The sequence below is a fragment of the Ruegeria sp. CRTD044 genome (genome assembly GCF_059613485.1).
Genome location: NZ_JBXWSP010000010.1, coordinates 1 through 56771, shown reverse-complemented (window position 1 = coordinate 56771; position 56771 = coordinate 1). Strand labels below are relative to the sequence as shown.

54 protein-coding genes, 1 tRNA gene and 1 pseudogene (1 of these 56 running past the window's edge) are annotated in these 56771 nt (G+C 59.6%); 21 read left to right on the top strand and 35 right to left on the bottom strand.

Features of this window, described 5'->3' with window-relative positions:
• From AC2FNL_RS09800 to AC2FNL_RS09770, 7 genes are all read left to right on the top strand, one after another.
• A protein-coding gene (locus AC2FNL_RS09800; RefSeq protein WP_093961695.1) for an ABC transporter substrate-binding protein crosses the window boundary here: on the top strand, positions 1-286 show its final stretch. Its footprint begins 689 nt before the window's first position; the window shows 286 of its 975 coding nt (coding positions 690-975); its start codon lies beyond the left edge, outside the window; the stop codon is at positions 284-286.
• A 67-nt stretch (positions 287-353) separates the two neighbouring features.
• On the top strand, positions 354-1889 hold the full coding sequence (locus tag AC2FNL_RS09795; protein WP_496833362.1) for a sugar ABC transporter ATP-binding protein: 1536 nt from the start codon (positions 354-356) through the stop codon (positions 1887-1889).
• Complete coding sequence (locus tag AC2FNL_RS09790) at positions 1874-2851, top strand: ABC transporter permease (protein WP_093961696.1); 978 nt, start codon at positions 1874-1876, stop codon at positions 2849-2851. The genes AC2FNL_RS09795 and AC2FNL_RS09790 overlap by 16 nt, the downstream gene beginning before the upstream one ends.
• Positions 2852-2854: 3 nt before the next feature.
• Positions 2855-3853 (top strand): ABC transporter permease, encoded by a 999-nt coding sequence (locus tag AC2FNL_RS09785; protein ID WP_496833360.1) that lies wholly within the window; start codon positions 2855-2857, stop codon positions 3851-3853.
• The gene (locus AC2FNL_RS09780) at positions 3850-4950 is read left to right on the top strand and encodes a mandelate racemase/muconate lactonizing enzyme family protein (RefSeq protein ID WP_496833359.1); all 1101 of its coding nucleotides are present in this window, start codon (positions 3850-3852) and stop codon (positions 4948-4950) included. The genes AC2FNL_RS09785 and AC2FNL_RS09780 overlap by 4 nt, the downstream gene beginning before the upstream one ends.
• Entirely contained in the window at positions 4947-5987 is a 1041-nt protein-coding gene (locus tag AC2FNL_RS09775; protein WP_496833358.1) for a zinc-dependent alcohol dehydrogenase, read from the top strand. The genes AC2FNL_RS09780 and AC2FNL_RS09775 overlap by 4 nt, the downstream gene beginning before the upstream one ends.
• Complete coding sequence (locus AC2FNL_RS09770) at positions 5984-6754, top strand: SDR family oxidoreductase (RefSeq protein ID WP_093961700.1); 771 nt, start codon at positions 5984-5986, stop codon at positions 6752-6754. The genes AC2FNL_RS09775 and AC2FNL_RS09770 overlap by 4 nt, the downstream gene beginning before the upstream one ends.
• A 30-nt stretch (positions 6755-6784) precedes the next feature.
• Here AC2FNL_RS09770 and AC2FNL_RS09765 read toward each other — a convergent pair whose 3' ends face one another.
• The 7 genes from AC2FNL_RS09765 to AC2FNL_RS09735 form a co-directional block, all read right to left on the bottom strand.
• Positions 6785-7204: a secondary thiamine-phosphate synthase enzyme YjbQ gene (locus AC2FNL_RS09765; protein ID WP_170437089.1), complete on the bottom strand. Its 420-nt coding sequence runs from the start codon at positions 7202-7204 to the stop codon at positions 6785-6787.
• Between the two features lie 111 nt (positions 7205-7315).
• Entirely contained in the window at positions 7316-8179 is an 864-nt protein-coding gene (locus AC2FNL_RS09760) for a sugar phosphate isomerase/epimerase family protein (protein WP_496833356.1), read from the bottom strand.
• Between the two features lie 11 nt (positions 8180-8190).
• Positions 8191-9081 (bottom strand): NAD(P)-dependent oxidoreductase, encoded by an 891-nt coding sequence (locus tag AC2FNL_RS09755; RefSeq protein WP_496833355.1) that lies wholly within the window; start codon positions 9079-9081, stop codon positions 8191-8193.
• Positions 9082-9305: 224 nt separating this feature from the next.
• Entirely contained in the window at positions 9306-10487 is a 1182-nt protein-coding gene (gene uxuA, locus AC2FNL_RS09750; RefSeq protein WP_496833353.1) for a mannonate dehydratase, read from the bottom strand.
• Positions 10484-11536, bottom strand: coding sequence for a Gfo/Idh/MocA family protein (locus AC2FNL_RS09745; protein ID WP_496833351.1), 1053 nt, complete (start codon positions 11534-11536; stop codon positions 10484-10486). Before AC2FNL_RS09745 ends, uxuA begins: the two co-directional genes overlap by 4 nt.
• Positions 11533-12534 carry a Gfo/Idh/MocA family protein gene (locus tag AC2FNL_RS09740; RefSeq protein ID WP_496833349.1) on the bottom strand — a complete coding sequence of 334 codons (1002 nt, stop codon included), beginning with the start codon at positions 12532-12534 and terminating at the stop codon, positions 11533-11535. The genes AC2FNL_RS09745 and AC2FNL_RS09740 overlap by 4 nt, the downstream gene beginning before the upstream one ends.
• Entirely contained in the window at positions 12531-13547 is a 1017-nt protein-coding gene (locus tag AC2FNL_RS09735; RefSeq protein WP_496833348.1) for a Gfo/Idh/MocA family protein, read from the bottom strand. Before AC2FNL_RS09735 ends, AC2FNL_RS09740 begins: the two co-directional genes overlap by 4 nt.
• Before the next feature lie 123 nt (positions 13548-13670).
• On the opposite strand from AC2FNL_RS09735, the gene uxaC reads away from it, so the two are divergent.
• The gene (gene uxaC, locus AC2FNL_RS09730; RefSeq protein WP_496833347.1) at positions 13671-15014 is read left to right on the top strand and encodes a glucuronate isomerase; all 1344 of its coding nucleotides are present in this window, start codon (positions 13671-13673) and stop codon (positions 15012-15014) included.
• Positions 15015-16211: a mannitol dehydrogenase family protein gene (locus tag AC2FNL_RS09725; protein ID WP_496833346.1), complete on the top strand. Its 1197-nt coding sequence runs from the start codon at positions 15015-15017 to the stop codon at positions 16209-16211.
• Here the strand turns inward: AC2FNL_RS09725 and AC2FNL_RS09720 are convergent.
• The 10 genes and pseudogenes from AC2FNL_RS09720 to AC2FNL_RS09675 form a co-directional block, all read right to left on the bottom strand.
• Positions 16198-17061, bottom strand: a complete 864-nt coding sequence (locus AC2FNL_RS09720; protein WP_496833345.1) for a sugar kinase — start codon at positions 17059-17061, stop codon at positions 16198-16200. The two genes, AC2FNL_RS09725 and AC2FNL_RS09720, sit on opposite strands and share 14 nt — an antisense overlap.
• On the bottom strand, positions 17058-17939 hold the full coding sequence (locus AC2FNL_RS09715) for a DMT family transporter (protein ID WP_496833343.1): 882 nt from the start codon (positions 17937-17939) through the stop codon (positions 17058-17060). Before AC2FNL_RS09715 ends, AC2FNL_RS09720 begins: the two co-directional genes overlap by 4 nt.
• A gap of 3 nt (positions 17940-17942) precedes the next feature.
• A pseudogene (locus AC2FNL_RS09710) lies at positions 17943-18851 on the bottom strand (NAD(P)-dependent oxidoreductase); the annotation flags it as partial.
• A gap of 119 nt (positions 18852-18970) precedes the next feature.
• A complete protein-coding gene (locus AC2FNL_RS09705; RefSeq protein ID WP_496833341.1) occupies positions 18971-19975 on the bottom strand; it encodes a Gfo/Idh/MocA family protein in 1005 nt (334 codons plus the stop codon).
• A complete protein-coding gene (locus AC2FNL_RS09700) occupies positions 19972-21474 on the bottom strand; it encodes a UxaA family hydrolase (RefSeq protein ID WP_496833339.1) in 1503 nt (500 codons plus the stop codon). The genes AC2FNL_RS09705 and AC2FNL_RS09700 overlap by 4 nt, the downstream gene beginning before the upstream one ends.
• Before the next feature lie 24 nt (positions 21475-21498).
• Entirely contained in the window at positions 21499-22449 is a 951-nt protein-coding gene (locus tag AC2FNL_RS09695; protein WP_496833337.1) for a phytanoyl-CoA dioxygenase family protein, read from the bottom strand.
• A gap of 10 nt (positions 22450-22459) precedes the next feature.
• Entirely contained in the window at positions 22460-24082 is a 1623-nt protein-coding gene (locus AC2FNL_RS09690) for a TRAP transporter large permease (RefSeq protein ID WP_093961715.1), read from the bottom strand.
• Entirely contained in the window at positions 24082-24924 is an 843-nt protein-coding gene (locus AC2FNL_RS09685) for a TRAP transporter small permease subunit (protein ID WP_496833336.1), read from the bottom strand. Before AC2FNL_RS09685 ends, AC2FNL_RS09690 begins: the two co-directional genes overlap by 1 nt.
• Before the next feature lie 16 nt (positions 24925-24940).
• A complete protein-coding gene (locus AC2FNL_RS09680) occupies positions 24941-26110 on the bottom strand; it encodes a mandelate racemase/muconate lactonizing enzyme family protein (protein ID WP_496833334.1) in 1170 nt (389 codons plus the stop codon).
• A 78-nt stretch (positions 26111-26188) separates the two neighbouring features.
• The gene (locus tag AC2FNL_RS09675; protein ID WP_093961716.1) at positions 26189-27202 is read right to left on the bottom strand and encodes a TRAP transporter substrate-binding protein; all 1014 of its coding nucleotides are present in this window, start codon (positions 27200-27202) and stop codon (positions 26189-26191) included.
• A gap of 198 nt (positions 27203-27400) precedes the next feature.
• On the opposite strand from AC2FNL_RS09675, the gene AC2FNL_RS09670 reads away from it, so the two are divergent.
• Positions 27401-28051 (top strand): GntR family transcriptional regulator, encoded by a 651-nt coding sequence (locus tag AC2FNL_RS09670; RefSeq protein WP_496833332.1) that lies wholly within the window; start codon positions 27401-27403, stop codon positions 28049-28051.
• On the opposite strand, the gene denD is transcribed toward AC2FNL_RS09670, so the two are convergent.
• Together denD and AC2FNL_RS09660 are read right to left on the bottom strand one after the other, a co-directional pair.
• On the bottom strand, positions 28048-29016 hold the full coding sequence (gene denD / locus AC2FNL_RS09665) for a D-erythronate dehydrogenase (protein ID WP_496833330.1): 969 nt from the start codon (positions 29014-29016) through the stop codon (positions 28048-28050). The two genes, AC2FNL_RS09670 and denD, sit on opposite strands and share 4 nt — an antisense overlap.
• Positions 29013-29897: an NAD(P)-dependent oxidoreductase gene (locus tag AC2FNL_RS09660; RefSeq protein WP_496833328.1), complete on the bottom strand. Its 885-nt coding sequence runs from the start codon at positions 29895-29897 to the stop codon at positions 29013-29015. The genes denD and AC2FNL_RS09660 overlap by 4 nt, the downstream gene beginning before the upstream one ends.
• 194 nt (positions 29898-30091) lie before the next feature.
• On the opposite strand from AC2FNL_RS09660, the gene AC2FNL_RS09655 reads away from it, so the two are divergent.
• Genes AC2FNL_RS09655 through AC2FNL_RS09640 form a run of 4 tightly spaced genes read left to right on the top strand, consistent with a single transcriptional unit; the run spans position 30092 to position 34419 of the window.
• Complete coding sequence (locus AC2FNL_RS09655) at positions 30092-30850, top strand: SDR family oxidoreductase (RefSeq protein WP_496833326.1); 759 nt, start codon at positions 30092-30094, stop codon at positions 30848-30850.
• Complete coding sequence (locus AC2FNL_RS09650) at positions 30847-32643, top strand: IlvD/Edd family dehydratase (protein WP_496833324.1); 1797 nt, start codon at positions 30847-30849, stop codon at positions 32641-32643. Before AC2FNL_RS09655 ends, AC2FNL_RS09650 begins: the two co-directional genes overlap by 4 nt.
• Before the next feature lie 11 nt (positions 32644-32654).
• Positions 32655-33503: a fumarylacetoacetate hydrolase family protein gene (locus AC2FNL_RS09645; protein WP_170339792.1), complete on the top strand. Its 849-nt coding sequence runs from the start codon at positions 32655-32657 to the stop codon at positions 33501-33503.
• Positions 33496-34419 (top strand): 2-hydroxyacid dehydrogenase, encoded by a 924-nt coding sequence (locus tag AC2FNL_RS09640; RefSeq protein ID WP_496833322.1) that lies wholly within the window; start codon positions 33496-33498, stop codon positions 34417-34419. Before AC2FNL_RS09645 ends, AC2FNL_RS09640 begins: the two co-directional genes overlap by 8 nt.
• A 17-nt stretch (positions 34420-34436) precedes the next feature.
• On the opposite strand, the gene AC2FNL_RS09635 is transcribed toward AC2FNL_RS09640, so the two are convergent.
• The 4 genes from AC2FNL_RS09635 to AC2FNL_RS09620 all read right to left on the bottom strand — a co-directional run bounded on the left by AC2FNL_RS09635 (position 34437) and on the right by AC2FNL_RS09620 (position 40198).
• Positions 34437-35438 carry a HupE/UreJ family protein gene (locus tag AC2FNL_RS09635; RefSeq protein WP_254920103.1) on the bottom strand — a complete coding sequence of 334 codons (1002 nt, stop codon included), beginning with the start codon at positions 35436-35438 and terminating at the stop codon, positions 34437-34439.
• Positions 35435-36265 (bottom strand): peptidyl-prolyl cis-trans isomerase, encoded by an 831-nt coding sequence (locus AC2FNL_RS09630; protein WP_496833320.1) that lies wholly within the window; start codon positions 36263-36265, stop codon positions 35435-35437. The genes AC2FNL_RS09635 and AC2FNL_RS09630 overlap by 4 nt, the downstream gene beginning before the upstream one ends.
• A 150-nt stretch (positions 36266-36415) precedes the next feature.
• Positions 36416-38341 carry a DUF3604 domain-containing protein gene (locus tag AC2FNL_RS09625; protein ID WP_496833318.1) on the bottom strand — a complete coding sequence of 642 codons (1926 nt, stop codon included), beginning with the start codon at positions 38339-38341 and terminating at the stop codon, positions 36416-36418.
• Between the two features lie 195 nt (positions 38342-38536).
• Positions 38537-40198, bottom strand: coding sequence for a Na/Pi cotransporter family protein (locus tag AC2FNL_RS09620; protein WP_496833316.1), 1662 nt, complete (start codon positions 40196-40198; stop codon positions 38537-38539).
• Positions 40199-40367: 169 nt separating this feature from the next.
• On the opposite strand from AC2FNL_RS09620, the gene AC2FNL_RS09615 reads away from it, so the two are divergent.
• Positions 40368-41201 (top strand): DeoR/GlpR family DNA-binding transcription regulator, encoded by an 834-nt coding sequence (locus AC2FNL_RS09615; protein ID WP_496833315.1) that lies wholly within the window; start codon positions 40368-40370, stop codon positions 41199-41201.
• A 137-nt stretch (positions 41202-41338) separates the two neighbouring features.
• On the opposite strand, the gene AC2FNL_RS09610 is transcribed toward AC2FNL_RS09615, so the two are convergent.
• The 3 genes from AC2FNL_RS09610 to AC2FNL_RS09600 all read right to left on the bottom strand — a co-directional run bounded on the left by AC2FNL_RS09610 (position 41339) and on the right by AC2FNL_RS09600 (position 44021).
• Complete coding sequence (locus AC2FNL_RS09610; protein WP_496833314.1) at positions 41339-42316, bottom strand: oxidoreductase; 978 nt, start codon at positions 42314-42316, stop codon at positions 41339-41341.
• 139 nt (positions 42317-42455) lie between these two features.
• On the bottom strand, positions 42456-43337 hold the full coding sequence (locus tag AC2FNL_RS09605) for an AraC family transcriptional regulator (protein WP_496833313.1): 882 nt from the start codon (positions 43335-43337) through the stop codon (positions 42456-42458).
• 255 nt (positions 43338-43592) lie between these two features.
• A complete protein-coding gene (locus AC2FNL_RS09600) occupies positions 43593-44021 on the bottom strand; it encodes an RrF2 family transcriptional regulator (RefSeq protein ID WP_496833311.1) in 429 nt (142 codons plus the stop codon).
• 106 nt (positions 44022-44127) lie between these two features.
• Between AC2FNL_RS09600 and AC2FNL_RS09595 the strand changes: the two genes are divergently transcribed.
• From AC2FNL_RS09595 to AC2FNL_RS09570, 6 genes are read left to right on the top strand one after another with little or no spacing between them, the layout of a single operon-like run.
• Positions 44128-44607 carry a hemerythrin domain-containing protein gene (locus tag AC2FNL_RS09595; RefSeq protein ID WP_496833309.1) on the top strand — a complete coding sequence of 160 codons (480 nt, stop codon included), beginning with the start codon at positions 44128-44130 and terminating at the stop codon, positions 44605-44607.
• 12 nt (positions 44608-44619) lie between these two features.
• Positions 44620-45153: a DUF2478 domain-containing protein gene (locus AC2FNL_RS09590; protein WP_496833307.1), complete on the top strand. Its 534-nt coding sequence runs from the start codon at positions 44620-44622 to the stop codon at positions 45151-45153.
• A 27-nt stretch (positions 45154-45180) separates the two neighbouring features.
• Complete coding sequence (gene ubiT / locus AC2FNL_RS09585; protein ID WP_496833306.1) at positions 45181-45729, top strand: ubiquinone anaerobic biosynthesis accessory factor UbiT; 549 nt, start codon at positions 45181-45183, stop codon at positions 45727-45729.
• Positions 45726-46724 carry a ubiquinone anaerobic biosynthesis protein UbiU gene (gene ubiU / locus AC2FNL_RS09580; protein WP_496833305.1) on the top strand — a complete coding sequence of 333 codons (999 nt, stop codon included), beginning with the start codon at positions 45726-45728 and terminating at the stop codon, positions 46722-46724. The genes ubiT and ubiU overlap by 4 nt, the downstream gene beginning before the upstream one ends.
• Positions 46725-46728: 4 nt before the next feature.
• Positions 46729-47640 carry a ubiquinone anaerobic biosynthesis protein UbiV gene (gene ubiV / locus AC2FNL_RS09575; RefSeq protein WP_496833304.1) on the top strand — a complete coding sequence of 304 codons (912 nt, stop codon included), beginning with the start codon at positions 46729-46731 and terminating at the stop codon, positions 47638-47640.
• A 9-nt stretch (positions 47641-47649) separates the two neighbouring features.
• Complete coding sequence (locus AC2FNL_RS09570; protein ID WP_496833303.1) at positions 47650-48810, top strand: NnrS family protein; 1161 nt, start codon at positions 47650-47652, stop codon at positions 48808-48810.
• On the opposite strand, the gene AC2FNL_RS09565 is transcribed toward AC2FNL_RS09570, so the two are convergent.
• The 9 genes from AC2FNL_RS09565 to AC2FNL_RS09525 form a co-directional block, all read right to left on the bottom strand.
• A complete protein-coding gene (locus AC2FNL_RS09565) occupies positions 48798-49895 on the bottom strand; it encodes a M56 family metallopeptidase (protein WP_496833302.1) in 1098 nt (365 codons plus the stop codon). The two genes, AC2FNL_RS09570 and AC2FNL_RS09565, sit on opposite strands and share 13 nt — an antisense overlap.
• Positions 49882-50277 carry a BlaI/MecI/CopY family transcriptional regulator gene (locus AC2FNL_RS09560; RefSeq protein ID WP_005983946.1) on the bottom strand — a complete coding sequence of 132 codons (396 nt, stop codon included), beginning with the start codon at positions 50275-50277 and terminating at the stop codon, positions 49882-49884. The genes AC2FNL_RS09565 and AC2FNL_RS09560 overlap by 14 nt, the downstream gene beginning before the upstream one ends.
• A gap of 68 nt (positions 50278-50345) precedes the next feature.
• Complete coding sequence (locus tag AC2FNL_RS09555) at positions 50346-50615, bottom strand: DUF2160 domain-containing protein (protein ID WP_370797609.1); 270 nt, start codon at positions 50613-50615, stop codon at positions 50346-50348.
• A gap of 146 nt (positions 50616-50761) precedes the next feature.
• Positions 50762-51559, bottom strand: coding sequence for a carbohydrate ABC transporter permease (locus AC2FNL_RS09550; protein ID WP_093961735.1), 798 nt, complete (start codon positions 51557-51559; stop codon positions 50762-50764).
• A complete protein-coding gene (locus AC2FNL_RS09545; protein ID WP_005983941.1) occupies positions 51556-52419 on the bottom strand; it encodes a carbohydrate ABC transporter permease in 864 nt (287 codons plus the stop codon). The genes AC2FNL_RS09550 and AC2FNL_RS09545 overlap by 4 nt, the downstream gene beginning before the upstream one ends.
• A complete protein-coding gene (locus AC2FNL_RS09540) occupies positions 52416-53492 on the bottom strand; it encodes an ABC transporter ATP-binding protein (RefSeq protein WP_496833301.1) in 1077 nt (358 codons plus the stop codon). The genes AC2FNL_RS09545 and AC2FNL_RS09540 overlap by 4 nt, the downstream gene beginning before the upstream one ends.
• Before the next feature lies 1 nt (position 53493).
• On the bottom strand, positions 53494-54543 hold the full coding sequence (locus AC2FNL_RS09535) for an ABC transporter ATP-binding protein (RefSeq protein WP_496833300.1): 1050 nt from the start codon (positions 54541-54543) through the stop codon (positions 53494-53496).
• A gap of 93 nt (positions 54544-54636) precedes the next feature.
• Positions 54637-56376, bottom strand: a complete 1740-nt coding sequence (locus AC2FNL_RS09530) for an ABC transporter substrate-binding protein (protein WP_093961738.1) — start codon at positions 56374-56376, stop codon at positions 54637-54639.
• 318 nt (positions 56377-56694) lie between these two features.
• Positions 56695-56769 (bottom strand) — tRNA-Glu (locus tag AC2FNL_RS09525).
• Positions 56770-56771 lie beyond the last annotated feature (2 nt).

Here is a 56771-nt window from a genome sequence, read left to right as displayed (position 1 = left end):
CAATGACGAGATGGCGATTGGCGCGATCCAAGCTCTGGAACTGGCCGGCCGCAAACCCGGCGAGGACGTGACCATCGTGTCGATCGACGGGACACGCGATGCGCTTCAGGCCATCATCGACGGCAAGATGGGCGTCACGGTTGAAAGCTCGCCCTTCTTCGGCCCACTGGCCTGTGAGGTCATGAAGAAATACGCGGCTGGCGAGACGATCCCGGAATGGGTGAAAGTCGAAGATCGCATCTTTACCAAGGACAACGCGGCCGATCACATCGACGAAGCCTATTGATTCTCCCTGGTGGGTGGTGCTGGCCTGTGGTCGGCGCCGCCTGCAAGCAATCGGAGGAAGACATCTCATGAATGCGCTCGTCTCGATGTCGGGAATTGAAAAGTCCTTTGCCGGCGTACCGGCACTCAGCCAGGCCAGCCTGGAGATCGCACCGGGCGAGGTTCATGCGCTGATCGGTCAGAACGGTGCCGGCAAATCGACGATGATCAAGGTCCTGACCGGAGTTTACGACCGGGATGCCGGAGACGTCCATCTGGCGGGTGTGCCGAGCCGCATCTCCACTCCGCGCGAAGCGCAGGAATCCGGAATTGCCACGATCTATCAAGAGCTCAACCTGGTGCCGCTGCGGTCAGTGACCGAGAACATCATCATGGGGTACGAGCCCAAACGTCTTGGCTTTCTCGTCGACTGGCGCGAAGGCAACAGGCGCGCACGCGAGGTTCTTGCGCGCTTTGGCATAGATATCGACGTGACCGAGCCGCTGGGAAATTTCTCGACAGCGATCCAGCAGTTGGTTGCGATTGCGCGGGCTGTGTCATTGGACGCAAAGCTGGTCATCATGGACGAACCCACCTCGTCACTGGATGCCAGCGAGGTCGAGGTTCTGTTCGGTGTGGTGCGCGAGTTAAAGAAACAGGGTGTTTCCGTTCTTTATGTCTCGCATTTTCTCGATGAGCTGTTCCAGATCTGCGACCGGGTCACAACGATGCGAGACGGGCGTACCGTCAGCACGCGCAACGTGCAGGGCACGACCAAACTGGAAATGATCGCGGACATGCTGGGCCGCAACAAGGACGAGATCGCGGCAGACGGACTCACGGACTTTGCAGGCGCCAAGGCCAAGAAAGGCGATATCGTTTTGCGGGCCGACTCTGTTTCGACAGGCCCGCGACTGACGCATTTCGACCTCACGCTCCACCGCGGGGAGATCGTTGGGCTGGGCGGGCTTCTGGGCTCTGGCCGGACCGAGGCTGCGCGCGCATTGTTCGGAGTGGATAGTGCACGCGGCGGCGCAATCGAGCTGCACGGTGCGGTCGGGCAACCGTCCGGACCGGGTGACGCGATCGCAAACGGGGTTGGCTTTCTGACCGAAGATCGCAAGGCCGAAGGGATCATTCCTGACATGTCCGTGCGCGAGAATATGACGCTGGCCCTGCTGCCGAAACTGGCCAGCCGTGGTCAGATCGACTTTGCCCGCGAGCGCGAGATCGTTCAGGCCTTCATCGACGATCTGGGTATCAAGGCGGCGCATATGGACCAACCCATTCGCGAGTTGTCCGGCGGCAACCAGCAAAAGGTACTCCTTGCCCGTTGGCTGGCGACACAGCCAGACATCCTGATACTGGACGAACCGACCCGAGGCGTAGATGTCGGCGCCAAGCGAGAGATCCAATCGTTCATTCGGTCTTATGTCGAGAAAGGATTTGGCGTCGTCCTAATCAGTTCGGAATTCGAAGAACTGGTGGAAGGCGCCGACCGCATTGTGGTCATGCACGAGGGTCGCTCGGTCAAGGAACTGACTAACCCCGGGATTACCGAGAACATACTGGTGCGCGCGCTTGCGCATCATGAAGAAGGAACTGGTTCATGGACCGCGCAATGAAGTTGCCTCAACGGGTTGCATCGATGCCCTTCCGCTTTCATGGCGGCATCGCCGCGTTGGTCGCCCTGCTGGTGTTCAACGCGTTTTTCACCCCCAATTTCCTGCAGCTGCAGACCCTGTTCGTGAATATCAGCCAGGTTGCCACGATCGCCATCGTGGCCATGGGTATGACGCTTGTCATCGCCACGGGTGGAATTGATCTGTCGGTTGGCGCTGTCATGGCTCTGGCGGGGGCGTTGGCCCCGCTGATCTTTCTATCGGATCTGGGCGCCGCCAATCCGATGCTTGGCGTCATTTTGGCCATTGTCCTGCCACTGTTCGTCGCGGGTTTATGCGGGGTATTCAACGGCGTGATGGTTGCCGTGTTGAACGTGCAGCCCATTATTGCGACGCTCATTCTATTCATCTCGGGTCGCGGTATTGCCCAGGTTTTGACGAATGGCAACCTGCAGACATTTTCAAACCCTTCATTCAGTTATCTTGGAACCGGCAAGGTGCTTGGCTTGCCGTTCCAGGGTTGGCTGGCGCTGGCCATTGCCTGTGTGCTGTTCTGGGTGATCACCAGGACCACTTGGGGCCGCTACCTGCTGGCGATCGGCGGAAATGAACGTGCGGCCTATCTGGCGGGTGGTCCCGTCCGGCGGGTCAAGATCGGGGCCTATGTCATCTGCGCGGTGCTTGCGGGCTTGGCTGGTCTGATCGTGGTTGCGATCAACTCGGCCTCGGACGCCGCGCGCAACGGCAATCTGATGGAGCTTGACGCCATCGCGGCCGCCGTCGTTGGCGGGGCTCTTTTACAAGGCGGACGGGCGCCGATCTTTGGTGCCATACTGGGCGCCGTGATCATCCAGCTGGTCAAATATACATTGCTGGCCAACGGGGTAGAGGACGAAGTTGCACTAATCGCCAAAGCGGTCATTATTATCCTGGCCGTCTGGGTCCAGCAGTTCCGGAGGGCTTGATCGATGTTGGATGAAACGGCTTTTGACCTGCGAAAGTACCTTCGGCGCAATTCGGCTTCGGTGACGGCGTGGATCGCACTGCTGGCTTTGATCCTGTTTGGGCTGATGCGCTATGACAACTTTGGCAGCGCCTACAATTTCTCGTCTTTCCTGAACTACAACGCGATGTTCATCGCGATTGCGCTGGGTATGTGTTTTGTGATCATGACCGGCGGGATTGATCTGTCGGTTGGATCCGTTGCGGCCTTTACGTCGGTTGTTGCGGCCTATCTCAGCCCATACGGGATTCAGGTTGCGCTGCCGGGGGCCGTGCTTGCCGGGGTGGGCTTCGGAGCGATCAACGCCTTTTGCATCATCATCCTTCGGATTCCGCCCTTCATCGCCACACTGGCGACCATGCTTGCCGCAAAAGGCGGCGCATTGGTGATTTCGGGCGCCCAGACAATTTCGGTTGATTGGGGGTCGAACTTTACCAAGCTTGGCATGGGGCAGGCGTTTGGTCTGTTTCCATGGGCAATAGTCATAGTGGCCGGACTGATGCTGGTACTGTGGCTGGTGCTGGAAAGAACAACCATCGGGCGGACCGTCTTGGCGATCGGTGGCAGCGAGGATGCCTCGAACCTCATGGGTCTGAAGGTGAATCGTGCCAAGGCTTTCGTCTACCTGCTTTCGGGCGGCTGCGCAGGGCTGGCTGGCGTCTTTCTGGCCTCGGGTTTTGGAGCCGGACAACCCCTTGAGGGCATCGGATGGGAATTGTCGGCCATCGCGTCCGTTGTTGTGGGCGGCACCTTGTTGACAGGTGGGATGGGTTCGATCCCTGCGACCGTGGCCGGAGCGCTTTTGCTGGGTCTGGTGTTCAACGTTCTGAACTTTGAAAACGGTCAGGGGACCATCAGTTTCAGCGCCTATTGGCAGATGGTCATACGTGGAGGCTTTCTTTTTGCGGTCATCCTTTTACAGTCTCGGGTTATTGCCAGGCAGCAGAAGGTCTTGGGTTCGTGAATCGCATAGAAAGTGTTTCAGCGCGGCTATTCAACGTCCCGCTCGCCGAAGTCCTGGTCGATGCCAAACATGGGGATCACACGTTCTTTCAATTGATCACCGTTGCCATTCAAACGTCGGATGGGGTCGAGGGGGTTGGGTATACCTATACCGGTGGCAAGGGCGGCCACGCCATCTTGGCGATGATCCAGCATGATCTAGCGCCGTTCCTGGTTGGACAAGACGCCGAACAGATCGAAAGCCTGTACGATGCCATGCAGTGGCATGTCCACTACGTCGCACGGGGCGGGATCGCATCGTTCGCCATCTCGGCCGTGGATATTGCCCTTTGGGACATTCGTGGCAGAAGGCAGAATGCACCGCTGTGGCAAATGGCCGGCGGAGCGTCCAAACGGTGCAAGGCCTACGCCGGCGGGATCGACCTGAATTTCTCGTTGGAGAAACTGCTGCGGCAGACCGAAGGCTACCTTGCGCGTGGGTTCAACGCGGTCAAGATCAAGGTTGGGCAACCGGATCTGGCCGACGATTTTGCACGTGCCCGGGCAGTGCGCGAGATGCTGGGGCCGGACCGGTTCTTCATGGTCGACGCGAATTACTCCATGAGCGTAGAGCAGGCCATCGTGGCAGCCCGAGGGTTCGCCGACTGCGATATCCTGTGGTTCGAGGAACCGACTATTCCAGACGACTACAAAGGCTATGGCCGAATTGCCGAAGCCACGGGCGTTCCCCTTGCCATGGGTGAAAACCTGCACACGATTCACGAATTCGAGTACGCCTTCGATGATGCGAAGCTGAGTTTCATCCAGCCCGATGCCTCAAACTGTGGCGGGATTACCGGCTGGTTGCGCGTAGCCGCGCTGAGCGCCCAGCACGGCATTCCGGTTTGTAGCCATGGCATGCAGGAGCTGCACGTCAGCCTTGTTTCTGCGCAACCCAATGCGGGTTGGCTGGAAGTACACTCATTCCCGATAGACCAGTACACGACCCGTCCGCTGGTCGTGGAAGACTGCCTGGCCGTGGCCCCGGATACGCCGGGGACCGGAGTGGAATTCGACTGGGACAAACTGAATGCGGAACACAGGGAGATGCATACATGACGACCCAGACGATCTCTGCGGCGTACTACAGGGGCAACAAGAGCTTTGCCGTGGAACAGGCCCAGGCGACGGCACCGGGCCCCGGCGAGGCCGCCATTCGCGTTGCCTATTGCGGGATTTGCGGGACGGATATGCACGTCTACCACGGCAACATGGATGCCCGTGTCGGCCTGAACCGGGTAATTGGGCATGAGATGTCCGGTGTCGTAGAAGCGGTGGGCGAGGGCGTCGATACGATAAAACCCGGCCAAAAGGTCGTCGTCCGACCGCTTGATCACTGCGGCGAGTGCCCGGCCTGCAAACGGGGGCATCAGCATATCTGTCAGAACCTCAAGTTTCTCGGCCTCGATACCGATGGTGCCATGCAAGAGATCTGGACCGTTCCGGCCCATACGTTGCACGTTCTGCCGGATGACTTGCGCATGGATCACGCGGCGCTGATCGAGCCGGTCGCCGTTGCCTGCCACGATGTGCGCTTGTCTGGCCTGCAACCTGGCGAGGACGTCGTCGTCATCGGCGGCGGCCCGATCGGCATCCTGGTTGCCATGGTTGCGCGGGACGCGGGCGGAAACGTCGTGATTTCCGAAGTGAACCCAAACCGCTTGGCCATTGCCGAAAAGCTTGGTTTTGACACGATCAACCCAATCGAAACCGATCTGGTGGCCACGATCAACGGGCGCACGGGCGACAAAGGGGCGGATGTAGTTTTCGAGGTATCGGGAACGCAGCCCGGTGTTGATGCGATGACAGCCGTTGCCGCGACGCGGGCCCGGATCGTGATGGTCGCGATCCATGCTCAAAAACCCAAGATCGACCTCTTCCAATTCTTCTGGCGAGAGCTGCAACTGATCGGTGCTCGGGTCTATGAGCCGGAGGATTACGAGAAGGCGATCGCAGTTGTCGCCTCGGGCGGAGTGGACGCGGATGTCGTGATCACTGATGTCAGCCCTCTGGCAGACATTCAGGCCGCGTTCGAAGCACTGGATCGCAGCCCAACCGCAATGAAAAGCCTGATCGAAGTAGGACCGCGTTCATGAGTGTTTTGCAAAGTTTCGACCTGACGGGAAAAACGGCCCTTGTGACCGGATGCAAACGCGGCATCGGGCGCGGCATGGCCGAGGCATTGGCATCGGCTGGAGCAGACATCATCGGTGTGTCCGCCTCGCTCGAGCTGTCCGGCTCGGAGGTCGAAAAAGCCGTCACGGCGATGGGGCGCAGTTTCCGGGCTTACCAATGCGACTTCTCGGACCGCTCTGCACTGCATGGGTTTATTGATCAGTTAAGAGCCGATGGACAAACCCCTGATATCCTTGTCAATAATGCCGGTACAATCAAACGCAAACCTGCCGCCGAACACCCGGACGACTGGTGGGACGAAGTGATTGAGGTCAACCTGTCCTCTCAGTTTGTTCTGTCTCGCGAGATCGGCAAGGACATGCTGGCGCGCGGCTCGGGCAAGATCATCTTCACCGCCTCGCTGCTGACGTTTCAGGGCGGCATCACCGTGCCCGGATATGCGGCGTCGAAAGGTGGGATTGGACAGCTGACCAAGGCCTTGGCCAATGAATGGGCCGGGCAGGGTGTGAACGTGAATGCGATCGCCCCCGGCTACATCGCGACTGACAATACCCAAGCCTTGCAGGACGATCCGGTTCGATCAAAGTCGATTCTGGAACGAACACCACAAGGCCGTTGGGGTACGCCTGGTGATTTTGCCGGACCTGTAGTCTTTTTGGCTTCTGCAGCGTCGGACTACGTCAACGGTGAAATCCTTGTTGTCGACGGGGGCTGGATGGGGCGGTAACCCCGTCAACTCTCCATGTGACACAAGGCATCACGTCCCGATGTAGTGCACCTTCAATCGTCGTGTCTTGGGTGCCTCGCGATGTTCGAAGAGATACAGGCTTTGTACGCGGCCCAGCGGAAGCTGCCCCTGTTCGACCGGGATGGACACCTGCGTTTGCGTCAACAGCGCCCGCAAATGCGATGGTGCGTTGTCGTCTTCGCTCGGGCGGTGGTGATATTTGCCTGGTGATTTGGGGACCAGTTCTTCGAAGAACGTCTCGATATCCTTGACCACCTCGGGATCGGCATTGGCCTGAACCAACAGCGCGGCACCGGTGTGGACGCACCAAAGGGTCAGCAGACCCGAGACAAACTCATGTTCGGAAACCGCACGCTGAACCACCCCGCTGATGTCGGTGAGGGATTTGCCGGGCGTTTCAATGGACAGCTCAAAAAACTCTTGCTTCATCCATCAGATCCTTTCCTTGATCTTGCGCGAATGCGCCCAGCTTTCCGCACCCCATTCGGCATTCATAGTTGAGGCTTAAGTATTTGATTTGTAACACGATAGAGCTTTCATTCATGCAAACAGGTTTTTGAACCTGTCCACACACAGACGAAACCCATCTTCGAAGTTTCCGTTGCCGGGATGATAAACGCTCTCGAAGGAAATCACGCCATCATAGCCATCGGATCGGAGCGCGTCCGCGATGGGTTGGAACAGAGGCGCAAGCTGACCTTCCCCCATACGGCGCACTTCCAGCGTTGCCCGTGGCGTGTCGACCTTTACGTCCTTGATGTGAATGTGACCTAAATAGCCGCCGCGCAGTTCTTCGTAACCGTCCGGGTATGCCAGTTCATGGCACCAGCAGTTGTTTCCGGGGTCCCAAAGAACTTTCAACGCATCCTTTGTATCCAACTCGTCGATCAGTTTGCGGGCGGTATAGTTGGAATTGACCAGCGTGCCGTTTCCGGTTTCCACGACAAGCGTCACGCCCTCAGTCCTGGCCAATTCAACCGCCGGCGCGATCAGCGGCGGCATCGAGTCCCATATCCCATGCGCCACGTTCCACTTCTCGGCGCCGTTTTTTCCCCAGAGTATCTGCTCTTTTCGTTGGGTCATGATCCGAACCAGCGGAGACCCCACGACATGCGCCATGTCGATCACACGTTTCAAGGCGTCCATGTGTCGGGTGTGCAGGTCGTCACCGGGCCTGTTGGCAGCTGTCATCCCCGCGAAGATATGGCGCGACAGACAGGACACAGGCTTGCCCCGGTCGCGCAAGAGCGCGTCGATCTCGGCAATTTCCTGCGGGGAATGGTCCCCGACCTCGGTGTCGCCTACGAATTGAAGCTCTGCATAGTCGAGGCCAAATTCGTCCATAACGTCCACGGCATGCCGCAGATCGCGGGAAATGCCGTCGCAAATCACACCTAGTTTCATGTCCGGTTCCCTCAGCGATGCAATTCTGCGCCAACGATCTCTTCGATGACGCGGGTACACACCCAGTTGTCGCCGTTCGGGTATTTGGTTTTTCCGGCGTGAAAGATCTGCATTGCGGACGAGGCGGTATGCATGGGAACGCCCAACGCACCGGCTAGTGCCAGAGAGATCGTCAGGTCCTTGTGCATGGTTGCGATATGGCTGCCGGTAGCCTCAAACTTGCGATCAATGATGTTTTCAAGGGCGGTGTTCACAACACCGCACCCCGCGCTGGAGGATGAGAACACGTCAAGCAATGCCTGACCGCTGACACCGGCTTTGGCCGCCAGGGCCGCAGCCTCGAATGTGGCGGAAAAGATCGATCCGATCAGGGATTGCAGGCAGGCTTTCACGGTTTGCCCGTCACCGGCGTTTTCTCCGACCCGGTGGATGGTTGCCGACACTGCCTGCATGACTTCGGCATTTCGATCCAGCACATCCGCGGCACCGGCAGCCATCATCGTCAAAGTGCCGTTCTGCGCGCCGGGAAACCCACCCGAGACCGGAGTGTCGATCAGGTGGATGCCCGAACCCTCCATGTCTTGCCCGATGGCGCTTGCTTCGGCCGGTGTAATGGTCGCGGACAGGATCACAGTTCCGCCTTCGGCCATGTTAGCAACCAGTCCGTCTTCACTCAGAATGACATCGCGGGCCTGATCTCCGTTCATCACCATGACAAACACGCTGGCGGCGTGACGACCGACCTGACCCACGCTGTCCTTGGCCAGGCCGCCCATGTCGGAAAATGCGGTCATGCGTGTCTCGCTCAGGTCGAAACCGGATGTTTCAAAGCCATTCTTGATCAGGTTCTTGGCAAGGCCGCTGCCCATGTCGCCAAGACCGATTACACCTGCTGTTTTCATTTGGACTCCTCCCGTTCTTCCGTCTTTGCCGTCTGGCAGACGTTTCGAAAATTGATGCCTCAAGGCATCGGTTTTCGCGGGAGTTTCACGCGTCTTGAACAGACGTCGGGCGAGTCCGGAAGACACCCCGCTGCCCGTTTACGTCACGCAAGTAAACGAAGAATGCGGCACACAGGCAAGCAAAGAAGTGTTACTGGCGGAAAGAAACTGCCTGATCCGACGTGTCAGGAAAACGCCGCCATGATGCCGCGCAGTTCCGCCAACCCGCGCATGCGTCCGATCAGCGGATAGCCGGGAGTGCTGTGTCCGCCCAGATCGCTCAGCAGCTCTTGTCCGTGGTCGGGTCGCATCGGAATTTGCCAGTCACTACGCCCTTGAGATTTGCGGCGGCGTTGTTCGTTCATCAACTCGCGAATGGTTCCGACCATGTCGGTGTCGCCCTCCAGATGCGGAGCCTCATAGAAATCCGGCTTCTGGCTGTCCGACCCCGCGATGCGTCGGGTATTTCGCAAGTGAACAAAGTGAATCCGGTCGCCATGCCGGCGCACGAAGTCTGGCCCATCGAATTCGAAGGAAACACCAAGCGATCCGGTACACAAGGTTGCGCCGTTCGCGGGCATATCAACCGCATCCAGTACGGCGCCGTAGTCCTCGGTACTGGACATGACCCGCGGCAGACCGAGCAACGAGAAGGGTGGATCATCGGGATGACAGCACAAGCGCAGACCCAATTCTTGGGCGACCGGGGCGACTTCAGACAGGAAGTCGATGAGGTTCGCGCGCAGCCGGTCACGGTCTATCTCGGCATATGTCTGCAGCAAGCCGCGTACGTCCTCTACGCTCCACTGATCGTTGGCGCCGGGCAGCCCCGCGGTGACATTGTGCTGCAACTGGGCCTTGGATTCCTCCGACATGCGCGAAAAGCGATCCTTGGCCACTTGCTGGACGGTGTTGGAATAGTCTTCGGACGCGCCCGGACGTTCGAGAATATGTATGTCAAAAACTGCAAAATCGGTCAGGTCGAACAGCATGGCCGTTCCGCCATGCGGCTGTGGGGCACGAAGGGCGGTGCGCGTCCAATCCAGGATCGGCATGAAGTTGTAGCAAACAACTTTGATGCCACTGGCGGATAGAGCCCTGAGGCTGGACTTGTACGCCTGCAGATGCTCGGCCATGTCTGCCGACTGCGTCTTGATCGCCTCGGAGACTGGCAGGCTTTCGACAACGTCCCAACTGTACCCGGCCGCGGCCAGAACGGCCTGCCGGTCGGCGATGCTCGGTTCGTCCCAGGGCAGTCCAGGCGGGATGTGATGCAACGCAGTAACGATGCCCTGAACCCCGACCTGATGTAGATCGGCCAGAGCGATCGGATCATCGGGTCCGAACCAACGCCAGCATTGTTTCATGGCAGCCATCCTTCATACAGTGGGTGATCGGGCCTGATGGGAAGGGCAACGCGCTGCCCGGTGCGCGCCGCGTGATAAATCGCCGTAACAAGGCCGATGGACGCAGCGCCATCCTTCAGCGTAACGGCCGAATTTGCCTCGGACCGCAGCGCCTTGCCGACTTCGGTAAAAAACCCTTCGAACCCCGTTGGCTCGGCAGCGGCGGCTGCAAGAGCCGCGTCGATAGCGGCTTGATCCGCCGGGTCCCGCGCGACGAATGACCAGGGCGTTTGACCCGGGGCATAAGGTTCGGTGCCAGAGGTGGCGGTCAATTTTTCAAAGACGAACCGCAGGCGGGTTTCGTCCGTGGCAGCGCCCAAGGTGATATTGCTTGTGCACAAGGCTCCGGAAGCCATGCCAAAGCAGATTGCGGCACAGTCTTCGGTCTCGATCGGGTTGACCCGCGTTGTGGTCATTGCAGACACCCAGGCGATATCGCCCGCAATATGTGTCAGCAGATCATGGTTGTGGATGGCATGGCCCAGAACCGCGCCGCCGCGTTCACCGGCCCATGTTCCCCGCCACGGCACCGCGTAATAGTCCGCCCCTCGGGACCAATGGGTTTCAAGCGCGGCAGTTTGGACCGCTCCGGTCAGGCCTGCGCGTTGCAGGTGGCGCAGTTGGGCCAATGACGTGCCCCACCGGTATTGAAAAACCGGAAACACATGCTTGCCCGCGTTGCGTGCGGCTGCCGTGATCCGATCCACATCCCGCATCGAGGTCGCAAGAGGCTTTTCGCAGACAACGTGTTTTCCTGCGGCCAGTGCCGCAAGCGTGGTTGGTACATGCAGATGCGGCGGCAGGCAGATGTCGATGACATCAATCGTCGGATCATCCAGAGCGTCCTGAATGTTGGTCAGTGTTCGAAAACCCGAGTTCTGTCGTATCTGTTCGATCCGGTCCGTATTCTGGTCGACCACGGCGGCTACGCAAAAGGTGCGGTCAAGCCGTTCCAGAGCGTCCAGATGTTGCGCACCGATACCTGCGCCGAGGATCGCAACGTTGATCATCTGCGTTCCGCCATTTCCTGCGCGCGCAGTGCCAGTTCCATGACTGTAAAGCAGTGGGTCTGCGTCATTGCGGTTTCAGTCCGGTTGCGAATGTCATCGGCCAGGCGCGCAAAGTAGGGGAGGCCGGCGTCGGATGCGTCGATCTTTTGGCAGGTTTCTCCGTTGACGAGGATCAGATGATCTGTCCCCGTGGCTCCACCCACGTCGACGTATTTCCGCAACTCGACATAGCCTTCGGTGCCCAGGATCGTCAGACGACCATCCCCCCAGTTTGGCAGGGCATCTGGCGTGAACCAGTCAACCCGGATGTACCCGGTGCCATTCTCGCCGCGCAGATTGACCTCGCCGAAATCCTGCAATCCGGGATCCTTCGGGTATGCGTAGTTCGCCACGTAGGCGTTCGTGATTTCTGCGCTTTTTGAACCTGTGTAATGTAGGAATTGATCAATCTGATGTGAGGCGATGTCGGTCAGAATGCCGCCATAGCGGTCACGCCGAAAAAACCATTCAGGCCGGGTTGCCCGGTTCAATCGGTGCGGGCCAAGTCCGACCGTCTGGACCACGCGCCCGATGGCACCGGCCTCGACCAGCTCGGTGGCCCGGGTGCTGACGGGCGTTTCGAACCGTTCCGAGAAGTTCACCGACCAGATCCGACCGGTGTCCGCAACCGTTCGCTTGATCTGGTCCAGTTGCTCGAACGTCGTGCAGCCCGGCTTGTCGCTCATGACATCCATGCCGTTCTGCATCGCGCGGACCGCCAACGCGGCCCTATCTGCCGGTATCGCTGAAATCAGCGCCAGATCCGCCCCGCTGGTCAGGGCGTCTTCCAGTCGGGCCAGCCGCGGAATATCGGGAAACCTTTTGACGTAGCCCGCCAGCGTCTCCGGATCGCCCTGTGTCCAATAGCCAACGCAGTCTACGCCGATTTTGCGCATGTTTTCTGTCATGCCATAGATATGGCGGTGGTCCAGGCCAAGGGCGACGCAGGTCAGGCTCATGAGATGACTCGTGTTTTCTGGCCGGTTCGATTGGCGATCTGCATCGCGTCGATGACGGCGTGGGTCAAAAGGGCACTGCGTCCTGTGGCCATAGGTTGCGTTCCACTGGAAACGGCCTTGGCGAAGTCCTCGATGACCGCTTGGTGCCACGCATGCGTGAACGCCATGGGATCGGCCCCTCCGCCTGTGGCGGCGGTTTCGCCGACCGTGGATTCCCGGCCGTCGAAAGTGGTCACGGTCAGGACACCTGACTCCAGATGCGCTTTGGCGCGCGTGCCCTGGATCGTGATGGACTCAGCAGCCCCGGGATATTCGGCGGTAGTTGCCATCAACGTTCCCACCGCGCCGTTGTCCATTTCAAAGATTGCACCCGCCCAATCCTCGGCCTCGAGATCGTGTAGTGGAGTTTTTCTCATCACGGCCTGAATGTCCGAGATCGGCCCCAGTAGCCACATCGCGAGGTCAAGCGTGTGGATCGCCTGCGAGATCATGACGCCGCCTCCGTCACGTGCATACGTGCCGCGCCCTGGCTCGTCATAGTAGCTCTGATCGCGCCACCAGGGGACACGGATCTCCACTGTGGCGATCGTGCCCAGTTCCCCCTGTTCGATGGCCGATTTCAGCGCATGCGAGGCGGCGCGGGCGCGGTGCTGAAAAACGATGCCCAGCGGTACGCCAGAGGCCTCGCACTGCCCGACAATGGCTTTCGCGGCGTCCAGCGTTCTTTCGATGGGCTTTTCCATCAGGATAGGTTTCGAAGCGGTCGAAAGAATCTGTACCAACTCTGTGCGCTGATCGGGCGGGGTTGCGATGATCGCAAAGTCGACCTTTGGGTCGTTTGCGATTTCCTCGACCGAGACGAATGCGCGGGTCTCGTTTCGCCGCGCGAACTCAGCTGCCTTGTCAGGACTGCGCCCGAGGACTCCGGCAAGACTGAGGCCTTGATCCGATGCCCGAATGGCGGCGACATGCGTGCCAGAAACCATCCCCAAACCAATCAGCGCAATATTCATTCAGTCCCCCGGATCACCCGGTCAGTCTGCGGGTTCGAACGGGAAAGATGCAACCATTAAAAACTGTGTTAACAATTGCGGGTAGCAGTATCGGAGGCAGAATTGACTGGCAATTTGAATGGGATGGCAGAAGACCTGTACCTGGGCATCAAGGACCTGCCGATCGTGTCTCCGCATGGTCACTGCGATCCGGGGTGGTTTGCAACCGATGCGCCGTTCCCCAACCCGGCAGAGCTGTTGGTGGTCCCCGACCATTACGTGTTCCGTATGCTCTATTCGCAGGGAGTTCCCTTGTCGGAACTCGGCGTTGGGGAAGAGGGGCGAAAGAAGGATCCTCGCGCCGTTTTCCGCACCTTTGCCGAGCACTGGCATCTGTTTCTGGGAACGCCTTCCCGGATCTGGATGAACTACGTGCTGCATGAAACGCTGGGCGTGTCTGAGGAGTTGTCTTCGCGTACGGCAGATCTGATCTACGACAAGATCTCCGAAAAGCTGGCGCAACCCGATTTTCGCCCGAGGGCTTTGTTCGACAGGTTCGGGATCGAGGTTCTGGCCACTACGGATTCGGCTCTCGACACTCTCACACAGCATCAGGAGATCCGTGCAAGCGGTTGGGGCGGGCGGGTTGTTCCGACGTTCCGCCCGGACGGGGTTTTGGATGGGGCGGACCCGGAGTTCGTACAGAACCTGAACAAGTTGGCCGAGCTGACAGGCTGCGATCTGGACAGCTATGATGGCTACCTCAACGCGCTGCGGATGCGGCGGGCTTATTTCATCCAGCTTGGTTGTACCGCCACGGACCACGGTATCGAACGCGTACAGACCGAGTGGCTGGAGGACCCGGATGCGCTTTACCAACGGCTGAGACGGCGGGAAGGGACCGAACAGGACGCGCGCCGGTTCTATGGGCATATGCTGATCGAAATGGCGCAGATGTCTGTCGATGATGGACTGACCATGCAAATACATGCAGGCAGCAAGCGCAACACGAACGACTCGGTAATGCGGGACTTCGGACGGGACAAGGGGGCCGACATTCCAATCGCGATGGATTGGGTCACGGGCCTTGAGGCGCTGTTGAACCGGGTCGGAAACTCAGCGGAACTGCGCATCATTCTGTTCACACTGGACGAAGGCACCTATGCCCGTGAATTGGCCCCTATGGCGGGACATTGGCCGTGCCTTCGGATCGGACCGCCTTGGTGGTTCCATGACAGCCCGGCTGGGATTGCGCGGTATTTCGATCAGGTCGTTGAGACGGCCGGGTACTACAACCTGGCCGGATTCAATGACGACACGCGAGCCTTTCTGTCCATTCCTGCACGACATGACCTCTGGCGGCGAGGCGTGGCGATTCATTTGGCCGAGCAGGTTGCGCGCGGTTACTTCGGTCGGGACAGTGCCGAGCATCTTGCTCGGTTGCTGGCGGTCGATCTGGCGAAACAGGTTTATGGGTTGCAAAGCTAGATGGGTACACTTCTTCACTTCGGCCTCGGAAACTTTGCCCGGGCGCATTTGCTGGACTACACCGATCAAGCGGGCGGATGGGACGTTGTCGGCGTCAGCCTGCGTTCATCCTCGGTTCGGGATGGATTGGCCCGACAGGGTTTCGAGTACGATCTGTGCGTACAGGGGCAGGGTGTCCGTCGCATCAAAGTTCTGAGGGATGTTCTGGTCGCGCCCGAGGATCGTGCAGCGGTTTTCGATGTGATGGCGGATGCCGAGATCATCTCGGCGACAGTGACCGAGAAAGGTTATCATCTTGATGCCGCGGGCAAGCTGAACCTTCGGGACCCGGCGATTGTCGCCGATCTGGCGGGGCAGGGGCCCGCAACGCTGATCGGGTTTCTTGCCTTTGGTCTTGCGGAACGGCGCAAGCCAGTGACGGTGCTGAGCTGCGACAATCGTATGGAGAACGGAAAAACGCTCGAAACGGCCGTATCCGATTTTGCCAATGCAGCCGGTCTGGACGTCAATTGGGACGTCGTTCGCTTTCCCAACGCGATGGTCGACCGGATCACCCCGGCCACAACGGACGCCGTTCGCGCAATCAGCGGTGACCCTATGGCCGTTCCGACCGAGGCGTTCTCGGAGTGGGTGATCGAAGACAGTTTTGCTGGCCCACATCCGGATTGGCAGGGCGTGCAACTGGTCGATGACGTGGCCCCGCACGAGATGCGAAAGCTGCGCATGTTGAACGGGGCCCATTCCCTGTTGGCTTATGCCGGGTTGGAGAGAGGTCTGACCTATGTCCACGAAGCGGTTCGAGACCCGGTTCTGCGCCCGCTGGTTTCCGAGTTGATGAAGGATGCGGGCGCAACGCTGCCCGCAGCGCTGCAAGCGCAAGCTCCGGACTATGCCGAGGCTCTGTTGCGCCGTTTTGAAAACCCCGAGCTGGCGCACCGTCTGGACCAAATCGCGATGGATGGTAGCCAGAAGCTGCCCTATCGATTTGTTCCCACACTCCGTGAGACCGGCTCTCAGGCGGTGATTGCGGGGATGCGGGCCTGGATCTCCTATTGCATGTCCGAGACCGCCAAGGGCAGGGCGCTGAACGATCCGTGCGCGTCGGAAATCGCTTTGGCTGCCAAGCAGCCAGATCCGCTAGTGCCGCTTTTGCGTCTTGTCGGAGCCGAGGATCTCGCGCCGCTTATCCGGGAATGATCGCGCCGCGGAACTGAACAACGGTGGATGCCAGATTGTGTCCAGCCATCAAGGCCTCGGCCTGTGATTTCCCAGTCAGCAACGCCGCAAGGTACCCACCGTTGAAACTGTCGCCCGCCGCGGTCGTATCCAGCACGTTTTTGGCAGGCTCATAGGTTTGGTCAATGTTCTGACCGATGGACAGGGGGCCATTCTCTCCGCGCTTCAACGCGCCGACTCCGTGATGACCCGCAAAGCGTGCCGCCACCTGATCGGCGCTTTCCCCGAACAGTGCCATCTCGTCGTCGATGGATGGCAGGGCAAAGTCAGCACGCCGCCAAAGCCGTTGGTTGATCTGCCGGGCGTGTTCAACGCTGTCCCAAAGACGCGGACGAAAGTTGCTGTCATAGACCAACCGGACTGAAGCGCCTTCGAGCCAGTCCAGAAGCGCAAGCCTTACCGAATGCGGAAGAATGGCCACAGAAATCCCCGACAAATACAGCACGTCATAACCGTTCAACGAGCTGAAATCGTGATCGGAAAAAAGCTGACGGGCGGCCGCTTCGCTGCGCCAATAGGTAAAGCTGCGTTCACCGTCCGCAGAGGTCGTGATCGCGTACAGGCCCGGAGAGGCGTTCGGAATGATGCGGATGCCGGATGTCCCGACGCCATGACTGGCGATGAAGTCCGCGATGCGCCCCGAGAACGGGTCGTCGCCCAGACATGTCACATACTCCACCTGCAGGTCAGGCGCTGCGCGGTGCATGTAGATGGCCGTGTTCAGCGTATCGCCCGCGACACCCACCTTCGCGCCGGTTTCCAGCATGGACAATTCAATCATTGCTTCGCCGATGCAGGCAATTCGCATCATTTCTTTTCTCTTTTCCAGATGATGAGACCGGCAGCCATGATCAGCGCAGCCCCTGCCAACGTGAATGCGTCCGGTACCGTGTCAAAGAACAGATAACCCCAGATCGCAACATAGATCAGGAACGAATAGGTAAATGGCATCAGCTGGTTCGCCGTTCCGAACCGATGCGCGTTCGTCAGCAGTTGATGCCCGCACCATCCAAAGACGCCAAGACTGATCAGGACGATCATGCTCCACGTGTTTTCCGGTTGGATCCAAAACCAGATGGCGAAGGGCAGCAGGACCACTGTACCGGTAAGTCCGAGGTAGAATTGCATGGTGTCCACGGCAACAACCCCCGACAGCCTGCGCGTCATGATCGAGTACAAGGCCAAAGCGGTGGCATTGTAGACGATCAGCAGCATGGTCAGATGAAAAGCCGAACCAAACGGCCGCACGACAACCAGCACCCCCAAAAAGCCCAGGATGATAGCCGCCCAACGCCATGGTCCCACTCTCTCCTTCAACACGAAAACGGACAGGAAGCACACGATGACCGGGCTTGAGAACATGATTGCCGACACGACGGTCAGAGGCAAAAACCGCAGGGCATAGAAGTTGAAAACGGTCGCCGAGATCAGCAGTAATGCCCGGCTTATCACCTGCCAAGGGTGGTCGGTCTTGAACCGGCCAGCCTCGATCCCGCCCTTGGCGATCACGCCCACTGAGATCACGAAGTGCCCTGCATAGCGCATGAACGCCAACTGAAACGCCGGCACGCCGGCCAACGCCAACCATTTGGCCCCAAGGTCAACCAGCGAAAAGAACAGCCACGCCGTCAGCATCAGCACGATGCCAAGGCGCGGCAGGTCCGCGTTGGGGTTGGCGATGACGGCCATAGATCAGGTGTTGAAACGTTTGACGTAGTAGTCAACCATCTGGCTGACCATGTCATCCGCCTGACCGTGGTCGCGCGCGTCGTTCAGCGCCGAAAGCGCGCCCTGCGACATCACGCTGGTAACGCCGGCCTCGCGCGCCATTCGATCATAATACCCAAGGTCTTTTGCCGCGTTCTTGATGGCAAAGGCCAGCTGGTTTGGATCATTCTCGACACCGTAGGCTTTGACGAAATCCATCATGCCGGAATGCAGCGGCCCTGCGGCCATGACGTCATACAGCTGCTTGCGGTCAACGCCGGTGATGTCAGCCATTGCAAAGGCTTCAGCCATCGCGTTCGCGACCGTCATTCCGAAGAAGTTGTTGATCAGCTTGATCGTATGTCCCGATCCGACAGGGCCCAGGTAAAAGACGTTTTCACCCAGATCCTTCAGTGTCGGCTCGGACTTGTCAAAGGCAGTCTTGTCACCGGACGCCATGATGTTCAGCTTGCCTTCCAGTGCATGCGACGGCGTCCGGCCCAGTGGCGCGTCAAGATAGCTTCCGCCGGCTGCGGCAACCTCCTCGGCCAGGGCGCGTGTACTGCCCGGAAGCGAGGTGCCAAAGTCGATGACGATCGCCCCGGGCTTCAGTCCCGCGATCACTCCATCAGCACCGCGCATACGGCCCTCGACCTGTTCGGACGTTCCCATGCACAGCATCACGATGTCGCTGGCCTGAGCCAGTTCCCGGGCGTTTTGCGCCTCGCGGGCGCCCCGGTCAATCGCGGCGTCCAGATGTGTGCGGTCGCGGTTTCCCAACACCGTGACAGAGTATCCCTGGTCCAAAAGCCGGCTCACCATGGCTCCGCCCATAAGTCCCAGGCCGATAAACCCGATTGATGGTTTGCTCATTGGTTTCCCTTTCCGTGAATATGTCTGGTTTTCATTCTTGTGTCTGTCGCGAGCGGATTTGCAGTCTGATTGCTCATATTGCCCGGGGAATAGTCATTGGTCTTTTGAATGGTCCGATATTTTGCCCTGCCGCGTCTCAGTCAGGCCGGGGCCCGCGCTCGGGCCGTTCGCGCCTTCAGCTCCTGTTCGATGCGTGATGTGACTTCGAGCGTTCGGGCTGCATCCTCGACGTCGATCAAAGGTGGGGCGCCATCGATCACGTCAAGGAAGTGATCCAGTTGCGCCTCCAGCGGTGTGCGTGTTTGGTCCGGCCTTGGAAGTTGGTCTTTTTGGGCCGCAGTGCCCCAATCCTGTCCGCGCCACAGGGTCATGGATGGAAAACTGAAGGCGCCCTTGGTTCCCGTGATCCACATCATGTCCTGGCGGGTCGTGCCGATGTTCGGATTTTCGCCGGTTCCGGCTTCAAACCCCCAAGGGCTGGGCGCGGTGTCGGCAAAGCTGATGGTACCCGTCGCGCCGTTTTCGAATGCGATCGCGACAGCGCCGCTTTCGATCCGATCAGATTCGCGGATCGACGCACCGGGCAGGGCGACGACATCCGAGATTTCTCCGATCACAAAGCGCAGGACATCAATATCGTGCACGAGATTGATCATCACCGGGCTGCCATCGGAAGTCCGCCAGTTCTGTTCAAAATAGCTGTCGGGTTTACGCATGGCCCACAGCAACGAGACGTTGATGACTTGTCCGATCGTACCTTGCGCGATCACCTCCTTCAGGTGCTGCAAGGTTGTGTGGTACCGCCTATGGTGGCCGACCAGGCTGCGGACATTGGCCTCGCTAACAGCCGTCTTAAGGCGCAGGGCATCATCGACCGACGCGGCAACCGGCTTTTCGATCAGCATATTCCAACCGCGGGATGCGGCCAGAATGCCATGTTCGGCATGCAGGCGGGTCGGCGTCGCGATGATGACACCATCCACTGTGTCCTGCACCTCGTCCATACTGGCAAAACGCGGCGCGTCGATCTGGATTGAGCCATCCGGATCGGCCAACCCGACCAACGTGCAGCCGGGATGCTCAATGACGGCGCGGACGTGGCGGATACCGATCAATCCGCCGCCGGCTACGAGGATCCGTTTCACATCACCGCTCCGATCTGCCAGGGAACGAATTCGTAGTCACCCAGGCCTTGCGCCTCGGACTTGGTTCGCGCGCCCGAGGCGACTTGGAGCAGCCGTCGGTATATCTCCTGTCCTTTTTCTTCGACGCTGACGCCTTTGGTCAGAATGTCGCCCGCGTCCACGTCCATTTCTTCGGGCATGCGCGCCGCCAATTCGGAATTGGTGGCGATTTTCAGCGTCGGTGCCGGTTTGGACCCAAAGGCCGAACCGCGCCCCGTGGTGAAACACACAAGGTTGCACCCGGCCGCGATCTGGCCGGTCACCGAGGCCGGGTCGTATCCGGGGCTGTCCATGAAGGTGAAGCCTTTGGCGGTGATGGGTTCGGCGTATTTGAATACACCGGTCAAAGGGGTGGTTCCGCCCTTCGCCGCAGCCCCCAGCGATTTCTCGAGGATGGTCGTCAGACCCCCTTGCTTGTTGCCGGGGCTTGGGTTGTTGTCCATCGAACCGTGATTGCGGGCGGTGTAGTCCTGCCACCAATCGATCAGTCCGATCAGTTTTTCCCCAGTTGCGCGGTCAAGGGCACGGCGGATCAAAAGATGTTCGGCTCCGTAGATTTCGGGCGTCTCCGCGAGGACACCCGTGCCATCTTGAGCGACCAACAGGTCGCAGGCATGTCCGAGCGCCGGGTTCGCCGTCACACCGGACCAAGCGTCCGATCCACCACATTGCAGCGCAACCATCAGTTCAGACGCCGGGGCTTCTCTGCGCTTTGCCTCATTGGCAATGGGCAGCATCTGGTTGATCTTGCTGATGCCCATTTCCACGGTCCGACGCAACCCGGCAACGTTTTGGATGTTCATCGTCTGGAAGGTTGGACTCTGCTTCAACCCATATGCGTCCAGCAGCCAGTCGATCTGGTTCATTTCGCAGCCCAGACCGACCATCAGAACGGCAGCGTGGTTGGGATGTTTTGCAAACCCCCACATGACCCGTTGAAGAGCTTCGAAACCGTCGCCGGAATCTGCCATTCCGCAGCCCGTTCCGTGGACAAAGGCCACCACGCCGTCGACATTCGGATACGCGGCAAGCTTGTCCGGCGTGAAGTGGTTAGCGATCATGCGGGCCGCCGTAGCAGAACAGTTCACGGTGGTCAGAACCGCAATGTAATTGCGCGTGCCGACCCGACCGCTGTCCCGATGGTAGCCCATGAACGTATCGACCGAGGTGGCGGGTCTCATAGGCCTGTGATCCGTCGCAAACTCATAGTCCACGCTGGTGTTTCGGAACTCGACATTATGGGTGTGTACATGATCGCCGGGGTGGATCGGTTGGGTGGCGTAACCAATGATCTGGGCGTATTTTCTGACCGGATCACCGGGTGCAAGGGTCGCCGTGGCGACCTTGTGGCCCGATGGGATGCGCGCATTGGTCGTGACGCCTTCGACCACACTGCCGGCCTCCAGCAGCCGAGTTGCAACCACCACGCTATCCGTTCGATCTAAACGTACAAAAGTCATAATCAGCTTTCCTGGCGGCTGCAGCTAGGCGCAGAACGGCGAGTCCGATGTCCACCGGTGAATATCTATATGCGGCTGTCCAGACAGCTTTGCTCGCGCCGCCTCCCAATTGGATTTGCAGACACGCCAATCCCGCAGCTCGGTTTCGGGGCGCGATCTGGACCTTGCGATGAAGCTGGGGAAATGGTCTCGACCGGTGGGCTGGCCTGCCGCACTGAAGCGGATGTCGAACGACCAGCGGAACCGGTCCGTTTCGTTGACCAACGACGCATGTGGCGTCAGAGGATGAAACAGGATGACCCCGCCTGCCTTGACGGGCAAGGGCACGGCTCGCTCTTCGTCAATGAATCCGTCGGCAATGCCTGTCTGCGTCCGCGCGCAATGCGGTAGGATGGATTGGCCCTTTGCCTTAGGCAGCACTTGCAGGCAGCCGTTCTCGATCGTTGCATCGTTGACGGCAATCCAGACCGTGACCATGTCGGTCTGGTCCGCATCCTCCAACGCAACTGCCCGGTCCTGATGCCAGTCCGTTGCGGTGATATGCGCGCGCACCTCATCCTTGGACAGCTTGAGGGCAGGGGGCTTCAGCCGAACGTGCTGGATCGGATTGCTCACCAACTCTGACCCGATCAACTGCTCGACGATGTCCAGCATGGGTTGGGCCGTCAGCAGGTCGAACACGGCGGGCCCAATATGGAACGGTGTGTCAGCCATGATCCGGTCGCCGGGCAGCGAGATGTCCAGCGGCTGGAAATAGTCGCAACCGGCCTGATAGGCGGACAGAAGTTTGTCCCAGAAGGTCATTCCTGACGGCTCGTCCTTGACCAGCCCCTTTTCGTACCAACCGTCATAGAGCCGGTTCAGGACATCCGAGTATTCGGTCTGTACCCGATCCAGGACATCGCCGGGAATTACATCCTCGACCACGAGGTATCCGTCCGCCTGGAACTTGCCAATCTGATCTTGTGTCAGCATGGGTGCAACCTCACAACAGCAGCGCGATGATGCCCGGCCAGATCAGAAGAACGGAAAGCGCCAGCAGCTGGATCCCGATGAATGGCAGGAAGCCGCGGAAGATATCCGTCAGGCTGATATGCGGCGGGGCCACGGATTTCAGGTAGAACGCCGCCGGGCCGAACGGGGGCGACAGGAAGCTGACCTGCATGTTCATACAGAACACGACGCCAAACCAGATCGCGACATGGCTGGGCTGCAACTGACCGATGAGTCCGATTTCATCGATGGGAAGGCGCAGGACGATAGGCAGAAAGACCGGGATGATCAAAAGCACAATGCCGACCCAATCCATGAACGCGCCCATGAACAGCAGGATCAGCATCATCACCAGAATGACCAGCATGGTCGGCAAGTCTTGCCCGACGATCAGATCGGCCACGTATTGGGGTCCGCCAGCAATGGTGTAGGCACCCGCCAGCGCGGCGGCCCCGATCGTAACCCAGATGATGGTGCCTGTGGATTTGAGCGTCCGCATCAAGCTGTCCCAAACCAGTTCGAACGATCCTTCACCGCGTAGGATGGCGATGATCAGAACGGCGAAGGCGCCCATGCCTGCAGCCTCGGTGATGCCGGTGATCCCGCCATAGATCGAACCGAGCACGACGCCGATGACGACAAGCGGTGCAACGAGGCCTTTGCCCATTTCCCAGCCGATTTTTGCGCGCTGTCGACCAAAGACAAAGAATATCAGCAAAAGGGCGACGATGGTGATGCCAGCAAACCAGGGCAGGTAGTCAGCGGTACCCAGCCGTGCGGGCTCGCCCTGGCTGGCAGCGTTCGAGCCGGAAAGCTCGAAAAACGCGGCGCGGATAAACAGAACGGTGGAAAATCCGGCGACGACGATGCTCATGAAGGCGGCAAACAGTTTGCGCTTTTCGGTTGGCTCGGGGTCGTTCGGGTCCGGTTCCGGCAGCGGAGCGTGGTGGGGATTCAGCCGCGTGCGGATGATGATGTATAGGATGATCATCGAGGCCAGCATGAAACCCGGGATGAAGGACGCGGTGAACAGCGACTTGATCGAGGTTTCGGTGATCAGCCCATAGATGATCAGAACGATCGAGGGCGGGATCATGGTCCCCAGCGACCCCGAGGCGCAGATCACGCCGATCGCGAGATTCTGATCGTAGCCGAGGCGCAGCATCTGGGGCAGGGCGATCAGACCAAGAAGGACAACCTCACCGCCGATGATGCCGGACATGGCCGCCATGATCACCGCCATGATCGAGGTCACGATCGCAATGCCGCCACGTGTTCTGGACAGCCAGACATTCAGCGACGAATACATGTCGCGCGCGATCCCGGACCGCTCCAGCAGCGATGCCATGAAGATGAACAATGGTACTGATATGAGCACGTAGTCCGTTAAGAGCCCGTATATCTTCTGCGCCAGAATGTAGAGTGGCCCAGTCCCCGGGCGTCCGGTCAGAATGCCGTCACCGAATGAAAACGGGTTCAAAAGAAGTGTTGGTTCGAACTTCAGAACAAGAACCAGAACCGCAAGCGAGGCCGAGGCCAGACCCAAGGGCATCCCGATCGCCAGAAGCACGATCAGGGCGACCATCAGGATGAGTGAGATCGTTCCAATATCCATCAGTCTTGTCCCACCGCTCGTTTGATCATTTCAATTTCGTCTTCGTCCGGTTCATCCGTGTGGATTTCCGGTTCTTTGTTCCAATCCGCGATCAGGTTCAGAATGGCCTGCATGGCGACAAGGGTGATCACGATCAGGACCATGGGCTGCAACGTCGCCGGGATCGGCGGGTTGAAGGCCGAGCCATAAAGCTCCCATTTGTAAAGTTTGTTGACGAAAACCTGCTGATAGCTGCCGTAGACTAGAAAGAACGCGAACATCACGATCAGGATGGTCGAGATCGTGTCGAACACCCGCTGCAACCAGCGAGGAACCGCATCATACAGCAGAAATATCCGGATATGGCTGCGTTGCTGCATGGCATAGTAGCCGGACATCAGGAATACGAAGCTGGCGAACCACAGCGTCATCTCGTTGGCCCATTCGGTCGGCTTCTCGAGGATGTAGCGCATGAAGACTTCGTACAGCATCACCACCGTCATGATGGCGATCATCATCATCGTGACCCGACCGATGAACAGGGCGAAGCGGTCCATCGCAGTCGTACCCTCGTATTCCATCGCGGCCGGCTGGACGGTCTTGGTTCCGATCACCGCAAGGATCGGCAGCAGTATCAGCGCGCCGATATCCACTATATCGACAAATCCGCCGAAAACCCCGGCCATTTCGGGCGTCACGTCGCTGCGCAGATAGATTTCCGTTACCTGGCTTTTCAGAGAGTCGGACGTGTACGGCAGCCAGTCCAACAGGAAGGCCGGCAAATGCCAGACGAGCCAACTGGCCGTTGCGACGAAGGCGAGCGGTATGAGCCACTCCAGTATTCCGCCTGAGTTTTTTTGCATCACGTAGCCCTCGTCCTTATCCGTCGATCCGGTGGTGATCGATAAACTCCAGGTCCGGCTCGACGCCCAATCCGGGGCCGGTCGGGATCGTCACGCGGCCGTTGTTGGCCTTGACTTGTTTCTGAATCTCCAACGGAACGGTCAGCAGATCGTCGCGGAATTTGTTGTCCGTGGTGTCGAATTCCAACATCGGTTCCCAAGGGTGCAGCCCGCCCGGCATTGCCGGCATTGCCGCGAGCAGATGCAGGTTGGTGGCCACAGCAACCGCACTTCCCCAGACGTGATTGACGACCGGGGTGAAGTGCGTGTGGCACAGCGCAAGTACCCGCAGATACTCCGAGATTCCGCCCAACGCGCATACTTCGGGCTGAGCGATATCGACACTGCGGTTTTCGAGAAGCGCGCGCCACGCCCAGCGATTGAAGACAGCCTCGCCGCCGGAGATATTGATCTTCAGCCCCGCGCGCAGTTCGCGATAGCCGTCAAGATCCTCAGGGGCCACCGGTTCTTCAAACCAATAGGCGCCAAGCTCTTCCAAGGCACGGCCCACATAAAACGCGTCCGAGGTCGTGTAGGCATGATTCGCGTCGACCATGAAGGGGAAGTCTTCGCCAACCCCGCGACGCACCGCCTCGCAGAGCTGTACGTCCGGTTTGGGTCCGAACCCGGTTTTCATCTTGGTGGCGACAAACCCTATGTCCTTGATCGTTGCGGCTTCGTCCTTGAACCGGGCGGCAAGGTCGGCAATCGGCTCATCCCGCAGCATCATTCCGTAGCCGTAGCAGGGAACGCTTGTCCGATGCGCGCCGCCGATGAGTTTGTGCAGCGGCAAACCGGCCACCTTGCCGACGATGTCCCAAAGGGCGATGTCCACGCCGGACAGCGCCTGTATCGGCATTCCGCCTTGCCCATGATCTCGCAGAAGGTTGTACACCTTGTGCCAGATCACGTCCTTGTCCAAAGGGTCCAGTCCCAGGACCATCGGCTGAATGACCTGTTCAACGATGGATTTGTTGGCTCTTGCCACGTTGCCGGGGCCAAAACACTCTCCCCAGCCGGTCACGCCCTCGTCGGTTTGAACCTCGACCAGATGGGTTGTGCGCTTGTCATAATACTGCTGCGAATACCCCAGGACTTCGGGCATCTCGTACTGCAGTACATGGCTGGTGATCTTGGTGATTTTCATGAAATGCAGGGTCCCGGGCACATTCGGAGAGGCCGTCAGCACGGCCTTTCCGATTGTTGTTGAATGGCCGAAGCCCGATTATTGCATTGCGCCCAGATCGCGCAGGAAGTTGATGTGGCTTTCCAGCAGCGCCTTAGCCTCTGGGGTCGTGGCGAACTCGGTCCACCCGACCTGAACGGCTGCGCGGTAGGCGGCCAGATCTTCCGGCGACCATTCATACAGCTGAACGCCTTTGGCCTTCAGGTCCTTGGCGGTCTGAGCGTTCTGCACTTCGTTGATCGTCGCATTGTGCAGCGCCAGGCTGTCCATCGCGACTTCCATGATCTTTTTGTGATGTGCAGGCATCGCGTCCCAAACGTCCTTGCGGCAGGCCAGGTGGTCTGCGGGCATCGAGTGGAAGCCGGGATAGTTCGTGTGACCGGCGATTTCGTACAGACCCAGACCCACGTTGTTGGTCAGGTTCGCAGCGTCCGCGCCGTCGATGATGCCGGTTTCCAGAGCGGTGAAGATTTCGTTGAAGTCCATCACGATCGGCGATGCGCCCAGCTCGGCAAACACCTTGGTGGCCAGGCCCGGGGGCGAACGGAATTTCCAGTCTTTGAAGTCATCGACCTTGGCGATCGGCTTTGTCGAGGCCAGAGATTCCGGTCCCGGGATCCACCAGCCGATGAATTCCATGTCGTAGCCGTTGTACAGGTCATTGACGGCATCTCTGCCGCCACCGTGCAGCAGCCATGCCATTTGCTGATAGGGGTTCTGGTAACCGCCCAGCAGATCGCCCGCGAACTGGAAGGCCGGGTTCTTACCGGTCTGATAGCCGCCGCCGGTCATGTCGCAGTCGAGGATGCCCGTTGCCGCGGCATCGAAGGTTTCGACCGATTTGACCACCGAGGACGAGTAGAACATCTCGACTTCGATCTCGCCGTTCGACATTTCCTGGATGTCTTCGACGTATTTTGCCGCCATCTGCCCGGACAGCGTTTCGGGCGAGAAATGGGTTTGAATTCTCAGTTTGGTCGTTTCGGCCACCGCGAAACCGGCCGCCATCGTCGTTGCTACGGCCGCAACAGCCGCTGTCTTGACTATTTTCATAATGTCCTCCCAGACGTTGAGCAGTGCGCCGGGTAGGAGATCTTGCCGCCTCCCTTGTCGACACGCTGCTAGACGTTAAGCGGTCGAATCGAATGCAACAAGAAAAATATGAAATTTCCAAAAATTTCGAGATTCTTGCAATAAATCGAAAATACGACTAGGACACTAAGGGGCCAGACCTGAAAGGTGCAAACCGGAATGAATGAAGAAGTAGATATTTATCAGCACCTTAAAATGCGTCTGATCTCGAACGGATTCGAGCATGGTGCCAAGGTTCGGGCCGAAGAGTTGCGCAAGGACTATGGGTGCTCGGCCAGCACGGTTCGCGAAGTTCTTTTTCGGTTGTCATCGGTGGGTTTGGTGGACTTTCAGGAGCAGAAGGGCTTTCGCGTCCCGAAGCGTTCACCGCAAAAACTGATCGAGCTGACCCACATCCGCGTTTTGCTGGAGGGAGAGGGCACCGTAATGTCGATCCGCAACGGCGGGGTGGATTGGGAAGCCAGGCTGACCGCGGCGCATCACAAACTGAGCCATATCGAAAAGCGCATTCATGCCACCGACGACCCTAGCGAGCTGATCGAGATCTGGTTTGCTTCGGAAAAGGAATTCCATCAAACGCTGATATCGGCCTGTGGGTCGGACACGTTGAAGCAGATGCACGGCCGAATTTACGCGCAGTTCCGGCAGCAATTGATGGTGGCGGACCGGCGGTTCGAGTTCATCTCCGAGAACATCCGGCATCACGCCGACATCCTCGAGGCCGCATTGTCCGGCGATGAGCAACAGACCAAGCAGAAGATTCATGACCACCTCAAGCGCCATCTGACAGGCAAGACGATGGGCGACTAAGCGCGGAAGTCATCCTCAAGATAAACGCGGATGATGTCTTCAAAGCTCGACTCTGCGCGGAAGCCCAGCTCAAGCGCGCGATCGGTTTGAAAGTCGCGTGGCCAGCCTTTGACAATGCGCTCTATGTCCGGGTCGGGAACATGCTTGATCAGGTTGACCGCGTCTTGACCGGCGATGGTCCGCAAAGCTTCGATCTGTTCGGCGACCGTACAACTGATGCCTGGCATGTTCAGGGCGCGCCGGTCGTTCAGCAGTTTCGTATCAAGATCGGCCGCGTGGGTCAGAAATCGTGCCGCTGCCCGAGGGCTGGCGTGCCAATGGCGAACGGTGTCGTCGACCGGCAGAACCGCCTCGAGCCCGTTCAGGGGCTCTCGTATGATACCCGAAAAGAAGGAGGAAGCGGCGGCATTTGCCTTGCCAGGCCGCACGCACAGCGTCGGCAGACGCAGGGAGATGCCGTCGATGTATCCTTTTCGACTGAAGTCGGAAATCATCAACTCGGACGCAGCCTTCTGCGCCCCGTAGCTGGTCAGAGGGGCGCATAGGAATTCATCGTCGATCCTTGCGGGGAAAGGGGCGCCAAAGACGGCTATGGACGAAGCGAAGACCAGCCGCGGGCGGTAGGCGCCGCTGGTGGCGTTATGCTCGTCCTTCAATGCGTTCAACAGTGCCCAGGTCGTCATCAAGTTGACGTCCCAACCAAGGTCAAAATCAGCTTCTGCCTGACCCGAGACAATCGCGGCCAGATGAAAGATCACGTCAGGGCGCTGAGCTGCCAGAAGCTTGGCCGAGTTCGGGGCCGCGATGTCGCCAACGATTTGTTCTCCCGGTGCACCCTCGACCGGAAATGAAAGGTCGAACAATGATACACGGGCGTCCGGACCAAAGGTCTGCTCGGCCGAAATGTGATGCGCCAGCTTCTGACCCAGCATTCCACCGCCGCCGATGATGAGGATATGCGTCACGACATGCCATTCCGTTTTCTGAGCTCGAGGTAGAGCGCAGAGTGATCCAGCTCGGCCCCATCCATTTCGTTTATCAGGTATTCGAACCGGTCGCGTACGGCTTGCGTATTGGGCAGTTCCAGGCCGAGACCGCGCGCCTCAGCCAGGGTGTTGTCCAGATCCTTCAGCTGAAACTTCGAGAGCCCGCCGGGAACGAAATCCCGGTTGGACATGCGTTCTCCGTGCTGTTGCAGGATCACGCTGTCGGCAAACCCACCGCGCAGCGCGGTGCGCAAAGCAGCCGGGTCTGCGCCACCTTGTTCGGCCAGCAGGGTTGCCTCGGCAACGGCGGAAATTGTGACGGCGACGATCGTCTGATTGGCCAGTTTGCACAATTGACCTGCGCCGCTGGGGCCGACATGCACGGGGCGCCCCATGGCGGAAAGGACTGGCAGTACCTCCTGCATGACGCCCTCGTCGCCCCCCACCATGATCGCCAGCGAGCCCGCCTCGGCCCCCCTGGTGCCACCGGAAACCGGGGCATCCAGATGCCGCAGGCCGAGGGTTTCGAGATGGGCAGACTGCGCGCGGGCATGTTCAGGCTTGGCGCTGGACATGTCGATCCAGACGGCGCCAGGTTTAAGCTGGTCGCAGAAAGAAGGGTCTTCCAGCAGCGCGCCGGTTGCGTATCCGTCGGACAGCATGGTCACGATCACATCGGCTTGGGCAACCGCGTGGGCCGGGGTGTCCGCAACCGTGGCACCTTGGTCCGCCAATGGTCGTGCCTTTTCGGCGCTGCGGTTCCAAACGGTCAGGGGAAAGCCTGCCGCAAGCAGGTTTCGTGCCATCGGCGCCCCCATTAGGCCGGTGCCCAAAAGGGTCACTTTGCGCTGTTCGCTCATACTTGCTTATCCTCCTTCGGGCCGCACCACGCATGGTTATAGCCAAACCAAAATCTCTGTCATACGCTAACGGCATCAAGTTCCTGCGCCAAAGCCTGTCGCGTGTCCATGCAGAATTTTTTGGTGCTGCCCGGTCGCACTCGGGCCCGGGGTCGTGGTGTTTGATCGCAAGTAGTGAAAGGTAAATTTTACATATGTCAGAAAGACTTGTGGGGAAGCGCGTCCTTGTGACGGCTGCCGGACAGGGTATCGGTCGTGCCAGCGCAATCGCAATGGCGCGCGAAGGGGCGCAGGTGTTTGCGACGGATATCAACCTCGAAAACCTTTCTTCGATTCGGTCCGAGAATCTCGAAAATATCGAAATTTTCGAGATGAACGTCACCGATGACGCCAGCGTCTCTCAGGGGGTTGAGCGGGCAAATCCGGACGTGTTGTTCAACTGTGCGGGCTTCGTGCATCACGGGACCATCCTGGACGCCACCGACGAGGAGTGGGATTTTGCGATAGACCTCAACGTGCGGTCCATGATGCGCACAACGAAGGCTGTGCTGCCGGGGATGGTCGAACGGGGCGGCGGCTCGATCATCAACATGTCTTCCGCTCTGGGGTCGATCATCGGCGCGCCCAACCGCTTTGTCTATGGCGTGACCAAAGCTGCGGTTGTTGGGCTGACGAAATCGGTGGCGGTTGATTTCATCACAAAGGGCATTCGCTGCAACTGTATCTGCCCCGGAACGGTCGACAGCCCCAGTTGGCGCGATCGGGTCGAGGCCTTGGCCCAAGAGCTGGGCAGCAGGGAAGAGGCCATGGCGCAGTTCGTGGCTCGCCAACCCATGGGCCGCGTCGCCAAGGCGGAAGAAATAGCGGCACTGGTCGTCTACCTGGCAAGCGATGAGAGTGCTTTCACCACAGGACATACACACATAATCGATGGGGGGTGGTCAGGCCAATGACGAAGATAACAAAGGACGATCTGCGGTCGCGGAAATGGTTCATGAACTCGGAGAACCTCGAGATGACCGCGCTGTATCTGGAACGGTATCTCAACTACGGCCTGACCCGCGCCGAGCTTCAATCCGGCAAGCCAATCATCGGCATTGCGCAAACGGGTAGCGATCTCAGCCCGTGCAACCGCCACCACCTGGAATTGTCCAAACGTGTGCGCGACGGGATCATCGCGGCCGGTGGCACGTGCATCGAAATTCCGGTGCACCCGATTCAGGAAACGGGTAAACGGCCGACTGCCTCGCTGGATCGCAATCTGGCCTATCTTTCGCTGGTCGAGAGCTTGTTTGGTTACCCAATCGACGGCGTGGTGCTGAACATCGGTTGCGACAAGACCACGCCGGCGCTGTTGATGGCGGCCGCCACCGTCAATATCCCGGCAATCGCTCTGTCCGTCGGCCCGATGTTGAACGGCTGGTGGAAGGGCGAGCGCGCAGGGTCGGGAACTGTGATCTGGAAGGCTCGGGAAGACCTGGCCGCCGGTGAAATCGACACTGATGAGTTCATGGAAATCGCAGCGGCTTCGGCGCCCTCGGTTGGCTATTGCAACACGATGGGAACAGCGACCACGATGAATTCGCTGGCCGAAGCCTTGGGAATGCAACTGCCCGGGTCCGCCGCGATACCGGCCCCGTACCGGGAACGCGGGCAGATCAGCTATGAAACCGGAAAGCGCATCGTCGAGATGGTGTGGGAGGATCTGCGCCCAAGCGATGTCATGACCCGGGCGGCATTTGAAAATGCGATCGTCATCAACTCGGCGATCGGTGGATCGACGAACGCGCCGATCCATTTGAACGCGATCGCCCGGCACCTTGGCGTTCCTCTCAGCAACGATGACTGGCAAAGCCTGGGTCACGACGTGCCGCTGCTGGTCAACATGCAGCCGGCCGGGAAATACCTTGGAGAGGACTACCAGCGCGCCGGCGGTGTCCCTGCCGTGGTCGGTGAGTTGATTGATGCCGGATTGCTGCCCAACCCCGATGCACTGACGGTCAACGGCCAGTCGATGGGCGAGAACTGCGGGACACGTCGGTCGCTGAACGACGACGTGATCAAGCCGGTTAGGAATCCGGTCAAGCATCAGGCCGGGTTCATCAACCTTTCGGGCAACCTGTTCGAAAGCGCGATCATGAAGACATCGGTGATCTCGTCCGCTTTCCGCGATGCCTACCTGTCGAACCCGGATGACCCCAATGCATTCGAGGGCCGGGCGGTCGTGTTTGACGGGCCTGAGGACTTTCATCACCGCATCGATGATCCGGCAGAAAACATCGACGCAGACTGTATCCTGATCATGCGCGGCGCAGGGCCCAAAGGTTACCCGGGCGCGGCCGAGGTGGTGAACATGCGGCCGCCCTCATACCTGTTGAAACAGGGGATCGAAGCGCTGCCCTGCATCGGTGATGGGCGCCAGTCCGGCACTTCCGGAAGCCCGTCGATCCTGAACGCCTCGCCCGAGGCGGCCGAAGGCGGCGGGCTGGCGCTGGTGAGAAATGGCGACCGGTTGCGCATCGATCTGGGCAAAGGGACGGCGGACATGCTTGTTCCGCTGGAGGAGTTGCATGAACGTGCCCGCGAACTGGAAGCCGCAGGTGGCTACTCGGTCCCGCCCGACCAGTCACCCTGGCAGGAGATCTTCCGCGAGAAGGTCGATCGTCTGGATCGCGGCATGACGTTGAAGGGCGCCGACAAATTCAGGGACATCGCGCGGCAATTCCTGCCGCGGGACAATCACTAAAAGGAACCGAAATGAAACTTGTTCGCTACGGAGCCGCAGGGTCGGAAAAGCCTGCGTTGGTCGACTCTGCGGGTCAATTGCGGGATTTGTCCGCCCATGTCACCGATATCACCGGTGAAACGCTGGGCGACGCCGTGCTGGACAGGCTGCGCGCAATTGATTCCGAAAGCTTGCCGATTGTTGAAGGGGATCCGCGGATCGGAGCTTGCGTTGGCAAGATCGGCAAATTTCTGTGCATCGGACTGAACTACTCGGACCATGCTGCCGAAACGGGCGCGGATATTCCCAAGCATCCGATCCTGTTCTTCAAGGCAAACTCCGCCATCGTGGGGCCTTATGATGACGTTGTGATGCCGCGCGGGTCCACCCATACCGATTGGGAATGCGAGTTGGGTGTGGTGATCGGCAAAACGGCGAAATACGTCTCCAAGGCTGATGCTTTGGACTATGTCGCCGGTTATTGCATCGTCAATGATGTGTCCGAGCGGCATTTCCAGACGCAACTGACCGGACAATGGACCAAGGGCAAGTCCTGCGACACGTTCGGTCCGACCGGTCCGTGGTTGGTCACCCGCGATGAGGTTCCCGATCCTCAGGCGCTGGGCATGTCCCTGGATGTGAACGGTCAGCGGATGCAGACGGGAAACACGGCGACGATGATTTTTACCGTTGCCGAGATCATCGAGCATCTGAGCCAGTTGTTCACCCTTCATCCCGGTGACGTGATTTCGACGGGCACACCGCCCGGGGTCGGCATGGGGATCAAGCCCGATCCGGTCTATTTGAAGAAGGGCGACGTGATGGAACTGAGGATCGACGGGCTGGGCACGCAGCGGCAGAAGGTCAGTCAGGATGACTGAGCTTTTGCAGATCGGCGGGATTACCGACCGGATGAAAGATCGGCTGTCCACCGCATTTGATATTCGCCAGTTGGACGATTTTGATGCCGCGCGCATCACGCATGTGGTCACGAACGGACATGACGGCGTGCCGCCCGACCTGATGGCCCAACTGACAAACCTGAAGATGATCAGCGTCTACGGGGTGGGATATGATGCAGTCGATGCAACGGCTGCTGCAGCCCGTGGAGTTGTCGTAACGCACACCCCGAATGTGCTGAACAACGAGGTCGCAACCACCGCCGTTCTGCTGATGCTGGCCTGCTACCGAGAGCTTGTGCGCGACGATGAGTACGTCCGATCGGGCCGGTGGGAAACAGAAGGCAATGCCCCTTTGACCCGATCAGCCGACAATCAGAAGGTTGGAATTCTGGGGCTTGGCCGTATCGGCCAGGCGATTGCTGACAAACTGGGGCCGTGGTCGCCCGAAATCTCCTATCACACCCGCAGTCCCAAGGATGTGCCATACCGATATTTCGACAATCTGGTCGACTTGGCCAAACACGTGGATGTGCTGATTTGCATAACGCCGGGCGGGCCGTCGACCAACAAGCTGGTCAACGCCGAAGTGATGCGGGCGTTGGGGGCCGGGGGCACGCTGATCAATGTCAGCCGAGGATCTGTTGTTGACGAGGCGGCTCTGATTGAGGCGCTGCAAAGCGGTGCGCTTGGCTGGGCAGGGCTGGATGTTTTTGAGGACGAGCCCCGCGTTCCACAGGCGTTGCGCGAGTTGCCAAACGTGGTTCTGTTGCCGCATGCGGGCAGTGCTACTGTCGAAACGCGTGCCGCTATGGGTGATCTGACGGTGGACAATCTGTTGCAGCATCTCAATGACGGATCGGTTCTGACCGCCGTGCCGGAATGCAAAGATCTGTGAATTGACCGCTTAGGCGCTCAGAACCCGTTGACCCGCTCGATCAGCCAATAGAGCGATATGCACCCGATGGCATAGCCTGTCACCGGGGTGGCCAAGTGGGTCACCCAATCGGCGTTCCGTGGCGCGATAAGGCGCCACATCGCAATCAGAAGCGCGAGCACTGCGATAAAGGCAAGCTGACCGGCCTCGACGCCGATGTTGAAAGCCAGCAGCGCTGCGGGGATCTCTTGCGAGGGCAGGCCGATTTCAGCCAGAGCACCGGCAAAGCCGAGCCCGTGCAGAAGGCCGAAACTGAAGCAAACGATCCACGGGTATTGCTCGGATAACCGCAGCTCGCCCTCTTTGTGCCTCAGGATTTCCAGAGCAAGGAATACGATGGACAATGCAATGACGGCTTCGACGGGGCCGGCGGGCACGTTGAGAAACCCAAGCGTCGCCATCGCCAGCGTCAGCGAATGCGCGACTGTAAACGCGGTGATCGCACCGACCAACCGCCATGGGTTCCGCACCAGAACAAAAAGCGCAAAGACGAACAACAGGTGGTCCCAGCCGCCCAGAATGTGTTCGAACCCAAGCAGGAAGTAGCTGCCAAAAACCGACCAGATCGTCGGCTCCGCTGGAACCATCAATTCGGCCTCATCCGGCGTAAATCTGAGCGTCACGGGTTCAGCATTCAGCAGTCGAACGCGCAGCAAGACATCGTTCTGCTGACGCTCCAACCCGTCTATGGTCACAACATGGCCTGCTATTTCGGCGTCACATTCTGCAATCCAAGAAGACACCCACGCCTGGTTTTCCGCTGTTGGCTCCGGGCCATGTGCCGGAGCGCAATGATCGGGCAGAACCGCATCGATCTCCATGGGTTGTCCGTTCACGTCGGGAATACGCCAGAGGATTCTCCAGGTGCCCGGCGCCAGTTCGTTCAGGTCCAGATAGCCGGGGTCAAGCGCGTGTGCTCGGCCGAATTGTGGAACCATGCCCAGCCAAAAGGCCAGCAGAACAAAGAAGACTGTCTTCACGAGCCGCCCTCAGCGGATTCGGGTGTCTCGACCCGGTACCGGGCGGCCAGGCTTTCGTATTGAGCCTGCGCCAGATCCTGAGCCGTCGCCCTACGCCAATCGTTCAGAACGAAATCGTAGATCTCCGCCAGCGGCGGAAGATAACCGGGCTTTGCCTCGGTCACGCGGACAAGATGCTGTCCGTATCCCGAGTTGATCGGGCCGATCCAGATCATCGGCTCGCTTCCGTCAAGCTGAGACGCAAACCCGCGCCCAAAGGTTGTGTCGATTGCGCCCGCGGCTGTCAGTGGCATCGACCGCGCCAGCAAGGACGAAACACCAAGGCTGGACCAATCCGCGCCACCGTTCAAAGCTTGCAGAGCGTCATCGACAACGTCCGGGTCTGGGGCATCACCCAGATAGACCTGATCAAACGCGATCATAGGGGGGGTCGTGAAGCGGTCTGCGTTCTGAGCCAGATGCTCTTGCAGAACAGCGTCTTCTGGGGCGACCGAGGACGCAATTGCGGTGGTCAGAAACTCCATTTTTCGGGCAAGGCGGGCCCGGATCACCTGATCACCACGGTCCAAGCCCAGCTTTCGGGCCTCGCGCACAAGAATTTCTTCGCGGGTCCAGGAATCGATCAGGGCCTGCAACTCGGCGTCGGTGGGTTGACGTTTCCAGCTGGCCTCGAACCGTGTTTTCAAAAGCGCGATGTCGTCGCCGTCAATTGTGATCGTTTCGGCCTCTACCGGGGGCTCGACCTTGTCGGATACAAGATAGAACCAGCCGAAAATGGCCAGCCCGATCAGAATGAAGTGGAACAGCGGTTCTTTGTAAAAGCGCATGAAAGATCTGACCTGCTGGCAATTCGATACCCGATCGTTGATCCCAACGGCCCGTCATGTCAAATCGCCGATTTCAACTTGGGGTGAAGATGTTGCTGCAACGACCCCGGCCCAAGGGCGTGATCCCGCGCCCCCGGTTTCGGTCTTGGCTCATTCGCTTGGAGGCGTGTACCAGATCGGTGACGAATACGCCCGTTCCTGATGGATCAACTGGGCCTCGGCGGGCAGATCGATGCCAAAACGAAGCTTGTCGTACAGCACCCAGCGCGGGGTCGGGATTTCCAGAACCCGCACATAGTAGAATGCCCGCGCGTCAGGATCGAAGTCTGGATCCGTCCAAACGGTCACCAATTCCGATGCGCCGATCGAGTTGCTCCAGCTGGCGGTTTCTAAATCGACGGTATTGCCGACTTCGGGAAGGTTGCCATTGGCATCCAGCGCACGATCATCGGACCAGGCTACGTTATAGACCTTTTCCTGAAGCGCGCCGTCGGCATCCAACCAGCCCTTGACGACCTGAACTCGATCAAGGTTTGCACCGACGGGGTCGCGCAGCGCGCCGATCAGGAAATTCGGTGCGCCTTCACCCTCGGGCGGACGCAGGTCACCGCCCATCGGCACGCCTTTGGTGTATCCCACATCAGCCACAAGACGCGTCAGCAGGTCGGACTCATCGAAATCCCATCCGCCGAAGAAACGAAGCCCGATGCGAGGCCCGGTCGTGGCGTATGTCTCGCGTCGCTTGAACGCGTCGAAAATGGCCGAGCGCGTATTCTCGGACGCCCAGACGGCGGTATAGCCCGATGCGACCAGCGTATGCCCCTCAAAGGCGCCCAGATCGCTTTCGACAAAGGGGTGCAGAACGCGTGTGGCCGACGGCTCGGCGCTTACGGATTTGCCGAAATAGTTGTCTTCCTCGGCCGTGGCCAGCGACGTATGGCTGTCCGTCGCGCCGCCCATCCCGAACTTGTAGGGGTTCACGCCGAATTTTTCTTCAAGCATCAGCCCGCGCTTCAGCGCCTCGCGCGCATATTCGCCGGCCAGCATGTCATCAGTTTTCAGCTCGGAGATATCGAGGTTCCCGACATCCCAGTTTTCATAGTCGGCAAATGGGTCGTCGGGGCTGAGATAGGGATGGGCTTCGCCGTCACCCTTGATCTGGGTGACCTCGTAATGCGGCTCCCACTTGGCGCGGTTCTGTACGTATTCCTCATCTACCTTACCGCCGTGATAGGTGTCTTCGGTCGGGAACATCCAGCCGTTCGACAGGTTGCCGTTATGCGCGAAGGCAACGGCACGGCCTCCGGTCTTGGCTTGGTACTCCTCGAGCCACGCATAGAGTGCCTTCGGATCCGTATTCCCATAGGGCGGCTGCGTGACCGGCGGCACCATCTGCAGCGCACGGATCGGGCCATCGCGCAGCATGACGTTTCGATGCAGGTTGAATCCCTTGGGCACCGAGGTCCACTCGAAACCGATGAACGCTGTGAAATTGCCCGGGTCGTTGTGCCGTTCTGCGGCCATCACGATATGTTCCCAGGTAAACGCAAAGGCGTCCGCTCCGGGGCTGTATGATTCAAGCAGGTCTTCCGGCAGGGTCATCTGCGAGAAATTGGAAATGATGTCGAACGCCGCTTTGGCAGCTTCGTCCCCGCCCGCAGAGTATCCTTCGTACCATTCCAGACCCTTGGGATGTGCCAAGACCCCTGGGTTTCCGGCCTGCAGGTCCGGGGCAAACCCCATCAGGTCCGTGTGATCCGTAAGAACCATCCAATCCAGTGGGCGCGCAAGCCGAACCGGCTGTCCGGTCGACGAGATGACCTGTTGGCCTTTGGCAAATCGCCAGGCGTCATCCGGCAGCAGCGTATTCCCGAACGTTCCGGCGTCCAGTGACAACCCTGTGTGCAGGTGCGTGTCCCCCCAAAGAGGGCGCTCCGGGAATGTCCGGTTGGCATAGGGCGAGAACGGACGCTCGGCAAAGGTTCCCTCTGCGGCTTCTTTGGTCGGTACAGCGTCGGCGAGAACGCCTGCCGGGCCGAGTGTCAGTAGCATTGAGTAGACGTAGAGTCGCAGCATGAGAACCTCCCAATTCAACAGCTTCGAATTCAAAGAAACAGCTTTATATCATAACATTCTGATATGACGATAGCATGTGGGTGGGGCCGACTGTCAATTCTGCCGGACTCAGGAAGCCAGAAAAGCCCTGTACTCACGGAAGGGCGGGAGCCTTCGCTGCCGGTCCTTAAAAGTACAATCCGAAGAGTGCCGTGGCTAAGGTGCGTCCGAGATTGTACGCGGTTTGGCTAAACGGCTTTCCAGAAGATCGCCCGTCTCCTCGGCGATCGGGTAGGCCACAAAGGCCAGCGCCGCGTTGATTTGCTTCAATAGGCGCAACGTCTCCTGGTGGATATTGGTTGTCTCGATGCTGGCCGGACCCCGACTTTGCAGGCGCTTCAGGTGGCGCTCCTGCAGGTATTGTTCCTCGATCCGGATGCGATCCTTTTCGGCCACCAATTGGCGGGCCGCCTCAGCGTCGCCGGTGGTCAGAATGCTCAGAGCCAACTGGCCGTTCGTCGTGATCTGATCGTGGAATTGTTCAATGTCGGTCAGACCTTCCTTGGAAAAGGTGATGCCCTCGTCAGCCATTTTATTCGCCAGCGCCACAAGGTTGACCGCGATCCGATCGGCAGCCTCTTCAAGGTTGTTGGCCATCGACACCAGCTCGAGTGTTTTTTTCTCCTGCTGAGGTGTCAGATCGCCTTCCCGCAGGCGCGAGACGTAGATTTTGATGTCAAAATGCATGCGGTCGACATCGTTCTCCCGCAGTTCGATGGTGCGGGCAAGTTCGGGGTCCCAGTTACGGAACAGGTGAATGGTCGGCACCAGCATCGCCTGAACCGTTTCAGCCATGCGCAGCAGTTCGCGCTGTGCGCAGGCCAGCGCCAGAGGCACGTGGTCCAAAGCGCTGGGGTCCAATGCGGTCACGTTGTCGGCGGTGATGCTGGCATGGCGGGGAACGAACGCGTCGGCCAACCGGATCAGCAGGTTGGTAAATGGCAGCGCAACGACCAGAAGGGCGACATTCATCGCAATGTGCAGCATCACTACCTGTTGACCGGGCGCTGTGCCGAACGCGGATATGTTCAGCACGCCGGTCAGCAGCAGGGCCAGCGCCACCAAAGTGACACAGGCCCGAGCCACCAGGTTGGCCAGGACGACCAACTTGGCCGGGCGCTCCTGCGACCAGAGCAGGGCGAATGAGATCACGGCGCCGCCGAGATTGGCACCGATGACCAGTGCGGCGGCCACCGTGCCGCCGACCAGCGCTGACGCCGCGAATGTTGCAAAGGTCAGCACCGCGGCAAGGCTGGAATGCATGAGCCACGCCAGAATTGCTCCGACCACATAAGCGCTGATCAAGTCGCTTTGAAAATATGCCGCAATGCTTTGAACGATTGGGCTGGCCCCGATTGGCACTGTGGCTTCGCGGATCATTCCAAGAGACAACAGCACCAGGGCAAAACCGATGGTGATGCGCCCGATCTGTTTCGTCCGCCGCCGTCCGGCTTTCAAAAACACCACGACCCCGACCAGCAATGCGAATGGCATCACCGCCTGGACGGGCAAGGTCAGCACCTTTGCCATCAGGGCGGATCCCACCTCTGCTCCCAGCAGCAGCGCAAGGGCTGAAGGTGGGGCGAGCATGCCCGATACCGCGAATCCGGCTCCGATCAATGCAACCGCAGTCGAGCTTTGCATCAGCATCGCTGCCATACCGCCGCCCAATGCAGCGGACACTCGATTTTCAGACAGAATTTTCAGGCCGCGTTTCAACTCGGGCAGGAACGCTCGTTCCACTCCGGTCCGGATCAACCGGACAGACCACAAAAGCAGGGCGACCCCGGCCGCCAGATGGGTGGCCAGCACGATCATGCGTTCGATACCTTGTTTGCGCTGCGCCGTTGCATGGCCAACATTCTGCCTTCCACAATGGGGTGAGTCCGACGATCTTCATCACCAGTTTGAGGGCAATGCAACAAAATATTTGCAAAAATGAGGTAAACGCCACAAAAGTTGATTATCGTCTAGCCGGGTCAATGAGATGTCAAAGGCCAAAACACGTCAGAAACAGAGCAAGAAAGGGCGGGATCGGCTGAAAAAATCCGATCGTCGTCAACGTATCCTGCTTGAACTCAAGCTGCGCCCGCACGTGCGCATCAGTGATCTGGCCCGCAGTTTCGACGTATCCACCGAGACCGTCCGCAGAGATTTTGACGCGCTGGCCGAAGACGGCCTGATTGCGCGTGCGCACGGTGGTGCGTCGGCGCCGGTGCAAGGGCATTATCTCAGTCTGGACGAGCGCAATGCGGCCCGGGTTGCCGAACGCGAGCGGATCGGAAACGCCGCCGCTGGCCTTGTGCGTGAAGGTGAGACGGTCATGATCGACTCGGGCTCGACAACCGCACAACTGGCGCGCTCACTGGCATTTCGCGACATACGTTGCACTGTCATCACGAATTCGATTCCGGTGGCCGTGACACTGGGCGGCAGCGCGGCCGAGGTTATTGTTTGCCCCGGTGCTTATCTTGCCGCTGAGGCTGCGGTCGTTGGTTACGAAACGCTGGAGTTTCTGGGCCGGTTCAATGTCGATCGATGCATGATCGGCGCTTCGGGGTTGTCCGAGGATGGACCCAGCGAACCGATCGGTGATATCGCCGCCGTCAAACGCGCGATGCTGGGCCGTTCTGCGGAACGCCATCTTCTGCTGGATGCCCAGAAGTTCAATCACAAGCAGTTGCACAAAGTGTGCGAACTGTCGGATTTGGACACGTTGATCGTCGACACGGTCCCGCCAAGCCAGTTGGCCGTGGCGCTGGGCGTGTCAGATGTCGAACTGTTGATCGCCGATCCAGCGCCCGAGCAGGCTCTGGCTTGAACCGTTGGGGTCCAGCCCGGGCCAGGACCTTCTGCGCAGAGGGCTAGGGGGCGAAATTGTGGTCTGAAACCCTGGCGCTGTCTTATCGCCCAAAAGCGCAGTCCGGCCGGGATCATCCCAACCGCATTGCGCGGGCATCAGGCCTCTTGCAGTAGCCGTTCGCTGATCTCCCACAGGTTTTCAGCCGATGTGTCATCGCAGGCATGTGCGTTGACCCCGAAATATCGGGCCGTCGGGCTGTTGGGGTCGGTTGGGGCTGCAATGTCAGCGTCCTCGCAATAAACCCCGGGTTTGCCAACCAGCTTTGGCGACGTCGCCGCCCAAACCGTTGTTGACGCGCCCTGTTCGGGCGTCTTGAAACCCTCCTTGGCCAATTCGGACGGCTCGCCATCCTCGTTCAGCCAACCCAGTGCGATCATCTCTTCCTTCGGCAGGTGCCGTTGCAGAGGGGTGAAAATCCCACCGGGATGTACCGAAAACGCCAACCCGCCGGTCGCTGCCAAACGGCGGGACAGGGCGTTGGCAAACAACGCATTTGCGGTCTTTGCTTGCCCATAGGCCTGCCATTTGTCGTAGTCCGTCTTTTCGAACTGGATATCATTCCAATGGACGTCACAAATCTTGTGCGCGGTTGAGGAGAGAGCCACGACCCGCGCGCCCGGTGTTTGCTCCAAAAGCGGCAGCAGTAACTTGGTCAGGGCAAAGTGGCCCATGTGGCAGATACCGAATTGGGATTCCCAACCGGGTCCAACACGGGCCTCTGGGCACGCCATGATCCCGGCGTTGTTGATCAGCAGATCCAGGTTTTGCAAGTCGCTGGATACCGTCGTGGCAAACCGTCGGACTGATCCCAGATCCGCCAGGTCCATCGGTGCGGTCCTGACATGACCTTCCACGCTTGCCAGGCTCTCCCGAGCTTTGATTTCCGAGCGTACGGGAACAATCACTGCGGCCCCCTTGTCGGCAAGGGCGCGGACGGTTTCGAGGCCAATACCGCTGTAGCCACCGGTTACGATTGCGGTCTTTCCGGTCAGGTCGATATCGGCCAGCACTTCGGCCGCCGTGCTTTTTGCGTGAAATCCGGAATTTGTAGGAACTTGGTCGGAGACTGCCATCAGGTATCCTTGCGATTTCGGGGGCAACATCGCCCGGTTGCGTACTGAATGAACCTAACCTGTCCGCTCCGGGCGGAACACAGAGCTTCCTCCTCAACTCTTGCTCGATTCTCCGAAACCCAAGAGCAAAGCGTGCAGCTCAGGTCACGTGATCCCGGGTCAGCTCTCGGGGCGGAACGCCAAATTTCTTGGCGAACTCACGGCTGAATTGGGCCGGGCTTTCATACCCAACCGCGTGTGCAACACGCGATACAGGCGTTCCCGTCTGCTGAAGCAGTTGGAAGGCTTCGGTCAGGCGCAGGTCTTTCTGGAACTGCAGCGGACTGTTGGCCGTGACCCGTTTGAAAGCGTCATAGAATACCGACGCGCTCATGCCCGAGATCGCGGCAAGGTCCGAGGCTTTGATTGTCGAGCGGTACTCTTTGCGGATATGCGCGATTGCCTTGGCGACCTGGTTGGCCTTGCTGTCGGCGCGGATGATACGGCGCAGCGCGCGCCCTTTGTCGCTGCGCAGAACCCGGAAATAAACCTCGCGGACGGCGGCGGCCCCCAGCGTTTGCTCTGCGATCGGATCTCGGCGCAAACGGAAAAGACGTGCAAATGAATCAATGACTTCCACATCGGCCTGACCGCTTTCCAAGGCCGGCCCCGCATCGTCCAGCGAGGTGCCGCCCATGTCGGTGTAGACGCCCCGCAATACGCGCATGTCGATGCCGAGATACAGGGCGATGTAGGGGTTTTCGGGCGAGGCATCCACAAGGCCCGAGACCATTGGCAGGGCGCTTCCCACGACAATGACGTCCCCTGCGTCATAGCGGACATGCTCGGTTCCGTACTGAACCGACTTGCTGCCCTGAAGCACAAGCCCGATCATGGGTTCAACGACCGAGCATGACGGGCGTTTGGAATGGCGCGTCTGCGCCAATACCATGTCCCGCACACCACAGGGCCAGAAGCCGTCATCCAATTGGGCCTCGTTAATCAGCGCCTTGGCGTCGTCAAGGAGTCTCTGCAGTTCCAATGGGATCTCTCCGGCCAGTCCGCCAAGACTACAACCTGCATTTATCCGCACAAGAGTTTCGGGTTGTTATTCGGAGGATCAGGCAAGTCCGCCGGAGAAACAGCTAGCTGAATTTCCAGAGGCGTTCGGTTGACCGTCGCTGCCGAGATTGGAGGGCATCTGATCTAACCGCTCTAAGCACCAACGTAACCGTGTTCGCAGCTTGATTGGTTCTGAGAGAACCCGGGCGAATTGTCGGAAGGGGCAGGCCAGCTGCTATTCTGCCGCCGAAACCTCCCACGGCGGACGATAGATGCAATCAGCCAGTGTTGCCTGGTTCAGGTCGTCAAAAAACGCCTGCTCGGCTTGCTTCAGCCGGTCTTTCAAAAGGCAGCTTGGTGTCAGGGTGCACGCACTGCCATCGGCCGAGAAACACTCAACGATTGGTTGCCCGGTCTCCAAGGCGCGCACTACGTCGCCCAAGCGGATGTCCGACGCCGGGCGAGACAGGACGGCCCCGCCGCCACCGCCGCGTCGCGTATTGAGGTAACCGGCATTGGCCAGCGCCGAAATGACCTTGGCGAGATGGGTGCGTGACACCTTGAATTCATCCGCAAGTTCGCCGGTTGAAAACGGGCGGTCCGGGCTGCCGGCCAGCCGCATCAGAATGCGGAGACCATAGTCAGTGAATGAGGTGAGGCGCATGGTCGCGTTTTCCAATCGGTATTTTCTATGCGTATTAGCAAAACAGAATGCGCAAATCAAACTCCGATTCGAGATGCTCGGGTCGTGAACCCTGAAAGCACGAACCATGACGAACTTCGATAAGCACGAAGCTGATCTTGAGACAGGCGCCCTGATTGATCACATCCTCACACGGTATCACGAAACACACCGAACCGAGCTTCAGCAGCTTCAACATCTTGCTGAACGCGTGGCCTTGGTTCACCGAGACGATCCCCAAGCCCCCCGAGGGTTGGTCCGCGCGCTGGCCGAACTGGCGGCCGAAATGGAAACGCACATGGCAAAAGAGGAGATCGTCCTGTTTCCTGCCATGCGCATGGGCGGCATGGAAGGGATCGAAAACCCGATCCGAGTTATGCGCGCCGATCACGATGGTCACGCCGAGAGTATCGCTCTGATCCGGCATATCACCCATGACCTGACACCGCCCGCACATGCCTGCGGGTCTTGGCGACGGCTTTACGACGGGCTGCGGAACCTTCTGGCGGATCTTGACCGGCACATGGTGCTTGAAAACCAGGTCCTGTTTCCACGGTTCGAACGGTAGAGGGGTTCAATCATGCTTCTGGCAGGTGTCGACGCAAGTGGGGCAGGCGGAACGGATCATTTGCTGGCGGCAGTTGCCGCGCGATTGCAGGAAGAAGGTCTGCGCTTGCTCGGAGCGCTGCGTGTGAACATTCCGGACACTGGCACCCAGTTTTGTGAGACAACGCTTGGACTGCTGCCGCATGGCCCCAATATCCGGATCACGCAGGATCTGGGTTCGGGCTCAGGCGCGTGTCGCATGGACGCCGGTGCGATCGAAGACGTGGTCGGCATCGCGACCGCTCGGTTGCGAGATGACGGTTGCGATATCGTTCTGCTGAATAAGTTCGGACTCAGCGAGAGCGAGGGCCGCGGATTTCGCACCCTCATAGCCGAGGCCTTGGCGCGGGATATTCCGGTCCTGATCGGCGTGAGCAACACCCATCGCGCCGCCTTCGATCAGTTTGCCGGAGGAACCGCCAAGCTCCTGCCGCCCCTTGAGGACGTTGTGGTCGAATGGTGCCGATGGTCCATCGCGCAAGGCCGAAACACGGCGGCACCGGGTTGAACCCGCACAAATACAACAGCCAAACGGATGAGGCAGTACATGCAGCATATGGTGAGCCCAACACAGACAACGAACAGGCCAAAGCCGCCGGGACAGGCAATCGTCTCGCGTTTGGCCTGTTTGGCGGTTCAGCCCATTCTCGCGCGGGTGGTCCGTAGGGTCGCGCAGGAACACCCTGCGCTATTCGCCCGGCTTGGCCCGTATCAAAGCGCCGATTTCCTGATCGACCCGATCGAGCTGCCGTTCGCGCTGCATCTGCGCCCGGATCCTCAGAACCTGAGCTTTCGCGCCGTGCCGCGGTCGATGCTGCCTGACGCCACAGCAGTTATACGAGGGCGGTTCCTGCTGCTGTTGGAACTGGTTGATGCGGAACAGGACGGCGACGCAGCCTTTTTCTCGCGCGATTTGGAGATCACAGGAGATACCGAGGCTGTCGTTCGTTTGCGTAATGCATTGGACGACATGGATGGATCCATCGCTCAGGAGGCTGCGGACATGTTCGGCCCGCCTGGTCGCGCCATTCTGTCCCGGTTGCGCCGAAATTACCAAGAAGTAGAAGGAGCGACCGCTTCATGAGCCTCGCCGAATTGATATGCCCCGCCGGAACTCCTGCTGCCCTGCGCACGGCAGTCGATGCGGGGGCCGACGCCGTCTATTGCGGCTTTCAGGACGCCACCAACGCCCGGAATTTTCCTGGACTGAATTTCACGCCGCAGGAATTGGAGGAGGCGGTCTCCTATGCCCATGCCAAGGGCGCCAAAGTCCTTCTGGCACTCAACACTTATCCCCCGGCGGGAAAGGTCGACCTCTGGCGGCACGCTGCCGACACCGGTGCGCGGATCGGTGTTGATGCCTTCATCGTGGCTGATATGGGCGTAGCCGACTACATCGCCCGAACCCATCCACAGGTACGCTTGCACCTGTCGGTGCAGGCTGCTGCGTCGTCACCCGAGGCGATCCGCTACTACTGCGAGAATTTCGGTGTCAAACGCTTAGTCCTGCCGCGTATTCTGACCATTCCCGAGATCCGGCAGATCCGAAAAGAAATCCCCTGTGAGATCGAAACCTTCATCTTCGGAAACCACGGTCTGATGGTCGAAGGGCGCTGCAGCCTGACGAACTATCTGACCGGGCAGTCCACGAACCTCGATGGCGTCTGTTCGCCGGCGTCTGACGTGGAGTACGTGCGCGATGCCGATGGTTCGATGTCATCGAAGTTGGCTGGATTTACCATCGACCGGTTCGGGCCAGATGAGAAGGCCGGTTATCCGACGATTTGCAAAGGCCGCTATCAGGTCGCTCATCGCCCGGACGGGTACTATGCGTTCGAGGAACCGATCAGCCTGAATCTGGCCCGACTTCTGCCCGAGTTGATCGATGCCGGGGTGCATGCGTTCAAGATCGAAGGGCGGCAAAGGTCCAAGAGTTATGTCCGGTCCGTGGTGTCTGCATTTCGACACGCTGTCGACGATATCCGGGCGGGTCGCGAAGCGGATATCGGGAACCTCGTCGCGCTGACCGAGGGTCAGAAACAGACGCAAGGCGCTTTTGCCACGAAGAAATGGCGGTGAAACGATGACGAAACTTACATTGGGTCCGATATCCTATCACTGGTCGGCCGACCAACGTCGGAATTTCTATGCGCGTGTCGCCGACGAAGCTCCGGTGGATGAGGTCTATCTGGGCGAGGTCATCTGTTCAAAACGCGCCCCGTTCCAAGAGGCTGATCTGCCGTCCATCATCGAAAGGCTCGAACGGGCTGGCAAAAAGGTGATCCTGTCCTCCTTGGCCGAAGTGATGCTGAAACGAGAGCGCAAGGCCACCGAAGACCTGTCCGAAATGGATGCGCCCGAGATCGAAATCAACAACGCTGCGGGACTGTATGCACGCGGTACGCGACCGCATCGCATCGGCCCGTTCATGAATGCCTATAACGAGGTTACAATCCGCTGGATGGCGTCAAAGGGGGCGACGCATGTCTGCCTGCCCACCGAGTTGCCAGCGCCCTCGATCGCCGTCGCGGCGCGAATGGCGCGCGACATGGGCCTTGGGGTTGAAGTGCAGGTCTTTGGGCGGGCGTCGCTGGCCGTTTCGGCGCGGTGCTATCATGCGCGCTCGCACGGGCGGACAAAGGACAATTGCCAATTCGTCTGCGAAGAAGACCCCGACGGGATGCCGCTGCGTACGAGGGATGAGCAGCCGATCCTGCGCATCAACGGGATCCAGACCCAATCCGAAGGGTATCTGATCCTGCTGCAGGAGCTGCCGCAACTGGTTGCCGATGGCGTGAGCCATTTGCGGTTGATGCCGCAGGCCGTGGACATGGTCACCGTCGCCGAGGTTTACCGGGCGGTGCTGGATCAAAGCATGTCTACCGAGGCGGCCGAAGCCCGGTTGCGGCAGGTTTGTGCGGATACGCCGTTCAGCAATGGGTTCTACCACGGTCAGGCCGGCTATCGCAGGATAGCCCAGGCGTCCCTTGCATGATCGGAAACCATGCTGTCCTCGCCTCATCGGATTATGTTTCCTGCGGCGGGGGCGGCTGCCCTTCTGGGGGTGAGCGGCCTGTTTCTGGGGCAGGATTTCATCACCCATTGGTCGCCGTTGCCGGGGCTGTGGGCTTGGCATGCGCATGAGATGCTGTTCGGCTTCGTCGGCGCGGCATTTGCGGGCTATTCGCTGACGGCGATACGCAGCTGGTCGGGGGGCGAGTCTGTCTCGCCAACCGGCACATTGTTGCTGTTCGCGCTTTGGGCGATGTGCCGATTGGCCGCCATCGGTGCGCTTGGGGGCGAACCCATGTTCATCGTCCCAACGGGCGCGGCGTTCTTGCTCTTTCTCGCTGGTCGTCTCGCTTGGGCTGCACTGCGCGCGCAGGCGGTTGCCGGAGGACTGCAGGCGCTTTTTGCCCTTTTCTTGGTCATCTGCCAGCTTGCCTATCTAACTGGGTCTGCGCCGTCCTTCTCCTCAGTTTTGCTTGTGGCACTTTTGGTTTCGGTTGTCGGGGGGCGCATGATCGCTGCATTCACATGGAATTGGACGCACCAATGCCCAACCACCGCGCGTCAGTTTCGGCGCGCGAGGGCATTGGGGGACGCTTCGGCGGCAGCTCTGGCTTTGGCCGCGGTGCTTGTCGGGCTTGTTTCCGTCGCCGATGGTCCGCTTATCGGGGTCCTGCTTGTGATCTGCGCGGGGTGCGAGGGTGGTCGTCTGTGGCTCTGGCATTCAATGGCAGTTCGACAGGATGGTCTGCTGGCGATGCTTCATATGGCCTTTGCGTGGTTGCCCGCTGGTATGTCTCTGTTGGCGGCTTCCCTGTATTTCCCCGACTTGCTGGCGGCGCCTGATGCGTTGCACGTTCTGACGGTCGGAGCGGTCAGCTGCGCGATCTATGCCGTAGCTGCCCGTGCCGTCGCGCGCCGTTGCGGCCGGCTGCGCCCCAGTGCGATTGATGGTATCGGATATGCCTTGTTGTGCCTTGCCGCGTTTTTGCGGGCGTCCTCTGCAGACGTGCCCGCAGCCCTGGCTTGGGGAGCGTGTTGGGCCGTGTTTCTCCGGCGGCACGTTCAAGCGCTAGGCCGCCCACTCGAGCGACCGGTGTTCAGCGGTCAGGCCAGCAACAGGATGGATCCTGGCGTCGCCGATCAATTGTCCTGATTGCGTGCCTCGAGCCGTTCAAGGTTCACGACGGTCGACAGCATCAGCCGGTCATGGCTCCAATCCTGAGTCTGGCGGATCGTGGCTGCACCCAAGGCCAGCAGAACAGCGAACAGCAGGGCTGAACCCATGAAGATTGCCGGCAACGGTGCCGAGAACGAGGGCGCATCGGCCAGCGCGATCACGCGCTGTTTCAGAACCCGTTTGGCCTTGCCACCGGAGACCAGCGCCACGTTCAAAACCCGCGGCCGGCCTTGTGCGACAGTGCGGGCGCAATAGTCCAGCAGGCAGTCGGTATAGTCGCGCGCGTCGATCCCGCGCCGGGTGACGACGGACTGGTCGCAGGCCAGTTCGCGCAGTCGGCCGAACTGGTATTTCAACGCCCAGTAGGCAGGGTTCCAGAACAGCAGCGGTCGCACGGCCTCAAACGCAATCTCCCATTCGACGTCCCGGGCGCGAACGTGCTGCAATTCATGCGCTAGGGCAAATCGCAGTTCACGGGGGGTGTCCAGCAGATGGCTGGGCAGAACAACGTGGCGACGACGCGCCCCGCGCACGGCAAATGGAACCGTGATCCGATCGGACAAGCGAATGTCCACGTTGGCCGACCGCCGCCACAGGAAGCTTGAAACCACCGTGTCGCGGATTGCCAGCGCATCCCGGACGGTGCGGACCAGCATCCGGAGGGCGGCCAGGGCCAGCAGCACCAAGGCGGCCGTCACAAGGGCGCTTTGTCCGGACAGTACCGTGTCGACCCAACGTTCACGCGTGTTCAGCAGAGCTTCGAATTGTGTAGCCGGCATCGCGATTTCACCGCGCAAATAGGCCGCTACCGCAATATCACCGATGGAAACGGCCTGACCCGGCCAGAAAAAACCGGCGGCTGCCGTGACCCCAAGGGCCAGAACAGGGCTGAGCATGACGCAGACGCAAAGAACCTTCAGCACGCGCAGCTGTGTCATGTAGTCGTGCCGCAGGCGCGTTCGGGCTACGGCCATGCGGGCGCCCAACCAGATGAGTGCCGAAAGAACCAGCACCACGTTCAGGTCGAGAAATACATCGAGAACCGGTTTAACCGCTGTCATTTTGCAGTCTCCTCTCTACCAGTGCTCGAATTTCCTCCAGATCAGCTTCGGTCAGGCCGGCGTCGTCGACAAGTCGTGCCACCAGCGAGGCCGGGGTGTCATCGAACAACGTGCGGGACAGGTTCTGCAGCGACCGCGCCTGATAAGTGTCCTTCTCAAGCAGCGGCCGGTAGATCAGGGTTTTGCCGTCCTTGCGGCTCTGGACAAATCCCTTTTCATCCAGGATGCGCAGGATCGTCGCGCCCGAGGTGTAGGCCAGGTTCCGCTCGGGCGGCAGCCGGTCCAGCACGTCGCGCACCGAGCCTTCGCCAAGTGCCCAGAGCTCGTTCATGAACTCCAGTTCGACCTCGGTCAGCAGATTTCCTGTCTTTCTCTTTCGCATCGGTCTCGGTGTCACCATTTTGCCTGTTATGCTCGCCAGACAAGCATCCTTTCACGGTTACGCAAAGCCTAAACTTTCCAGAAAACGAAAATGCCCCAGCCGATCGACAGGAAAAGCGGGGTCCAGACCGGTTGGCCGACCAGCCCCAGCCAGGCCAGAAAGATATAGGCCGAGCCCAGCAGGGTGATGAACAGCCGGTCGCCCAACGTGGTGGTCAGGCCCAGCACGCCCCGGCGTTCGATCCCGTCGCGAAACTTGACCACCTCGAGCACGCCGATCAGGGCGATGGCCGAGAAGATGCCCACGAAAACCGCCAGCGTTGCCGGGGTCCAGGCCATCCAGAAGTCGGGCCACAGCGGGTCGGTCCAGGAAAAGCCCTTGGGTTCTTCCTGACCGACATTGCCCCAGCCGGCCTTGGCTTGCGCCAGTGCCGGGGAAGGGGCGAACAGGGAGAGGGAGAGAAGGAGTTTGCGCATGTCGAACCTCATACACGTCCCATCGCGAAACCGCGCGCGATGTAGTTGCGGACAAACCAGATGACGATGGCGCCGGGGATGATGGTCAGGGTGCCGGCGGCGGCCAGCAGACCCAGCTCGTAGCCTGCGCTGGACGCGGTGCGGGTCATCACGGCGGCGATGGGTTTGGCCTCAACCGCTGTCAGGGTCTTGGCCAGCAGCATTTCCACCCACGAGAACATGAAGCAGAAGAACGCCGCCACGCCCACGCCCGCCTTGATGTTGGGCAGGAAGATCGTGACGAAGAACCGGGGGAAGGAATAGCCGTCGACATAGGCGGTTTCATCCAGCTCTTTCGGGATGCCGCGCATGAAGCCTTCCAGGATCCACACCGCCAGCGGCACGTTGAACAGAGTGTGCGCCAGTGCCACCGCCAGATAGGTGTCGAACAGATGGATCGACGAATACAGCTGGAAGAAGGGCAGGGCGAACACGGCCGCCGGGGCCATGCGGTTGGTCAGCAGCCAGAAGAAAAGCTGCTTGTCGCCCAGGAACCTATAGCGCGAGAACGCGTAGGCCGCGGGCAAGGCCACGCAGACCGACAGGATCGTGTTCAACGTCACATACGTGATCGAGTTGATATAGCCCCAATACCACGTCGGATCGGTGAAGATGGTGATGTAATTCTCCAGCGTAAAAGTCTGGGGAAACAGGGAAAAGCCTGACAGGATCTCGTTCGTGGTCTTGAAGGACATCGCCACCAGCCAATAGATCGGCAGCATCAGGAACGCGATATATAGGATCGGGATGAGAGACCGCTTCTTCATTGCGCGTCATCCTTTGTCATGAGGGTGTAGAAGACCCAGGAAACCAGCAGAGTGATGGCGAAATAGATCAGGCTCATCGCGGCCGCGGGGCCGAGGTCGAACTGTCCCAGTGCGATCTTCACCAGGTCGATCGACAGCAGGGTGGTCGAGTTGCCGGGGCCGCCCCCGGTCAGAACGAACGGTTCGGTGTAGATGTTGAAACTGTCCATGAACCGCAGCAGAACCGCGATGGTCAGAACCGTCTTCATTTTGGGCAGCTGGATATAGCGGAACACCGACCAGGGGCTTGCACCATCGATCTTGGCCGCCTGGTAATAGGCGTCGGGGATCGACACCAGACCGGCATAGCACAGCAGCACCACCAGCGAGGTCCAGTGCCAGACATCCATCACCACGATGGTGATCCAGGCCGACAGCGGCTGTTGGGTCATGTCATAGTTGATGCCCAGTACGTCGTTCAGGAAATACCCCAGCAGGCCGATCTTTGGCAGGGTGAAGATGTTCCACATCGAGCCGACCACGTTCCACGGGATCAGCATCGGCAGGGCCATCAGGACCAGGCAGACCGGCACCCAGAAGCCCTTGCGCGGCATCGACAGGGCCACGATGATGCCCAGCGGCACCTCGATCATCAGGATCAGCGCGGTGAAGAGGAACTGCCGCCCCAGCGCCGCCTGGAAGCGGTCAGACCGCAGGATCTGTTCGAACCAGCCCAGGCCTTCCCAGAAGAACTGGTTGTTGCCGAAGGTTTCCTGCACCGAGTAGTTGACCACCGTCATCATCGGCACCAGCGCGTTGAACGCCACCAGCGCCAGCACCGGCAGGACAAAGAACCACGCTTTCTGGTTTTCCGTTCTCATCGGGCGCGCTCCTCGGTTGCGATCCAGCCGTCGCGATAGACGCGCGTCTGTTCAGGTTTGAATTGCAGAAAAACTTGCGATCCGGGCTCGGGGGCCGCGTGTTCGGTCACCGCCTTCAACGCGGTGTTGCCGACCATGGCACTGACCACAAAATGCCGCCCGATATCGGCCACCTTGGTGACATGGGCCGGAATGCCCTCGGGGCCAAAGCCCACATATTCGGGCCGGATACCCAGATCTGTGCGGCCGCCACTGCCGCTGACCGGACCTTCCAGCACCACCTCATGCCCTTCGAACAGGGCGCGATCGCCCCGCGCCTCGCAGGGCAGTACGTTCATGCCGGGCGAGCCGATGAAATGGCCGACGAATGTGTGCTGAGGGCGCTCGAACAGCTCGACCGGGGTGCCGATCTGGACCACTTCGCCTTCCTGCATCACAACCACCTCGTCGGCGAAGGTCAGCGCTTCGGTCTGGTCGTGTGTGACATAGATCATCGTCGCCTTGACGCGCTGGTGCAGCTCTTTCAGCTTGGACCGCAGCTTCCATTTCAGATGCGGGTCGATCACGGTCAACGGCTCGTCGAACATCACCGCGTTCACGTCGTCGCGGACCAGACCGCGACCCATCGAGATCTTCTGCTTGTTGTCCGGGCTGAGGCCGCTGGCGCGGGTGTTCAGCATGTCGGTGACATCCAGCATCTCGGCGATTTCGTCGACGCGGCGCTTGATCGTCGCGGGATCGACGCCGCGGTTCTTCAGCGGAAAAGCCAGGTTTTCGCCCACGGTCATCGTGTCGTAGATCACCGGAAACTGGAACACCTGTGCGATGTTGCGTTGATCGGGGGGCAGGGCGGTCACGTCACGGTCACCGAACAGGATCTGCCCTTCGGACGGGGTCAACAGGCCCGAGATGATGTTCAGCAGCGTGGACTTGCCGCAGCCCGACGGCCCCAGCAGTGCATAGGCCCCGCCATCACGCCAGGTCACGTCGATTTCCTTCAGCGCATAGTCTTGCGGGCCTTGCGGCGACGGCATGTAGCTGTGTTTGAGGTTTGAAAGCTTGATCTGTGCCATGTCAGGCCACCCTTTTGCCGTCTTGGCCGAAATACCGGCAATGGGCCGGGTTCATGTAGAATGTGTGGTTCTCGCCCACCTGATAGGGGTGGACCCCGGCGGCCAGCGACACCCAGGCGTCTTCGCCATGCTGGAAATGCGCGCTGGAGTCGGACCCGGACAGCTCGGTCACGATCACGCGGCCGGTAAGTTCAACGTCGTCGTCAGAAGCCTTGAGCGGAGTGACCCGGTGCGGACGCACGGCGACCATGTATTCGCCATCGGCAATCCCGGACACAGTCCATCCACCTCCACCGGCCAGGCGCGCTTGGGCACCGGCGACCGTGACGCGGGCCACGTTGATTGGGGGGTCCGAGAACACTCGCGCGGCGGCGAGGTTTTCGGGATTGCGATAGATGTCGGCCGTCGGACCGAACTGGGTCACGCGGCCGTCTTCCATCAAGGCGGTGTAGCCGCCCAGCAGCAGCGCCTCTTCGGGTTCGGACGTGGCATAGACCACCACGGCGCCGCGCCCGGCGAACAGCTCGGGCAATTGCTCGCGCAATTCCTCGCGCAGCTTGTAGTCCAGGTTGGCCAGTGGCTCATCCAGGAACACGGCGCGGCTGTCCTTTGCGATGGCGCGGGCCAGTGCGGTGCGTTGCTGTTGGCCGCCCGACAGTTCATGCGGACGACGGTGCAGCATCGGGCGCAGTTGCAGCAGGTCGGCGGCCTCTTCCACGCGTCCTTCAATCTCGGATTGCGCCATGCCTGCCACACGCAGGGGCGAGGCGATGTTGTCGAATACAGTCATATGCGGGTAGTTCACGAAGAACTGGTGCACGAGGCTGATTTTTCGCTTCTGCGTATTCAGCCGTGTGACGTCCTGCCCATCCATCAGGACCTTGCCCGAAGCGATCGGGTCCAACCCGGCCATCATCTTGATCAGAGAGGTCTTGCCCGACCCGGTCGCGCCCAGCAGCACGTTGAAATGCCCGGTCTGCAGCGTCAGGGACGTAGGTTTGATATGGGTAACGGTGCCGACCCGCTTGGTTGCGTTTTGTAGTTCGATCATGTCCGTGGGTTCCGATCCCGCAGCGCGTGGCAACGCTGTTTGGTCTTGGTTGGTAAGGGGCGCCGGTACCGGCGCCCCCCGGGGAGTAGTGGCTTACTGAGACTGCCAGCGTGCCACCAGTTCCTCGTAGTTGACGGTCTGGCCTTGCGGCTTCTCGTTCTCCAGCTTGGCTTTCGGCGCGCCCGGCTTCTCCAGCCAGAAGGCCGGATCCTGCGGTTCGTTCAGGCGCGGACCACAGCCGCCGTAGACGCCGGCGCTTTCATCCGCGGCCTGCATGCGGGCCATGGTGATGTCCATCTCTTCAGCCAGACGGTCCATCGCCTCTTGCGGGGTGAAGGCGCCAGAGTTCACGTCACCGATCTGCTGCCACCAGATTTGGGCGAGCTTCGGATAGTCGGGAACGTTGATGCCGGTCGGCGACCACGCCACACGGTCGGGCGAGCGGTAGAACTCGACCAGGCCACCCAGCTTGGGTGCGCGTTCGGTGAACGACTCGTGGTTGACCGAGCTGTCGCGGATGAAGGTCAGACCCACGTGGGACTTCTTCACATCGACAGTCTTGGACGTCACGAACTGAGCGTACAGCCACGCGGCCTGCGCCCGATCCGACGGGGTGGACTTCAGGAAAGTCCACGATCCCACATCCTGATAGCCAACCTTCTGGCCTTCTTCCCAATAGGGGCCATGCGGGCTGGGCGCCATCCGCCACAGCGGGTTGCCCTCATCATCGACAGTGTTGTTGCCTTCGGACTTGGGCTTGACCATGTCGGCGGTAAAGGCTGTGTACCAGAAGATCTGCTGGGCCACGTTGCCTTGCGACAGGGCGGGCAGCGACTGGTAGAAGTCATAGGACGCCGCACCCGGAGGCGCATAGGCCCGCAGCCACTCGTCCCATTTGCGGATCGCGTAAACGGCCGCTGGGCCGTTTGCGGCACCACCCCGCGACACCGAGGCGCCGACCGGGTTACAGGTGCCCGCTTCCATGCGGATGCCCCATTCGTCGACCGGCACACCGTTCGGCTCGCCCTTGTCGCCGGCACCGGCCATCGACAGCCATGCGTCGGTCATCCGCCAGCCAAGGTCAGGTGCGCGCTTGCCGTAGTCCATGTGGCCATAGATCGCGACACCGTCGACTTCCTTCACGTCATTGGTGAAGAATTCGGCGATATCCTCGTAGGCAGACCAGTTGACCGGAACGCCCAGATCGTAGCCGTATTTTTCCTTGAATGCGGCCTTGTTGGCTTCGTCATCGAACCAGTCCTTGCGGAACCAGTACAGGTTGGCGAATTGCTGGTCGGGCAGCTGGTACAGCTTGCCGTCGGGACCGGTGGTGAACTGGATGCCCATGAAGTCATCCAGGTCCAGCGTCGGCGAGGTTGTCGCCGCCCAATCACCCGCCATCATGTCCGACAGGGGATAGGCCAACTGCAGGCGCGAGTGCGTACCGATCAAGTCACTGTCGTTGACATAGCCGTCATACAGGTTCCGTCCGGTCTGCATTTGCGTCTGAACGGCCTGAACGACCTCACCTTCACCCAGGATCTGGTGGTTGACCTTGATGCCGGTGATTTCCTCGAACGCCTTCGTCAGAACTTCGGATTCATACGAGTGGGTTGGGATACCTTCGGATAGAACGTTGATCTCCATCCCGGCATACGGTTCGGCAGCCTTGATGAACCACTGCATTTCCGCCATCTGCTCGTCTTTCGACAAGGTGGATGGCTGGAATTCATCGTCGACCCAGCGCTGTGCTGCGGCTTCGTCGGCCCAAACAGGACCGTGCCCCGCAATGACGGCAGCCGCCGCCACTGCGGACAAAAGATGTTTCCGCATCTTTCTCCTCCCAAAATTTATGGTTCTCCGGCGCAAACCGGATGACGAACAGCATCAGCGATTTTTCGCGAGTCTGTCAAACTAAAAAATTAGTAAATGGCGAAAATGGCCTGTTCGACCCAACGCATACAGTTACTATAGCCTTGAAAATATATGGTTTTTAACCCACTCGACGTGGCGTCATAAGCCAGGCGAAAAGAGCATGCCAATGACCCTTCACTATGGGTTTTCAGCGACACCGCTCCGTCGATTTGCAAATTTCGATGCAGAAAGTCGCGGCAGTGGTAGCGCGCGATTTGCGTTTCTCGAGGGTGAAAATGGCAGCCCGTAGGGGAATCGAACCCCTCTTTCCAGGTTGAAAACCTGGCGTCCTAACCGATAGACGAACGGGCCAC

Bases quoted from the DNA above. Each gene is read 5' to 3' on its own strand.
- AC2FNL_RS09795 (WP_496833362.1), top strand. From the start codon at position 354: ATGAATGCGCTCGTCTCGATGTCGGGAATTGAAAAGTCCTTTGCCGGC.
- AC2FNL_RS09790 (WP_093961696.1), top strand. From the start codon at position 1,874: ATGGACCGCGCAATGAAGTTGCCTCAACGGGTTGCATCGATGCCCTTC.
- AC2FNL_RS09785 (WP_496833360.1), top strand. From the start codon at position 2,855: ATGTTGGATGAAACGGCTTTTGACCTGCGAAAGTACCTTCGGCGCAAT.
- AC2FNL_RS09775 (WP_496833358.1), top strand. From the start codon at position 4,947: ATGACGACCCAGACGATCTCTGCGGCGTACTACAGGGGCAACAAGAGC.
- AC2FNL_RS09770 (WP_093961700.1), top strand. From the start codon at position 5,984: ATGAGTGTTTTGCAAAGTTTCGACCTGACGGGAAAAACGGCCCTTGTG.
- AC2FNL_RS09765 (WP_170437089.1), bottom strand. From the start codon at position 7,204: ATGAAGCAAGAGTTTTTTGAGCTGTCCATTGAAACGCCCGGCAAATCC.
- AC2FNL_RS09760 (WP_496833356.1), bottom strand. From the start codon at position 8,179: ATGAAACTAGGTGTGATTTGCGACGGCATTTCCCGCGATCTGCGGCAT.
- AC2FNL_RS09755 (WP_496833355.1), bottom strand. From the start codon at position 9,081: ATGAAAACAGCAGGTGTAATCGGTCTTGGCGACATGGGCAGCGGCCTT.
- uxuA (WP_496833353.1), bottom strand. From the start codon at position 10,487: ATGAAACAATGCTGGCGTTGGTTCGGACCCGATGATCCGATCGCTCTG.
- AC2FNL_RS09745 (WP_496833351.1), bottom strand. From the start codon at position 11,536: ATGATCAACGTTGCGATCCTCGGCGCAGGTATCGGTGCGCAACATCTG.
- AC2FNL_RS09740 (WP_496833349.1), bottom strand. From the start codon at position 12,534: ATGAGCCTGACCTGCGTCGCCCTTGGCCTGGACCACCGCCATATCTAT.
- AC2FNL_RS09735 (WP_496833348.1), bottom strand. From the start codon at position 13,547: ATGAATATTGCGCTGATTGGTTTGGGGATGGTTTCTGGCACGCATGTC.
- uxaC (WP_496833347.1), top strand. From the start codon at position 13,671: ATGGCAGAAGACCTGTACCTGGGCATCAAGGACCTGCCGATCGTGTCT.
- AC2FNL_RS09725 (WP_496833346.1), top strand. From the start codon at position 15,015: ATGGGTACACTTCTTCACTTCGGCCTCGGAAACTTTGCCCGGGCGCAT.
- AC2FNL_RS09720 (WP_496833345.1), bottom strand. From the start codon at position 17,061: ATGATGCGAATTGCCTGCATCGGCGAAGCAATGATTGAATTGTCCATG.
- AC2FNL_RS09715 (WP_496833343.1), bottom strand. From the start codon at position 17,939: ATGGCCGTCATCGCCAACCCCAACGCGGACCTGCCGCGCCTTGGCATC.
- AC2FNL_RS09700 (WP_496833339.1), bottom strand. From the start codon at position 21,474: ATGACTTTTGTACGTTTAGATCGAACGGATAGCGTGGTGGTTGCAACT.
- AC2FNL_RS09695 (WP_496833337.1), bottom strand. From the start codon at position 22,449: ATGCTGACACAAGATCAGATTGGCAAGTTCCAGGCGGACGGATACCTC.
- AC2FNL_RS09690 (WP_093961715.1), bottom strand. From the start codon at position 24,082: ATGGATATTGGAACGATCTCACTCATCCTGATGGTCGCCCTGATCGTG.
- AC2FNL_RS09685 (WP_496833336.1), bottom strand. From the start codon at position 24,924: ATGCAAAAAAACTCAGGCGGAATACTGGAGTGGCTCATACCGCTCGCC.
- AC2FNL_RS09680 (WP_496833334.1), bottom strand. From the start codon at position 26,110: ATGAAAATCACCAAGATCACCAGCCATGTACTGCAGTACGAGATGCCC.
- AC2FNL_RS09675 (WP_093961716.1), bottom strand. From the start codon at position 27,202: ATGAAAATAGTCAAGACAGCGGCTGTTGCGGCCGTAGCAACGACGATG.
- AC2FNL_RS09670 (WP_496833332.1), top strand. From the start codon at position 27,401: ATGAATGAAGAAGTAGATATTTATCAGCACCTTAAAATGCGTCTGATC.
- AC2FNL_RS09660 (WP_496833328.1), bottom strand. From the start codon at position 29,897: ATGAGCGAACAGCGCAAAGTGACCCTTTTGGGCACCGGCCTAATGGGG.
- AC2FNL_RS09655 (WP_496833326.1), top strand. From the start codon at position 30,092: ATGTCAGAAAGACTTGTGGGGAAGCGCGTCCTTGTGACGGCTGCCGGA.
- AC2FNL_RS09650 (WP_496833324.1), top strand. From the start codon at position 30,847: ATGACGAAGATAACAAAGGACGATCTGCGGTCGCGGAAATGGTTCATG.
- AC2FNL_RS09645 (WP_170339792.1), top strand. From the start codon at position 32,655: ATGAAACTTGTTCGCTACGGAGCCGCAGGGTCGGAAAAGCCTGCGTTG.
- AC2FNL_RS09640 (WP_496833322.1), top strand. From the start codon at position 33,496: ATGACTGAGCTTTTGCAGATCGGCGGGATTACCGACCGGATGAAAGAT.
- AC2FNL_RS09630 (WP_496833320.1), bottom strand. From the start codon at position 36,265: ATGCGCTTTTACAAAGAACCGCTGTTCCACTTCATTCTGATCGGGCTG.
- AC2FNL_RS09625 (WP_496833318.1), bottom strand. From the start codon at position 38,341: ATGCTGCGACTCTACGTCTACTCAATGCTACTGACACTCGGCCCGGCA.
- AC2FNL_RS09620 (WP_496833316.1), bottom strand. From the start codon at position 40,198: ATGATCGTGCTGGCCACCCATCTGGCGGCCGGGGTCGCCCTGCTTTTG.
- AC2FNL_RS09615 (WP_496833315.1), top strand. From the start codon at position 40,368: ATGTCAAAGGCCAAAACACGTCAGAAACAGAGCAAGAAAGGGCGGGAT.
- AC2FNL_RS09610 (WP_496833314.1), bottom strand. From the start codon at position 42,316: ATGGCAGTCTCCGACCAAGTTCCTACAAATTCCGGATTTCACGCAAAA.
- AC2FNL_RS09600 (WP_496833311.1), bottom strand. From the start codon at position 44,021: ATGCGCCTCACCTCATTCACTGACTATGGTCTCCGCATTCTGATGCGG.
- AC2FNL_RS09595 (WP_496833309.1), top strand. From the start codon at position 44,128: ATGACGAACTTCGATAAGCACGAAGCTGATCTTGAGACAGGCGCCCTG.
- AC2FNL_RS09590 (WP_496833307.1), top strand. From the start codon at position 44,620: ATGCTTCTGGCAGGTGTCGACGCAAGTGGGGCAGGCGGAACGGATCAT.
- ubiT (WP_496833306.1), top strand. From the start codon at position 45,181: ATGAGGCAGTACATGCAGCATATGGTGAGCCCAACACAGACAACGAAC.
- ubiU (WP_496833305.1), top strand. From the start codon at position 45,726: ATGAGCCTCGCCGAATTGATATGCCCCGCCGGAACTCCTGCTGCCCTG.
- ubiV (WP_496833304.1), top strand. From the start codon at position 46,729: ATGACGAAACTTACATTGGGTCCGATATCCTATCACTGGTCGGCCGAC.
- AC2FNL_RS09570 (WP_496833303.1), top strand. From the start codon at position 47,650: ATGCTGTCCTCGCCTCATCGGATTATGTTTCCTGCGGCGGGGGCGGCT.
- AC2FNL_RS09565 (WP_496833302.1), bottom strand. From the start codon at position 49,895: ATGACAGCGGTTAAACCGGTTCTCGATGTATTTCTCGACCTGAACGTG.
- AC2FNL_RS09560 (WP_005983946.1), bottom strand. From the start codon at position 50,277: ATGCGAAAGAGAAAGACAGGAAATCTGCTGACCGAGGTCGAACTGGAG.
- AC2FNL_RS09555 (WP_370797609.1), bottom strand. From the start codon at position 50,615: ATGGCCTGGACCCCGGCAACGCTGGCGGTTTTCGTGGGCATCTTCTCG.
- AC2FNL_RS09550 (WP_093961735.1), bottom strand. From the start codon at position 51,559: ATGAAGAAGCGGTCTCTCATCCCGATCCTATATATCGCGTTCCTGATG.
- AC2FNL_RS09545 (WP_005983941.1), bottom strand. From the start codon at position 52,419: ATGAGAACGGAAAACCAGAAAGCGTGGTTCTTTGTCCTGCCGGTGCTG.
- AC2FNL_RS09540 (WP_496833301.1), bottom strand. From the start codon at position 53,492: ATGGCACAGATCAAGCTTTCAAACCTCAAACACAGCTACATGCCGTCG.
- AC2FNL_RS09535 (WP_496833300.1), bottom strand. From the start codon at position 54,543: ATGATCGAACTACAAAACGCAACCAAGCGGGTCGGCACCGTTACCCAT.
- AC2FNL_RS09530 (WP_093961738.1), bottom strand. From the start codon at position 56,376: ATGCGGAAACATCTTTTGTCCGCAGTGGCGGCGGCTGCCGTCATTGCG.